The organism is Streptomyces sp. (assembly GCF_036524955.1).
GTDB lineage: Bacteria > Actinomycetota > Actinomycetes > Streptomycetales > Streptomycetaceae > Actinacidiphila.
In genome coordinates this window covers 1-53940 of sequence record NZ_DATDBG010000215.1, presented here as the reverse complement: position 1 = coordinate 53940, position 53940 = coordinate 1, and the positions used below count along the sequence as shown (strand labels likewise).

Sequence of the window (53940 nt, the reverse complement as noted above, 5' to 3'; positions counted from 1 at the left end):
GCCCGGGAACGCCTCGCCGAGCGGCTCGCCTGGACCCCGCAGGGCTCGGCCGAGTCGACCAGGCCCTCGATCGCCTCGTCGAGCCGCTGCCGCAGCAGCCCGGGGCGGCGGGCTTCGACCTCGACTGCGGTGTGCGGGTCGCCATCAGCTCGCGGTTCGCGGCACGAGGTGCCGGTCGCCTGACGCGATCGTGGGGACACGCTCCGGGCTGGTGCACGGCGACGGGACCTCTGCCTGTGGACAGGAGCCCGGGCTCCAGGCCTTGAGTGGGCATCACCACCCGTCACCGTGCACTGCTGTGAGGTTCTGAGCGTTGCTCCTGCGGAGGGGGTGGAAGCTGCAGTGTCCGCTCCACCCCCTTCGGGCCAGTGGGTCAGCCGAGGACTGCGACTCCCGCCTGCGCGACGAGCCGGTCGTTCTCGACGGTGCTGCCGCTGACGCCGATGGCGCCGACGACGGTGCCGTCGAGGGTGAGCGGGATGCCGCCGGGGAAGGAAATGAGGCCGCCGTTGGACACTTCGATGTTGTACAGCGATCCACCGGGCTGGGAGAGTTCGCCGATGGCGCCGCTTTCCATGTCGAAGTAGCGGGCGGTGCGGGCCTTCTTGATCGAGATGTCGATGCTGCCGAGCCAGGCGTTGTCCATGCGGACGAATGCCTTGAGGTTTCCTCCGGCGTCGACGACCGCGATGTTCATCGCCGTTCCGATGTCGCCTGCCTGGGCAAGCGCGGCGTCGACGACGGTCTGGGCCTGCTGCAGAGTGATGTTACTCATGCTGATCCGTTCCGTTTCTCTTGTGCTGTGCGGTGTAGACGACGAATACCGTGCGAAGCCGCTCGTGCACGGCCCACACGCCGGTCCAACCGAGCGGGAAACAGGCCGTGTGCCACCGGCGGTCAGTTCGACTTCTTCAACAGGACCCATACGGGGCCCGTCGGGGAGCCGGCCGGCGTCGCGGCGGCTGTTCCGGGCGTCGCCCGCCTCACCGCCGTCCTGGGAAGCCACCCGGTCAACGAGGATCCACGCCAGTTCGACCAGTACAGCAGCCTGGCTGGCGACGCCGGTGAGGTAGACGAATCCGCGAGGAGGGTGGTGGATCTCCGGAACCGTCAGGCCGATCGGGCCGTGGCTTCGGATGGTCGGCCCTGGCCATCGGTCAGCTTGTCGAAGAACCCGGCCGGCAGGTCCTGGTTTCCACCCGTGCGCGGGGTCGGCGGCGGGAGTCCCGCGCACGGCGACTTGACGTCGGCCCATCGGTCTGCCGTGGTGCACGAACCTTCCCGGGTCATGTCCTGGCTGGAGGTGGCCGACAGTCTCAGGCGGGGGGTCGTGCTGCCGTCCCGACGCGGACGAGTGAGGCGCCGGCGGTGACTCAGGGACCGATGTGCAGATGGGGTGTCCAGAGCGAGGGCCGTTCGGGCTCTCGCTCGCGTAACCGGGACACGGCGTAATGGAGGGATTCGGCGACGGTCGGTTTCTGGTATCCCATCAGGTATTCGTAGAAGGCCTTCACCAGTCGGGTGTTGGCCTGGTCGGTCACCGGCCACAGGCTGCCCACCAGGTGGCTGAAGCCGGCGAGCTGGAAGGCCGACAGGAGGTTCAGGGACTCGTCCGGCAGGTCGAGGCGGTTCTGGGCGGTGCCGCAGGCGGACAGGAAGGCCAGCCCGGCCCGGTCGGTGCGGGCGGCCGCGATGTCGCCGATGTGCAGCCGGCCGTCGTGCAGGACGAGGTGGCTCTCGTGATGACGGTCGGCGTCGTGTCCGGCGTGGCAGGCCACATGCAAGATGTCGTGGTCCGGGACGGCCGCCATCAGGCGCTCACGGGTGGCGGCCGGCCCACGCAGCAGGCGGGCGCCGGGAAAGGAGCCGGTGAGCAGGGCCGCCTCCTCGTCGGCGGCCGGCAGGTCCGGCGCGCCCGGGGTGCGCGGCAGGGCGACCACCAAGGGGCGGCTGTCCGGGCCGGGCCGCCAGGAGCGCAGGCGGCCGAGCGCATGGACGGTGGGGGTGTAGGACGACACCACGAGGGCGAACGCGCTGCCCTCCTCCCGGCGTTCTGCCATGTGCAGCGGAAAGTGGCTCAGCGGCCCGGTGGGACACCACCACATGCGCGGCGGAGCGGCCCCGTCCCGCAGGCCGCCGAGGTCGTCCCGCAGGGCGTCGAGAACGGGACCCACGACAGCGTCCCAGAGGAGGGCCAGACCGGTGCGCAGGGAGTACTCGCCCAGGCTCCGCCGTGCCGGGGAAACCCCGTTGTCCAGGGCCAGTTCGGCACCGCCGCGCAGATCGCGGCCGAGCCGCCGGACGGTGTCGAGGGTGAGCCGGGGCAGCGGCAGACGGCGGACACCGTTCCGGGTGACGAGCAGAGCGTCGGAGCCGTAGCGGCCGAACATCGGGACGGCCACGGGACCTTCGTGACAGGCGTCGAGGATCTCCTTGAGGCGTGGAGGCTGAAGGAAGTCCTCGAATCCCGGCATGCCCTTGATCTCCTCGATCAAGTGCCGTCGTTCATCGGCCAGTCGGTGGCGCCGGTCCGCGTCCGGCACGGACCGCAGCCGGGTCGGCAGCTCCTCCAGGGCCGTGGCAAGGTGCGGGGCGCCGGCGCGCAGCCGCTCCAGGTCGACGCGGACGGCCGACGCCTCCGCGTGGAGCACCCCGCGTCCCTGTTCCAGCAGCTCCAGCGCGCGGGTCGGTGAGCCGGTGGCCAGCGCGCAGGAGGCGGCCAGCGTGGGCAGCGGCGCGTAGGTGGACAGCCGGCGTTCCCGGTCGCCGGCCCGCAGCTGCCAGCCGGCGAGGTCGGGCAGCAGGCGGACCGCCAGGGCGAGATCATCGGCGGCGCTCGGCCAGTCCTCCAGGTTGATCTCCAGCTTGCCGGCGTGCCAGGCGCTCTCGAGCCGTCTGTGGACGTTTTCGGTGGCGGATCTCGCGACCTCGCGGAGCAGGGTCGCCGCCTCCCGCGCGTCCGCAGACTCGCCGTACTCCACATAGCGGTTGTTGAGGGCCGCGCCGAGCAGATAGCGCCGGGAAGCCAGTTGGGCAGGGCTCGCGGCGGCGGCCAGGCCGTCCCGGAGGACGGCGATGGACTCGGCCAGCACGGCGGGGTCGCGGGTGCGGGCATACTGCTCGGCCAGGCTGTCGGCCAGCGCCTCCAGCACCGCTCCCGTCGGCCGACCCGCCGTACCGGTGTGGGCCTGCCGGGCGAGCCGGAGGGCTTCGGCGAGGTCGGCCGCCGGGTCGTGCGCGGGTCCGCCGCGCCGGGCGCGCCGGGCGAGCCAGCGGGTCAGGTTGGCCCGGACGGTCGTGTGCAGTTCCGGGTCGGCACCGGGTGTGAGGGCGGCGAGGGCCGCCCGGCCCAGGTCGACGATCTCGTCCAGTACGGCCGGGTCCCCGCTCTCGCCGGCCTCGCCGTCCAGTTCGCCCAGCGCCTCGAGCTCGTGGGCCAGGTTGTTCAGTTCCCGGGGGCGGGCGGGGTGGTCACGGGGCAGTTCGGCGACCAGTGCCCGGGAGAGGCCGACGGCCTCCCGCAGCGACTCTGAGTCGCCGAAGTCGTCGTGGCGCAGGCGCAGCAGTCCGGCGAGGTTGCTCACCGCGTCGGGTCGGCGAAGGTGATCGGGCGGCAGCCCCGTGAACACGGTACGGGCTAGCTCGATGGCCTCGGCGAGCACCTGGGGCTCCCGCCGGAGGGTGTAGGCGTGCCGCAGGGCTTCGCACAGCCGGGCCAGATGGTGGAGGTGCTCGGGAGCGCCTTCCGGTGTCTCGGCCACCAGCCTGCGGGCCAAGTCGACGGCTCCGGCGAGGAGTTCCGAGTCGGACTCGTACTCGTGCAGCAGGAGCAGGGTGTGCACGGTGTTGCCCATGGACCTCGCCCGGCGGGCCTTGTCCTCGGCCATGGCGATGCCCAGGTGCAGCACCGCGGCCGCGGCCAGCAGGGCCGTACGGTCGTGCGGTCCCGCCTCCTCCAGGATCAGACCCGCGTAGTCGTTCCAGAGGCCCACCTGAGGAGTGCCCGGCGGCGACGGGGCCGCGATCGTCTCGGCCACCGCCTCCGGCACAGACCGTGGCGCGGCGTCGCGCAGCGGTGCGAGGAGGGCGAGGGCGAGCGAGAGATCCCGGTCGTTCAGCGGGTTGCGCCGGGCGTCGACCGGCGCGCGCAGCCAGAACAGCCATCCGGTGTCGTGGAGGAGACGCAGCCAGGGCTGCACGTCGAGGCGCAGGTCGCGAACGACGGAGCGTACAGCCGTATCGAGGAGGGCGGCCGCTTCCTGCTCGGCTTCGGCGTCGAGCAGGACACCGAGGTCGTAGGAGGTCGCGTAGGCCTGGAGGCGCCGGGTGAGCGGATCAGTCTCCGGGTCCGAACCGGCGTCCCGGCCGGGTGGGTTCAGGTCCGGCGGCAACGCAACCACTCCTGCCTGCTGTCGTCCCAGACGAGCGTACGGCCGCGCAGCTCGGACCGGTCCATGGCGGTCAACTGCCGTACGGCTTCGGGTGGGATGGGATCGGGCATGACGAGTTGGAGGTCGGCCTCCGGGTCGAGGATGCTGACGAAACCGGAGCCGTCGCGCGGGGTGCGCGGTGCCGGGGCGGTGGGGTCCGGGGTCGCCGGGTCCGGGGCGGTGGGGTCCGGGGCGGTGGGGTCCGCATCGGAGTCGGCCGAGGCGGAGGAGTCCGGCGTGGGTCTGCCGTGCCGGGCCAACCGGGCGCGCAAGCCTGCGTAGACATCGTCGGCCGATTTGCCGGCGACCGCCTGGACGAACGGAATGATCAACGACGTGGCGGTCCCGCTGAGCACCAGCGGCACCCAGTCGGGCAGGTCGCGCAGCGCCGGGGGCCCGGCCAGCGCGCCCCCGTCGGCAGGCGACAGAACCTCGGCGATCGCGGCGGCGGGTGGGGCGGCGCCGACGGCCGCGGGGATCCGCCGGGTCCGGCCGTCGGGTGCGGAGATCTGCCAGTCGCCGTCGGCCGTGCTGTAGCACACCACGAGATCGTGCGTCTCGTCCGGGAACCGGCGCGGTGTGGCGCACAGCCACAGCCAGCCCAGGTCTCCGGTCCCGTCGCCGCTCTCGTCGTGGTAGACGTTCCGGCGTACGACGCTCAGGCCGTGGGCGTCCAGGGCCTCGGCCAGCGCGGCGAGGCGCGCGTCCAGGGCGGACCGCCCGGCCTGCGCGCGGTCGCCGAAGTCCAGCGCACTGTCATGGCTCACGTCGATGTCACACATCCCCGTACGGTGGCTCGGCGGTGCTGTCCGGTGTGCGGCCCGGGCCGGGGCCGTGCGGCAGCCGGTCGACCCGTTCCATGGCGGCCTGCCGCATGTCCGGATCCTGGGAGAGTGCGGCGCGTTCAGCCGCGGAGCGGGCGCCCTGCGGATCCCCCAGCCGTACCAGGGCATCGCTCAGCAGGATCAGGGACCACGCGGCCACGCGCGGATGTCTGGAGCGGACGGCCTGTTCGAACGCGTCGCGGGCGCCGCCGAAGTCCCCGCGCTGCAAGAGCATGCACCCTGCGCCGTACGCCGCCGGGGGTGCCGCCTCCGGGTCGCCGGAACGCATCGCCTCACGGTACGCGGACAGCGCGCCGTCCGTGTCGCGTTGCTTCTCCAGCAGCATGCCGAGCCGGAGTGCCGCGTCGGCGGCCGAGGCAGGGTCCGCGCGGCCCGGCTCCATGCCCTGCCGGTAGGCCTGCTCGGCACCGGACACGTCACCGCGACCGCTCAGCAGCCGACCCAGGCCGGTCAGTGCCAGGCCCACCAGGCGGGGAATGTCACAGGTGGCCGTCTTCCGGTACAGGGACACCGCCTGTTCCGGATCGGTCTGCTCCGTCATCGCGGCGAGTTGGAGCCGGGCGGCGGCCGCGGGTTCCGCCTCCTGGGCCTCGGCGGCGAGGCGGAGGGCCGCCATGGCTCCCTCGGTGTCGCCCCGCGCGCTCAGCAGAAACCCCATCCGGCCGGCGGCACGCGGCGCGGCGATGGGGTGGCCGGAGTCGACGGCGACCTCGAACGCGATCAGGGCGGCCGCGGTCTCCCCTTGCTCGTCCAGCAGGGCTCCCAGGTCATGGGCCGCCATCCCGCGCAGTCCGGCCGGGTCGTCGGCCCAGGTGCAGGCGGCGAGCGCCTGTTCGTACGCCGAGCGTGCCGCTGCCGCGTCACCCTGGCCCCGCAGCAGGCCGCCGAGGTTCAGCGCGGCCAGCGCGGAGCCGACCGGGTCGTCCATGTCGATCGCCTCGCGGTAGGCGGCGATCGCCTCGGACGTACGATCCTGGTCCGCGAGCGACTGCGCCAGGTTGACGCAGGCCATCGCGGCCATCATGGAGTCGGCGCGCGCGCCACGGCGGGCAGCGCTCGGCTCGTCCGATGTGCCGTCGAGCGTGCCGTGTCGCCGAGGGCGGACGCCGCTGTCGGTCCCGCCGTCCGCGACCGCCTGCCGATAGGCGCCGAGCGCGCCGGGCGTGTCGCCGTGGTGCTCCAGATCGCTGCCGAGGCGGAACCCGGCGTAGGAGGCGATCAGCGGCTCGGCGCTGCGCGAGGCCTGCCGCAGCGCGGACTCGGCGACCTCGGACCTGCCGCAGGTGCGGGCGGCCTCGGCGACCGCCATCAGCTCGAACGCGTCGCAGCGTCGCAGTGCGAACTCCCATGCTTGAAGCGGCACTTCGGGCAGATCCGCGTGGGAGGCGAGGAATTCGGCGGCCCGGAACGCGCGCCCGGCCGCTGGTACGGGGGCCGGGCGCACCTCTTCCAGCAGCGCCGCCGTCGCCTCTGGCGGGCCGGTCAGGGCCCACCTCAGTGCGTCCGCCCAGCGTGTGCCGTCGGGCTCCGATGCCCGGAACTGCGGGCTGAGACGGGTCAGTTCACGCAGTTCGGCTTCGGTGATCGGACGGAACAGGCCCATGCGCCGCCAGTCCACTGCGGCCCGCAGCAGCACCGAGCCCAGCCCGGCCGCCTCGTCTCCTCCGGTGTCACCGGCGGCGCGCAGGCCGTCCTGCCAGCGCTGCTCCCATGCGCTGCCACCACCCACCGGCTCCCCGCCGGACGCATGTCGTTCGGCCTCGACCGCTTCTTTCCGCGCGATGGGATCGCTCGGTACGACGACCGTTGTGGCCTGCTCCAGTACCAGCCGCGCGGTCGGCCCGAGCCGCCCCTCGGTGGACAGCAGGTGCTCGCGCGCGTTGGACTCGACTGTCGCCAGAACGACGACCCGGGGTGCGAGCGCCCGGAGCCGGCCGAGCAGTTCACCGTCGATGCCGTGCGCGATGCCCAGATAGCGCTCCAGGTGATCGAGCCAGACGACCACGACGCCGGCGTCGCCCACCCGTAACGGCGGTTCCAGCGCCAGCAGTTCGGCCAGTGCGGCGGCGCCCGGCCGGGGCACCAGGAGCCGGGCGCCGGGGAGGGTACGGCGCACCGCCTCCCACGCGGTGCGCCATCGGCCCGCCTTGGAGTTGCCGGCCAGCAGGACGAAGTCCTTGTCCCGGAGCGCGGAATCCAGCGCGTCGTCCACCCAGGGCCGGGGCACATAAGGCTCCTGCTCACCGCGGCTGTACAGCGAGCGGGAGACACCCAACTCGCCATAGGTATCCGTGTCCGCGACCGAGGGCAGCTCCTCGGTGTCCGACACCGCCGGGACCGCCAGAAGCGCACCGATCCGCTCGGCCCGCCTTACGCCCGACTCCTCCACCGAAGCCTCCCGTTGCTTCAGCCCTGCGTCGTTTCACCTTAGCCCGCAGGGGTGTTGCCTCGCGAAGCCCTCGGCGTGGCGTCGAGCGGCCGGTCCAGGTGTCGGCCAGCAGAGCACCGAGGAGCCGCAGACGGTCCTCCTCCTGCGGGCCCTCGGGCAGCAGTTCCGGATCGGACAGCGGCTCGGCCCCCGAACAGCGCCGACCGCGGTCAGCACCCGGAGAGTCTCCCGCTTGGGCCCCAGTGCGGCAGCGGCCCGCGGGGGCGCGCCTGCACAGCCGAGTTGGCCGGCGAACGGGATGGGAACGGGCGGCGGCTGGTGGTGCGCAACGGCTACCACCAGTCGAGGAGGGTCACCGACGCGGCCGGGGCCGCCGAGATCAGAGCGTCGCGGTGAACGTCGCGGGTGAACGTGTGCGCGAAGGCCCCGGGCTGGGCTGTCACTCGCGCGGCTCGTGACCGGCGTCTGTCCGGGGGCCGGGCCGAGGACTCCTTGCAGCCGTGAGCTGCGTGCGTGGCAGGCCGGGACGTGTGTGTCTTGCCCGTACCGGCCGTGTCCGCGGTCGTCGGGCGACGCGGCGTACCTGCTCAGTAGTGCCCGCGTCGTCGCCGGCGGGAAGCCTCCGGCGTATCACCATGAGGACCACGGCAGCGATGGCGCTCACGGACACAGCGATCCCGCCCAGACTGGTGATCGCCGTGGTCACCCACCGCCACAGATCCTCGGCCCAGGAGGTCCAGCGACCGGCGCTTGGCGGCGGCGCCACCTGGACGCGCAACGTCTCTGGCGGCTTCTCAATGAGCACGGTGTCGGTGTCACCGAGGTAGGCGGTCACGGTGAGAGCGATACTGACCGTCCCGGCGTGCTGCGCGCTCACGATCCACACCCACGTTGCCTTGTCGCTCCTGGACAGGACGTTCTGCCGCTCAGAGGACAGCGGCATGCACTGCAGACCAGCGCCGACACAATGGAGCCTCACCCCGATCTGCGCACCCGCGCTCACCGGGGCTTGCGTTTCACCCGGCTTGACCCGGTGCCAGCTGCCCAGGACCCTGACTCGGAAAACGCGCGGCGCCGCGCCCGCCACGAGCCTCCAGGATCTCGCGTCCGTATGGACGAACTGCCCCTTGAAAAGCTGCTGGCGTGCCTGGCCGAGCTCCTCGGCATAGGTCGCCTGACTCCCCGGCCCGTCGTTGATGGGGACCGCGCACAGCCCGAAGGCAGCTACGACCAGGGTTGCGAGGGCCCCGAGCAGCCGCATGAAGCGGTATGGCCGGGTGGGAGCCACGCGCACTCTGTGCTCCTGCGACTGGCGTGATTCGACCATGGCCCCCCGCATGCCGATTGGTGGTGACCTGCTGGAACCCGTCTTCCGCAGGTCGCTCCATGGTCGCCCAACTCCCGTACCCAAGTGGGCGTTCACCTGAATCAGACGCCGATGCCCTGCAGCCGGTAGGTAGGGCCGAGCCGTCCGTGGCCGACTGCGATGGGCGACAACCGGCCACGCGAAGCGCCCAGTCACGGGCGCTGACCGAGATGAAGCCGCAGGCGCAAGCGCGGATGTCCGCGCCGCCCGGGGGGCACACCCCTGCGGCTGAGAGTGCTCTCAGCGCCTGGTGGGCGCCGACGGGGTGTATCGGCGACCCGTGATGCTCTGCGTCCTTGCGGAGTTCGGAGCCATCACCGGATGGCCGTCCACGTCATGCGGACAGCCCGGGGGCGGGCCTGGGGTGTCGGGCCCGGACTCTGTGGAATGTTCAGCACAGCCACGCTACTGGCACAGGAACCACAGGGCCACCGGCCGCCCCGTCGGTTTCCGACAACATGCGATCGACCGTTCGTGAATCGGACGGCCATGCGCACTGCCGCCACCTCCGCACGTACGCGTGCGACAGCACTGGCACGGCGGCGGGGGACCGGGCCGGACCCGGCGGCCGGCATGCCGCCCGGCATGCTTCCCGAATGGCTGAAAACCTAGGGTTGCACGAATCGGCCACCACAAACTCTGTTGTTGGTCGGAAACATTGTGTAATCCTATGCCGTCGTGAGCCCGAGAGACCCGCCGACCGCGCGGGGGCTGACGTATGAGCCCACGCGGGAAGAGCCCGTCGAGGAACTCGATATACCGCTGCAGGAACCGTCGCAGACTCGGAAGGATCGATATGCGAACGAGCAGTTGCACAATCGACGCCGACCCACCCGGCTTACCCGGCGCCGAGCCCGGACCGCAGATCACCCGCGACTGTACCCGCCCCACGGCTTCCTGGCCCCGGCCCCGCCGACCGCACGGGCGGACCGGTCACACAGTACGCACACCGGCCGGGACCGGGGCGAACCCTGCCCGCGCAGGCGCTCCGTCACCCCACCCCAGTGGCTGGAGCTGCGACTTCGTGTTCCGCGTCGCCCGTCAGTCGCGGACCGGCTGATCGTCACGCGAGACCGCGCACCCGTTTCCGGCGGGCGGCGGCTCACCGCGGCGCCGCCGGACGGGGACGGGCTTCCCGCTCGGGGCACCCCTTCCGGCCGGGTCGTTATGACTTTTGCGCCGCCGCGAATGCGCGTTCGATAATCAACCGTTGGCATATGCCGGAACTACTGCCCATCACCCGGGGGAACTCTTCGTACCCCGACTCCACCCGGGTCCGCCATCGAGTTTTGTTCGAATACCTCTCTTCGTTGATTGGCTGGGAAAGGCATGAAGAAATTACACCTGCCCACGTGGGCATCGGGTGGACCGAGACGCAGACATTTCGCCACGACAGCCCCGCTGGCGGCCGTCGCGGGCGTCGGCATGGCACTGACTTCGGCCACCGGTGATGCGCATGAATCGAACAACGCCGCTCCCCGGGCGGTCGCGGTGGCCGAGTCCGGCACCGGTCCGCTGAGCCTCTCGCAGCAGCGGCGGGCGGCGGCCCTCGTCGGGGGTGCCGCTGTACCCGGCCGGACGCCGGCCTCCGGCGGAACGGCTCCCGCGCCGGAGACGCGGGCGGCCGAGCGGGACGTGCGCGGAGGCGCGGGAGCCGAGGTGCTGGAGTCCTCGCGCCTGCCCCGGCCCAAGGGCGCCCCGGCCGACCGGCACGTGCCGGCCCAGGTCGGCCTCTACCACCACGCCACCGACTCGCCGTACCAGACCCGGTACAGGGCCGGCAACCGGACCACGGCCGGCCGCGCGACCTCGGTGGACCGCTGCGTCACGGGTCAGAAACCGACCGACCCGGTGATGCGGGTGAGCGCGGACCTCCACCACGTGCCGCGCGACGAGGACCAGGACCCCACGCCCACGCACGGGCAGGGTTTCTCCGTCGTGCCACGGAACATCACGGCCACCAGCCGGCTTCCGTAGCCGCCGAGCACGGCTGACAGGAGGATTCAGTGCCCCAGCAAGCAGCATCGCAGCCGATCGGCGGCGCGGCCCGCGCCGGACTGCGGGAGGCTTTGACCGAGTTGCTGGCCGGTCCGGCCTCGGCCCACCGGGTCCCCGGCGCCCAGCTCGCCGTGCACCTCGACGGCGTGACGCACGCCGTCGAGACGGGCGAGGCGGCACGTTCCGGCTCCCCCTTCACCGCGGACACCGCCGTCCCCGTCGGGTCGGTGACCAAGCCCTACACGGCCACCCTGGCCATGCTGCTGGTGGCCGACGGTGACGTGGAACTGGACGAGCCGCTGCGCGAACACCTGCCGGAACTGCGCGGGCTCAGCGTTCCGCTGACTCTGCGCCAGGTGCTCAGCCACACCGCTGGGCTGCCGTCCGGTCCGGACTCCAGCGAGGTGGCCGCCCTGACAGCGCGCCGTTATGTGGAAGCGCACTGCACCGACCGGGTGCTGGTGATGCCGCCTGGAACCGGGTTCTCGTACTCCAACGCCGGCTACGTCGTGGCGGGCCGGCTGATCGAGACGGTCACGGGCATGACCTGGGCGGAGGCCATGCGCACCCTGGTACTGCGACCACTGGGCACGCGGCCGGCCTTCCTCGGCGACGACGCGTCCGACCGGCCCGTCACCGTCGGCCATTCGGTCCATCCGGACACTGGCCGGGTCCGGCCGGTACGGCAGGTGCTGTCGGGCGCGGAGGCCGCGGCCGGTGCGCTGCTGGCCAGTGCCACCGATCTGGTGGCACTGGGCCTTGCGCACCTCGGCGCCGCCGCCGGGCCGTCGTCGTCAGGTCTGCTGCCGGCGGCGGTCGCCGAGGAGATGCGCCGCCCGGTGCCGCAAGCCGACCCCTGCGGGCTCGCCGACGGCTGGGCACCCGGATTCGCCCTGTTCCGGCAAGGTTCCACCGCCTGGTTCGGACACGACGGCAACGCGCTGGGCACCGCGTGCCACCTGCGCGCCGACCCGGCCACCGGAACGGTGGTGGCCTTCACCAGCAACGCCGGTAACGGCACCAGGCTGTGGCACGAAATTGCCGACGGGCTGGGCCCGATCCTCGGCGTACCGGTGCCCGGCGCGGTCGCCTGGCACCCGGGTCCGCCGGTGCCGCCGCCCGAGGGGTGCGCCGGCACGTACGCCAACGGCGACACCGTCTACCAGGTCGTCGAGGGCCCCGGGGGCGACTTGGCGGTCTCCGTCGACGGCGACCCGCCCACGACCCTGGTCTGCTACGCGGACCTGCGATGTTCGCTGGTCGACCCCGAGTCGGGGCGGCTCGTGCCGGCCGGACGCTTCCTGACCGATGCGCGCACCGGCGCGATCGACCGGCTGCTCCTCACCGGACGCATGGGACGCAGGACGGACCATCCGGACCGGCACGCCTGATCACCGGTACGTCCTGATCACCGGCGCCCAAGCCCGACTCGCCGACTCAACGCGGTCCGATCCCAGATGTCCTCTTCGCCAGGCTTCCGCCCCGAAAGGTCGCTTCCATGTCTGACCAGTACGCGACGTCCACCGCACCGGCTCCCGGGACGTTGACCGCAGGGATCGTCCTTCCGCCGCGGGAATGGAACGACACGGCGCGCGAGGTGCCCCGGGTCCCCCTGTCCGAGCTGTTCGAGAGATGGGCGCGGCGGACCCCGGACGCGATCGCCCTGTCCACGCCCGAGCAGGACTGGTCCTTCGCGGCCGTGGAGGCCACGGCCAACCGGCTGGCGCACCGCCTCATCGCCCGCGGCGTCGGTCCGGAGCGGGTGGTCGCGCTGAAACTGCCCCGGTCGGCCGAACTGGTGATCGCCGAGCTCGCGGTGGCGAAGGCGGGCGGCGCCTTCCTGCCGGTCGACCCCTCCTACCCGGCCGAGCGCGTCGGCTTCATGCTGGACGACGCGCGGCCGGTGCTGGTCATCGACGACCCGCAGCAGGTCACCGCCGACGACGACGGCCCGCGGCACGCCCCGGCGAACACGGATCGGCTCGGCCCGCTCGCCCTGGACCACCCGGCGTACGTCATCTACACCTCCGGGTCCACCGGCCGCCCCAAGGGTGTCGTCGTCCCGCACGCCGGCCTGGGCAACTTCTCCGCCGGGGCCGTCGCGCGCTACGGGGTGCGCCCCGGCGACCGGGTGCTGCAGTTCTCCTCGCCGGGCTTCGACGCCTCCGTACTGGAACTGTGCATATCGCTACTGGCCGGCGCCGCGCTCGTGGTGCCGCCCGAGGGGCCGCTGCTCGGCGAGCAGCTCGCCGACGTCCTGCGGGACCGCGGCGTCACCCACTCGCTGATACCGCCGGCCGCCCTCGCCACCGTCCCGGAGAGCGCGGCGGCCGAGCTGACCGGCTTCACCACCCTGGTGGTGGGCGCCGACGCCTGCCCGCCCCAGCTCGTGGACGTGTGGGCGCCCGGACGTACCATGATCAACTCCTACGGTCCGACCGAGGTGACGATCGTCGGATCATGGTCGGACCCGCTGGAAGCCGGCCACGGCACGCCGCCGATCGGCCGCCCGATCAGCAACTCCCGCTCCTATGTGCTCGACGCGCGCCTGCGGCCGGTCCCGGTCGGTGAGCCGGGAGAGCTGTACGTGGCCGGCACCGGCGTCACCCGCGGCTACCTGCGCAGACCCGGGCTGACCTCGGAGCGGTTCCCGGCCGACCCGTTCGGCCCGGCCGGATCGCGCATGTACCGGACCGGCGACGTGGTGCGCTGGAAGCAGGACGGGAACCTGGAGTACCTGGGACGCGCCGACGACCAGATCAAGATCCGCGGATTCCGCGTGGAACTGGGCGAGATCGAGACGGTGCTGGCCCGCCATCCGGGCGTCCGCGAGGCGGTGGTCACCGCCCGGGACGACGAGACGGGCCGCAGGACGCTCGTCGGATACATCGTGCCCGACCCCTCCGTGCTGCCGCCCACACCCGCGGACCTGCGCTCCTTCACCGGCCGCAGCCTGCCGCCGTACATGGTGCCCGCCTCGTACGTCATGCTGGACGAACTGCCGCTGACCGCCCATCACAAGGTCGACCGCAAGGCCCTGCCCGCGCCCGGACGGGCGGCGGACCCGGGTCCGGCCGCCGTCCGCACGGAGCCGCGCTCCGGCGCCGAGCTCGCCCTGACCGCCATCTGGTGCGAGGTGCTGCGGACGGACGGCGTCGGCGTGCACGACGACTTCTTCGAGCTGGGCGGCGACTCGCTGCTCGTGGTACGGGTGCTCACCCGGATTCACGACGTCTTCGGCGTCCGGCTCCCGGCCCGCAGGCTGTTCGAGGCGCGCACCGTCGCCGAGCTGGCCCGTGCCCTGCCCGCCGCGCCGGGCGGCGGCGGACCGCGGCGGCCCATCGTCAGGGTGCCGCGCGACCGCCCGCTGCCGCTGTCCGCCGCGCAGCGCCGGCTGTGGTTCCTGGAGGATCTGGCCGCCGGCGGAGCCGAGAACAGCACCGGGGTGGGCCTGCGCCTGTCCGGCGCCCTCGACACCGGCGCGCTGCGGACCGCCCTGGACCGGCTGGCCGAACGGCACGACGCGCTGCGCACCACCTTCGTCTCCGCCGACGGCCAGGGCCGGCAGGTCGTCGCCGGCAGCGGCGGCGTCCCGCTGAGCACCGCCGACCTGAGCGCCGTGCCGCCCGCCGGCCGCGCCGCCGCCGCCGACGAACTGCTGGCCGCGGAACTGTCGCGCCCCTACGACCTGCTGCGGGGTCCGCTGGCCCGGGCGCTGCTGGTCCGCCTGGACGACGCCGAGCACCTGCTGCTGCTCGGCCAGCACCACATCGTCACGGACGGCTGGTCGGTCGCCGTGCTGGTCCGCGAGCTGGTCGAGCTGTACGAGGCGGAGGCGGCCGGCCGGCCCGCCGCGCTGCCTGAACCCGAGGTGCAGTACCCCGACTTCGCCGTGTGGGAGCACGACCACCAGGACACCGAGGAGCAGCGGCGGCGGCTGGCGTACTGGAAGGACGCCCTGACCGGTCTGCGCGACCTCGACCTGCCCACCGACCGGCCCCGCCCCCCCGTGCGCACCACCGCCGGCGCGCTGCACCGCCGCGAGCTGCCCGCAAGCCTGGTCGCCGGCCTCGAACGGCTGGCTCACGCGCAGGGCGCCACGCTCTTCACCGTCCTGGCCGCGGTCACCGCGGTCCTGCTGTCCCGCTGCACTGGTCAGAGCGACATCGCGCTGGGCACCGTCGTCTCCGGCCGGGACCGCACGGAGCTGGAGGACACGGTCGGCTTCTTCGTCAACACCCTGGTGCTGCGCGCGAACGTCGACCCGGACGCCGTCTTCCGCGACCTGCTCGCCGCCGTGCGGGAGACCGTCCTCGACGCCTTCGCGCACGACGTGCCGTTCGACCGGCTGGTGGAGGAGCTCGCGCCGGAACGCGATCCCAGCCGCAATCCGCTGGTGCAGACCATGATCGTGCTCCAGGAGTCCATGGTCCCGGCCCGGCGGGCGGCCGGCCTGGGGATCGCCGAGCACCCTCTGCCCCGCCCCGCCGCCCGCTTCGACCTGGTCATGGAGTTCCAGCCCCGCGACGGCGGTGCACTGGAGCTGGTCACCGAGTACAACACCGACCTGTTCGACGCCGGCACCGCCGAACGGCTCGCGGAGTACCTGGCGGTGCTGCTCACCGCCGTGGCCGACGGGCACGACCTGCCGCTGGGACGGCTGTCGCCGCTGACCGCCGAGCGGCGCGAGCTGGTCCTCGACCGGTGGCAGGGCGCCGAGCGCGAGGCGCCGTCCCGCAGCGTGCCCGCCCTCTTCACCGACCGGGCAGCGCGCCACCCGGACAGACCTGCCCTGATCACCGGCGGCGCCCGGCTGGACTACGCCGAACTCGACGCACGCTCCGACCGCCTGGCCCGGCATCTGCTCACGCTCGGCCTACGGCCCGAGGAGCCGGTCGGGGTGCTGATGGAACGCTCGGCAGGCCGGGTCGTCGCGGAACTGGCCGTGCTCAAGGCCGGCGGCGCCTGCGTCCCGCTCGACCCCGCCGCCGGGCAGGACCGGTTGCGCGCCGTGACCGCGGAGACCGGAGCCCGGCTGCTCCTCACCGAGGCGGCCCGGGGGCGGACGGACGCCTCGGCGACCGGCGTCCGAGTCATCCCGGTGGACGCCGACGGCCGCGCCGTCGAAGACACCGGAGAGGCCCATGGCGCCAGGGGGCCGGCCCTGCCTGCGGTGGACCCGGACGCTCTCGCCTACGTGCTGTTCACCTCCGGCGCCACCGGACGGCCCAGGGGTGTCGCCGTACGCCACCGCGACGTGACCGCGCTCGCCGCCGACGCGGCCTTCGCCACGCACGACGCGGTCCTGGCCCACGCACCCCGGACCTTCGACTCATCGGTCCACGCGCTGTGGGTCCCCCTGCTGCGGGGCGGACGGGCCGTCCTGGCCCCGCCTGGGGACCTGGACGGCGACACCCTCCGCCACGCGATCACCCACTACGGCGTCACCTGTGTCTTTCTGACCACCGGCACGTTCCGCGTCATCGCCCAGGACGCCCCGGACGCCTTCGCCGGCCTCACCGAAGTGTGGACCGGCAGCGAGACCGTGCCGCCCGCCGCCGTACGCCGCGTCCTGGACGCCTGCCCGGGGCTCACCGCGGTGCGGACGTACGGCCTGGCCGAGGCGGGCGGCTTCGTCACCGCGCGCCCGGTCGGCGGACCGGTCGGCCGGGCGCCGCTGGACAACACCCGCGCCTACGTGCTGGACGCCGGCCTTCAACCGCAGCCCCCCGGTGTGCCGGGCGAGCTGTACGTCGCCGGGTCCCGCCTGCCCCGCGGCTACCTCGGCCGCCCCGGACCGACCGCCGCGTCGTACCCGCCCGACCCGTTCGGCCCGCCCGGCTCCCGGATGGTGCGCACCGGCGACCTCGCCCGCTGGACCCTCGACGGCGACCTGGAGATCCTCGGGCGCGCCGGGGACCAGGTGCGAGTCCGCGGATTCCGCGTCGAGCCGGGGCAGGTCGAGGCGGCCCTGGCCGAGCACGACGGCGTCGCGCACAGCCTCGTCGGCGTGTTCCGCGACCCAGCCGGCCAGGAACGGCTGGTCGCCCACCTGGTGCCGTCCGGCGGTACGGACCTGCCGGACGCCGCCGAACTCGGCCGTTTCCTGGCCGGCACGCTGCCGGACTACATGGTGCCCTCCGCCTTCGTGCCGCTGGCGGAGCTGCCGCTGACCGCGGACGGCCGGGTGGACCGGCGGCGGCTGCCCGAGCCGCGGTGGCTGCACGGCGACGACGAGCACGTGCCGCCCCGCACCGGGCAGGAGAAGATCCTGGCGGACATCTGGTCGGCGCTGCTCGGCGTCGACCGGGTCGGGGTGGAGGACAACTTCTTCGCGCTCGGCGGCGACTCCATCGTCAGCATCCAGATGGCCTCCCGCGCCCGGCAAGCGGGCCTGGACGTCACTGCCCGCGACCTGTTCCGGCATCCGACCATCGCCTCGCTGCTCGCCGCCGGCACCACGCCCGGCGACCGGCCGCGGACGGACGCCGACCGGGGCCCGGCCACCGGCGAGGCGCCCCTCACCCCCATTCAGCGGTGGTTCTTCGAGACCCACACCGCCCGGCCCGGCCACTTCGACCAGTCCGTCACCGCCGAGCTGGACCCCGGCGCCGACCCGGCGGCCCTCAGGCGCGCCCTGGACGCCCTCGTCGACCACCACGACGCGCTGCGTTTCCGCTTCCCGTCCCTGCCGGACGGCGGCCGCCGGCAGTCGTGCCCGGAGCCGGACGGCGTACCCGCGCCCGTACTGACCGAGCACGACCTGTCCCACCTGGGCCCGCAGGCCCGCGCTGAGGCCGAGGCGCGGCTGACCCGGGACACGCACACCGGGTTCGACCCGGCCCGCGGGCCGCTGATGACCGCCCGGCTGTTCACCGCCGGCCCCGACCGCCCCCCGCGGCTCCTGCTCGCGGTGCACCACCTGGTGGTGGACGGGGTGTCCTGGCGGGTACTGCTCGAGGACCTGGAGACCGCCTACCGCCAGGCGCTGGCCGGGCAGGACATCGACCTGGGACCCCGCGGCACGTCATGGCGCGAGTGGTCGTGCGGACTCTTCGGCCACACCGCGGCCGGCGGGTTCGACGAGGAGACCGCCTACTGGACGGAGGTGAGCGCCCGGTGCGCCGACCCGCTGCCGGTGGACGGCGGGAACGCCCCGGGCGACGGCACCACCGTGGCGGGCGAGCGCTCCGTCACCGTCCGGCTCGACCGGGACCTCACCGACGCGCTCCTGCGGGACGTGCCGGGCCGGTACCGCACCCACGTCAACGACGTGCTGCTCAGCGCGCTGGGGCGGGTGCTCGCCGGGTGGACCGGGCGCGACACCGTGACGGTGGACCTGGAGGGTCACGGCCGTGAGGAGGACCTGTTACCCGGCGCCGACCTGTCACGGACGGTCGGCTGGTTCACCACCGTCTTCCCGGTCGCGCTGCGGGTGCCCTCCGGTGACTGGGGCGACGTGCTCAAGTCGGTCAAGGAACAGCTCCGTTCGGTCCCCGGCCGCGGTGTCGGCCACGGGGCGCTGCGCCACCTCACGGCCGCTCCGGGCTTGCACGGCGCCCCGACGCCGTCGATCAGCTTCAACTATCTGGGACAATTCGACTGGCCAGGCGGCCGGGACGGTCTGATACGCGCCGTGCCGGCCGGTCTTGAGGCGTCCGCCGACCCCGGGGCGCCGCGGGCCCACCTGCTGGACGTGGTCGGCCGGGTCGAGGGCGGGTGCCTGGAGTTCACCTGGTACTACAGCGACGGCGTCCACGAGGAGGACACCGTGCGGCGGCTCGCCGACGACATGGGCGGGGCGCTGCGGGAGATCGCGGCACACTGCGCCCGGCCGGACGCCGGCGGGCGCACGCCCTCGGACTTCCCTCTGGCCCGCCTGGACCAGGCGGCGGTCGACTCGCTGGCCGGTGACGGCCGCGAGGTGACCGACATCCTCCCGCTCACGCCGATGCAGGCGGGCATGCTCTTCCACGGCCTGGTCGACCCGGCCGCGGACACCTACTTCAACCAGATCCAGTTGCGCCTGTCCGGGGTACGCGACCCGGCCGCCCTGGCCGCGGCCTGGCAGCAGACCGTGGACGCCACACCGGTACTGCGCGGCCAGCTGGCCTGGGACGGAGTGCCCGAGCCGGTGCAGGTGCTGCGGCGGCAGGTGACGGTACCCGTCACCCACCTCGACTGGCGGGACCTGCCCGCCGGGCGCCGCGAGAGCGAGCTGGCCGACCTGCTGCGCGCCGACCGCGCCGCGGGGCTCGACCTGTCCACCGCCCCGCTCATGAGGCTGGCGTTCATCCGCACCACGGACGACGAGGTGCTCCAGGTGTGGACCCACCACCACGTCCTGCTGGACGGCTGGAGCGCCGCGCAGGTCTTCGAGGAGGTGTGCGAGCGGTACGCGGCGGCCACCGGTGGCCGCGCCGCACGGGTGCCCGCCCGCCGGCCTTTCGCCGACTACCTGGGATGGCTGGCCCGTCAGGACGCCGGGCCGGCCGAGCGGTACTGGCGCCGGACCCTGGCCCGTTTCGCCTCTCCGACGCCGCTGCCGCGCGACCGGCGGCCGGCCGAGGCGCACCGCACCTCCTCCACCGGCCAGTTGCGCACCGGCCTGTCCGGACCGGACTCCGCCCGGCTGCGGGAGACCGCCCAGCGCCACGGACTGACCGTCAACACCCTGGTGCAGGGCGCGTGGAGCATCCTGCTGTCGCGCTGGGGCGGCACCGCCGACGTGGTGTTCGGCACCACCGTCTCCGGCCGCCCGGCCGACCTGTCCGGCGTCGAGTCGATGGTCGGCGTGTTCATCAACACCGTCCCCACCCGGGTACGGGTGGAGGGCGACAGCCCGCTGCTGCCCTGGCTGCACGGCATCCAGGCCGCACAGGCCGAGGCCCGCGGCTTCGACTTCGTCTCACTGGCGGAGATCCAGGGCTGGAGCGAGGTCCCCGGCGGCGTCAACCTCTTCGACAGCATCGTCGTCTTCGAGAACTACCCGTTCGACATGGGCGCGCTGGCCGAACGCGGCGTGACCGTACAGCAGGTCGAGGACGTGGAGCCGACCAACTACCCGCTCAGCGTGGTCGTCACCGCCGCCGACCGGCTGGCGTTCGCGTTCGACTACGATCCGGCCGTCTTCGACCGGGCGACGGTGGAACGCCTCGCCGGCCACCTACGGGTGGTGCTGCGGCACCTGGCCGAGGATCCCGGCCGGCGGCTGGACGATGTACCGATCCTCCCCACCGAGGAACGCGACCTTCTGCTGGGCCGTCTCGCCGAGCCGGCCGGGCCGCCCGCGGAAACGCTTTTCCCCGTGCTGTTCGCCCGGCAGGCCGCCCTTGCGCCAGAACACACCGCGGTCGTCGGCGACGACGGGCGGCTCACGTACCGCGAACTCGACGAGCGTTCCAGCCGGCTCGCCCGGCTGCTGCTCGAACGGGGCTGCGGCAGCGAGGACCTGGTGGCCCTGTCGCTGCCGCGCGGCACCGCTGCGCTGGTGGGGCTGCTGGCGGTACTGAAGAGCGGCGCGGCCTTCCTGCCGGTGGACCCGGCCTGTCCGGCCGCCTGGCTGGAGCCGCTGCCGGCCGACGCGGCGCCGAAGCTGGTGGTGACCACCCGGGAGATCGCCGGGCGGCTCCCGGCCACCGGTGCCGGGCGCCTCCTGCTCGACGCGCCGGCGACGGAGCGCGACCTGGCCGGACGTGTGGGCGGGCCGGTCCGCGACGAGGAGCGGGCCCGTCCGATCGACCCCGCGGACCCCGCCTGCGTCATCCACACCCCGGACTCCACCGGCCGGCCCGAGGGCGTCGTGGCCACCCACGGCGGCCTGGCCGCTCTGGCCGGCTGGGCCGCGGGCGCCTTCGGCGCCGGGGACCTGGCCCACGTCCTGGCCACCGCCTCCCTCACCTCCGGCCTGTCGGTCCTCGAACTGCTCTGCCCGCTCGCCGCGGGCGGCACCGTGGAGATCGTCCGGGACCTGGCGGTCCTGGCCGAGGGGGCCGGCCCGCGCCGGGCCGGACTGGTCAGCGCCGTTCCCTCGGCGCTGGACCGGGTCCTCGCCGAGGGCGCCGCCCTGCGGGCCGGCACCGTCGTGCTGGCCGGCGAGGCACTGACCGCCGAAACCGTCCGGCGGGTGCGCGCGTCCGTGCCCGGCTGCCGGACGCTCCGCCTCTACGGGCCCGCCGAGGCCACCGTCTGCGCCACCGCCTGGACCTGCGACCCGGTCGAGCCGGACCGCACACCCCCGATCGGACGCCCCGTCGCCGGCACCCGCGCCTACGTGCTGGACGACGCGCTGCAGCCGGTGCCGGTCGGCGTGCCCGGCGAACTCCACCTCGGCGGCGCCGGACTGGCTCGCGGCTACCTCGGGCGCCCCGGCCGGACCGCCGAGCAGTTCGTCGCCGACCCGCACGGCACGCCCGGCTCGCGGATGTACCGCACCGGGGACATGGTGCGGTGGACCGCCGACGGCGTGCTGGAGTACCTCGGCCGGATCGACGACCAGGTCACGATCCGCGGCTTCCGTATCGAGCTGGGCGAGGTCGAGGCCGCCCTCGGCCGCCACCCCGACGTGGTGGCGGCCGCCGCGGCCGCCTTCGACGACGGCGGGCACAAGCGTCTGGTGGCGTACGCCGTGCCGGCCGGCGGCGTCACCGCCGACGCGGCCGAGCTGCGCGCCTTCCTCGCCAAGGTGCTCCCGGACCACATGGTGCCCTCGGTGATCACGCTGCTCGACCGGCTGCCGCTGAACCCCGGCGGAAGGACAGACCGGCGCCTGCTGCCCGCCCCGGTGCGGTACGACCCGGCCCCCGACAGCGGCCACGTGCCACCGCGCACCGAGACCGAGCGGCGGCTCGCGGACATCTGGGCGGAGGTGCTGCGGCTGGACGAGGTCGGCGTCGAGGACAACTACTTCGAGCTGGGCGGCGACTCCATCCTCAGCATCCAGATCGTCTCGCGGGCCCGCCAGGCCGGCATCGAGCTGACCCCCCGGCACATGTTCGACCACCAGACGGTCGCCGCCCTGGCGGCGAGCGCCGCCGACACCGCTGCCGCCCCTGCCGACTCGCAGCAGGGCCCGGTGGTGGGCGAGGTGCCGCTGGTCCCGGTGCAGCGCTGGCTGTTCGACACCCTGCCGGACAGCGCCGCGCAGTTCACCCAGTCGCTGACCGCCGAGGTGGGCGAGGACACCGACCCGGCGGCGCTGGAAGCCGCGCTCGGCGCGCTGCTGGAGCACCACGACGCACTGCGCATGCGCTTCGAGCGCACCGCGGACGGCGGGGTCACCCAGCACGAGCCGCCGCCGGGCCCCGCGGCCGTGCTGGAACGCCACGACCTGACCGACGTACCGCCGATGGAGCGCGACGCGGCCCGCAGCCGGGCGGCCGAAGCCGTCGAGGCGTCCTTCGACCTGGCCCGCGGACCGTTGCTGCGGGCGGTGCTGTTCACCGCCGAGGACCAGGCACGGCCGCTGCTGTGCCTGGTCGGCCACCACCTGGCGGTCGACGCGGTGTCCTGGCGGGTACTGCTGGAGGATCTCGACACCGCCTACCGGCAGGCGGCCGGCGCCCCCGTCGCCCTGGGCCGCAAGACCACCTCCTACCAGGCGTGGGCGCGGCGGCTGAGCGAGTACGCGGGCACGGGCGGCTTCCACGCCGAGCGCGACCACTGGGCCGCGGTCGGGGAGGCCGCGCCCGACCTGCCGGTGGACGGCGACGGGCCCAACACCGTCGCGTCGCTGCGCCAGGTCACCGTCCGGCTCGACGAGTCGGAAACCGGGGCCCTGCTCAAGGACGTGCCGGGCGCCTACCGCACCCGGGTCAACGACGTGCTGCTGTGCGCCCTGGAACGGGTACTGCGCCGCTGGACCGGCCGCGGCCGGGTCCCGGTGCTGCTTGAGGGGCACGGCCGGGACCACCTCTTCGACGACACGGACCTGTCCCGTACGGTCGGCTGGTTCACCAGCATGTACCCGGTCGTGCTCGACGTGCCGGAGGACGCCGGCTGGGGCCCGGCCCTGAAGGCCGTCAAGGAGCAGTTGCGGGCGGTGCCGCACGGCGGCATCGGCCACGGGGCCCTGCGCCGCCTCGCCCCGCCCGGGGACCGAATATCCGGGCACACGCCCAGGATCAGCTTCAACTACCTGGGACGGCTGGACTGGGAGCTGCCCACCGACGGTCTGCTGCGCGGCCTGGCCGGCGGGCTGGCGGGCGGCATCGCCCCCGACGCGCCGCGTCCGCACCAGCTCGACGTGGTCGGCCGGGTCGTGGACGGGCGGATGGAGTTCACCTGGTCCTACTCGGCCGGCCTGCACCGGGAGGCGACCGTCACGGCGCTCGCGGATCAGCTCGCCGAGGCGCTGCGGGAGATCGTCCGGCACTGTGCCGAGCCGGGCGCCGGCGGCCGCACCCCCTCGGACTTCCCGCTGGCCCGTCTGGACCAGGCCGCGGTGGACCGCCTGGCGGGCGACGGCAGCGGTGTGGAGGACGTCTACCCGCTGACCCCGACCCAGGCCGGCATGGTCTTCCACGGGCTGTCCCAGCGCGAGCAGGGCCTCTACCTGGAGCAGGTCTCCTTCGCGCTGGACGGCGTACGCGACACCGCCGCCCTGGCCGCCGCCTGGCAGCACGTGGTGGACCGCGCCCCCGTACTGCGGACCGCCCTGGTCTGGCAGGACGTGCCCGAACCCGTGCAGGTCGTGCACCGCGAGGCCGCCGTCCCGGTGACCGTGCTGGACTGGAGCGCGCTGCCGCCGGACGAACGCGACGCCGAACTGGAGGGCCTGCTGCGGCGTGACCGCGCCCGGGGCATCGACCTGGCCCGGCCACCGCTGCTGCGCGTCACCCTCGTCCGGCTGTCGCCGACCGAGGTGCACGTCCTGTGGACGTTCCACCATGTGCTGCTGGACGGCTGGAGCGTTTTCCAGGTACTGGGCGACGTGTTCTCCGCCCATCGGGCGCTCGCCGACGGGCAGCGGCCCGCGCCGGTCGCACGGCGCCCGTTCGGGGACTACGCCGCCTGGCTGGCCGGGCGCGACCGCGCCGCCGCCGAGCGGCACTGGCTCGGGACGCTGGCCGGTTTCGCCGCCGCCACCCCGCTGCCGTACGACCGGCCCCCCGTACCTTCGGCGGCGGTCCGCTCCGGCCAGTGGCTGGAGCACCGGATCGGCGAGAAGGAGACCGCGCGGCTGGACCGCTTCGCCCGCCGCCACCGCCTGACGCTCAACGCGGTCGTCCAGGGGGCGTGGGCGCTGCTGCTGGCCCGCTGGAGCGGGCAGCGGGACGTGTGCTTCGGCGCGACGGTCTCCGGCCGCCCCACCGACCTGCCCGGGGCCGACGACATCACCGGCATCTTCATCAACACCCTGCCCGTCCGCGTCGACGTGGACGGCGCCGCCACCGTGCCCGAGTGGCTGAAGCGGCTGCAGAGTTCCCAGGCGAGCGCCCGCGACGTCGACCACGTCTCGCTGGCACAGCTCCAGTCGTGGAGCGAACTGCCCGGCGGCACCGCCCTGTTCGACAGCCTGCTGGTGTACGAGAACTACCTCCTCGACAGCGCCGCCGCCGACGCCCACGGGCTGCGCATGCGCGACCTGCGGGCGGTGGAGTCCACCAACTACGCGGTGACGGTGGTCATCTCGCCCGGCCCCGAGCTGACCGTCGAGCTGGGGTACGACCCCGCGCTGTTCGACTCCGGCACCGCCGAGCGGATGGCCGGGCAGCTGCTGCGAGTGCTAGGCGCCTTCGCCGACGCGCCCGACACGCTCGCCCTCGACCGCGTCGACGTCCTCCCGGCCGCCGAACGCGAACGGCTGCTGACCCGGTGGAGCGGCGAGTCCCGGCCCGTCGAACCGGCCACCCTGGCCGAGCTGTTCGAGGCCCGCGCCGACCTCTCCCCCGGAGCGACCGCCGTGATCGCCCCCGAGGGCCGGCTGACGTTCGCGGAGCTGGAGGTCCGGGCCAACCGCCTCGCCCACCGGCTGATCGCCCACGGCGCCGGACCGGAGCGCTGTGTGGCGCTGCTGCTCCCCAGATCGGCGGAGAACGTGGTGGCCCGGCTGGCGGTCGCCAAGACCGGCGCCGCCTTCCTGCCGATCGACCCGGAGTACCCGGCCGACCGCATCGCCTTCATGCTCGACCAGGTCCGTCCGGTGGTCACCCTCGACGACCCGGCCCAGGTCCGCGCGGAGGGCGGGCCGGAGCACCGGCCGGCCGGCGCGGACCTGCTCGCCCCGCCCAGCCCCGACCACCCCGCCTACCTGATCTTCACCTCCGGCTCCACCGGCACGCCCAAGGGTGTCGTCGTCACCCACCGGGGGCTGGCGTCCTTCGCCGCCGCGGAGGCCCACCACTACCAGGTCGCCGCCGACGACCGGGTGCTCCAGTTCTCCTCGCCGAGCTTCGACGCCTCGGTCCTGGAACTGTGCATGTCCCTGCCGGTGGGGGCGGCCCTGGTCGTGCCGCCCCCAGGGCCGCTGCTGGGCGAGCACCTCGCGCGCGTGCTGCGCGAGGAGCGCGTCAGCCACGCGCTGGTCCCGCCTGCCGCGCTGGCCACCCTGCCGCCCGGCACCGCCGGCACACTGCCCGACCTGCACACCCTGACCGTCGGCGGTGAGGCTTGCGGCGCCGAGCTGGTCCGCGTATGGGCGCCGCACACCCGTCTGATCAACTCCTACGGTCCCACCGAGACCACCGTCGTCGCGGCGTGGAGCGATCCGCTGGCGCCGGCGGCGGGCCCGCCGCCCATCGGCAGGCCTCGCTGGAACACCCGCGTCTACCTTCTCGACCCGCTGCTGCGGCCGGTCCCCGCGGGCATCCCGGGCGAGCTGTGGGTCGCCGGGGACGGGCTCGCCCGCGGCTACTTCGGCCGCCCGGGGGCGACCGCCGAACGGTTCGCCGCCGACCCGTACGGCCCCGCGGGCTCGCGGATGTACCGCACCGGCGACCTGGCGCGGTGGGACGCCGAGGGCCGGCTGCACTACCTCGGCCGCACCGACCACCAGGTCCAGATCCGCGGCCACCGCGTCGAGGCCGGCGAGGTCGAGGCCGCCCTGCTGCGGCATCCCGCCGTACGGGAGGCAGTCGTCACCGCCCGCGACGACGGGTCCGGTCCGAGGCTGGTCGCCTACCTGGTCGGCGACCGGCCCGCAGACGACGAGCTGCGCGCCTTCCTGGCCCGCTCCCTGCCCGCGTACATGCTGCCGTCGGCGTTCGTCGCCCTGGAGCGCGTACCGCTCACCGCGCACGGCAAGACCGACCTGACCGCGCTGCCCCAGCCAGGCGCGGACCGCGCCGGGCCCACCGCCGGCCACGTGGCGCCGCGGAACGACACCGAACGAGCCGTCGCCGGGCTCTGGTCGCAGGTCCTGGAGGTGGCGGCCGTCGGCGTCGAGGACGACTTCTACGCCCTCGGCGGCGACTCGGTGCGCAGCCTGTTGATCGCCTCCCAGATCAGGACGGTTTTCGGCGTGGAACTGACGCCCCGCGAGGTCCTGGGCTCGCCCACCGTCTCCGCCCTCGCCGAGCTGATCGAGGAGTCCGTACTGCGCGAACTGGAGGAAGCCGCCGCAGCCCTCCCCCACCAGGGCGACGCCACGGCCGCCGAGCCCGCCACCGACTCCGACGCACGGTGAGGAAGATTCACATGTCGAGGCAGAACCGTATCTCCGCCCTGCCCAAGGACCTCCAGGAAGCCCTGCGCCGGCGCCTGGCCGGCGACGCGCCGGCCGCCGACGTGATCCCCCGCGCCGACCGCGGCGGGCCGCTGCCGCTGTCCTTCGCCCAGCAGCGGCTGTGGTTCCTCGACCAGTTGCGGCCGGGCGAGTCCGGATACAACAGCGCGGTGGCGCTGCGGCTGCGGGGCGACCTGGACGCCGACGCGCTGCGCCGCGCGCTCGACGCGCTGTGCGCGCGCCACGAGGTGCTGCGCACCACGTTCGAGGAGCACGACGGCAGACCGGTGCAGATCGTGCACCTTCGGCTGCCGGTGGCCCTTGAGGTGGCAGGTCCGGCCGGCGGCGACGCCGAGGAGATCCTGCGGCGGGAGTACTCCCGGCCGTTCGACCTGGGCCGCGGGCCGCTGCTGCGCGCCTTCCTGCTGCGGGAGACCGACCGCGAGCACGTGCTGTTGCTGACGGTCCATCACATCGTCACCGACGGCTGGTCGATGGGCGTGCTGGTAACCGAACTCGGCGCGCTGTACGGCGCCGAACTGGACGGCGGCCCCGCCCGGCTGGCCGAACCGCCGCTGCAGTACGCGGACTTCGCCGCCTGGCAGCGCGAGCGGCTGTCCGGCGCCCGCCTGGAGGAGCAACTCGCCTACTGGACCGGGCGGCTGTCCGGCCTGGCGCCGCTCGACCTGCCCACCGACCGGCCGCGACCGCCGGTGCAGACCTACGCGGGCGCCGTCCACGAGACGACCTTGCCGGCCGCGACCACCGACGCGCTGCGCGCCCTGGCCCGCGAGCACGGCACCACCCTGTTCACCGTCCTGGTCACCGTCTGCCAGGTGCTGCTGGCCCGCTGGTCGGGTCAGCGCGACATCGCCGTCGGCACCGCCACCACCGGGCGCCAGCGGTCCGAACTGGAACGGGTCGTCGGCTTCTTCGCCAACACCGTCGTGCTGCGCTCCGAGATCGACACCTCCCGCACCTTCCTCGACCTGCTCGCCGAGGTGCGCGGCACCGTCCTGGACGCCTTCGCCCACGACGAGGCCCCCTTCGACCGCCTGGTGGAGGCGCTCGGCGTCGAACGCGATGCCTCGCGCAACCCGCTGTTCGACGTCATGGTGCTGCTGCACAGCGCCCAGGGCGGCCCCCCGAGCCTGCCCGGGCTGGCCGCGGAACCCGTCGACATCGACCGCCGGTCCGCCACCTTCGATCTCAGCTTCGAGTTCGTGGAGACCGAAGCGGGCTTGCGGGCCGTGCTCGAGTACAGCACCGACCTGTTCGACACGGCGACCGCGGAGAGCCTGGCCGGCCAGCTGGGGCTGCTGCTGGAGGGGGTGGCCGCCCGGCCTCGGACCCCGGTCGGCCGGCTGCCGGTGCTGTCGGCGGCTCAGCGGCGGCTGGTGTTGGAGGAGTGGGGCCGGGGCCCGGTCGTGGCGGTGCCGCAGACGGTGCTGCCGGCGGTGTTCGAGGAGACGGCGGCCAGGGCCCCGGGCGCGGGCGCCCTGGTGACCGGGCAGGTGAGCTGGTGCTTCGCCGAACTGAACGCGCGGGCCAATCGGCTGGCGCGCCGCCTGGTCGCCGCCGGGGCGGGACCGGAGCGCACTGTCGCGGTGCGGCTGCCGCGGACGGCCGACGCGATCGTTGCCGTGCTGGCGGTGTGGAAGGCGGGCGGGGTGTACCTGCCGGTGGACCCGGCGCTGCCCGCCGACCGGACCGCCTTCCTGCTGGAGGACGCCCGGCCGGTGCTCGTGCTGGACGAGGCGGCGATGCGGGAGGCGGCGGCCGACGACGGCCCGTCCGGCGACCTCACCGACGCCGAGCGCCGGACCCCGCTGCACCCGGACCACACCGCGTACACCATCTACACCTCCGGCTCCACCGGCCGCCCCAAGGGCGTCGCCGTCCCCCACGGCGCACTGGTCAACCTGCTGGCCAACCACCGCCGGGGTTTCCTGGCCGAGGCAGGCGGCGGACCGCTGCGGGCCGCACTGACCGCGTCGTTCTCCTTCGACACCTCGCTCGAGGGCATCCTTCTCCTGGCCGACGGTCACGAGCTGCACCTCGTCGACGAGGCCACCCGGCTGGATCCGGCCGCCCTGGTGGAGCAGGTGGCCGGTCACCGCATCGACTTCCTCGACCTCACCCCGTCCTATCTGCGCCAACTGCTCCCGGCCGGCCTGCTCACCGATCCACGCCATCGCCCCCGGATCCTCATGCTCGGCGGGGAGGCCGTCGGCGAGCCGCTGTGGCGGCAGCTCGCCGACGTGCCGGGCACCACGGCCCACAACTTCTACGGGCCCACCGAGACCACCATCGACGCGCTGTCCGCCCCCGTCGTGGCCGGCCGGCGCCCGGTGGTCGGCCGGCCGCTGGCGAACCTGCGCGCGTACGTTCTGGACGACCGGCTGCAACCGGTGCCGGCCGGCGTCGCCGGAGAGCTGCACATCGCGGGGCCGCAGCTCGCCCGCGGCTACCCCGGCCGTCCCGGGCTGACCGCGGAGCGGTTCACCGCCGACCCCTACGGCCCGGCGGGCTCGCGGATGTACCGCACCGGGGACGTGGTGCGGTGGACCGCCGACGGGCAGCTGGAGTACCGCGGACGCCTCGACGAGCAGATCAAGATCCGCGGCTTCCGGATCGAGCCCGGCGAGATCGAGGCCGCCGCGACCTCGCTGCCCGCCGTGGCGGCGGCGGCCGTGCTGGCCGTCACCGACGCCTCCGGCCACCGGCGGCTGGTCGCCTATGTCGTCCCGGCCGACCCGGGGACCGCGCCGGCCGCCGCGGAGCTGCGCGCCGCGCTGCAGCGCGTCCTGCCGGACCACATGGTGCCCTCGGCGTTCGTCGTCCTGGACGCGCTGCCGCTGAACTCCAGCGGCAAGGTGGACCGCCGGGCGCTGCCCGCGCCGCCGCCCGCCGCCGCGTCCGGGACGCGGGAACACGTCGCGCCCCGCAGCGCCCCGGAGGAGGCGCTGGCCGGCATCTGGGCCGAGGTGCTGGGCGCCGCGGGACCGGTCGGCGTGACCGACAACTTCTTCGAACTGGGCGGCGACTCGATCCTGGCCATCCAGGTCGTCTCCCGGGCCCGCCGGGCCGGGCTGCGGCTGGCCTCGCAGGACCTGTTCCGCCACCAGACCGTCGCCGACCTCGCGGCCGCCGCGGGTACCGCCGGCGACGGCGGCACCGTACCCGTAGCGGACGCGGCCGGCCGGGAGCCGACCCCGCTCCTCCCCATCCAGGACTGGTTCTTCGAGACCTACGGGCCGCTGCGGCACTTCACCATGTCGGTCGTGCTGGACCTGCCGGCCGGCCTGGACCGCGACGCGCTGGGCGTCGCCCTCGACGCGCTCGTCGCCCACCACCCCGCCCTGCGGACCCGGTACACGTGCCGGGACGGTCAGTGGCGGCAGCAGCCGGTGCCCGGCGTGCCGCCGGTCACGGTGCGGCCGGTCGACCTGTCCGGCGTCGCCGTCGACGAGCGGCCCGCCACGGTGGAGGAGGCCGCGGCGGCCGTCCGCGGCGCGCTGGACCCCGGTACGGGGGCGCTGCTGGGGGCCGCGCTGCTGCTGGAGCCCGGCGGGCGTCCGCGGCTGTTCCTGGCCGCGCACCACCTCGCCGTCGACAGCGTCTCCTGGCGGATCCTGCTGGCCGACCTGGCGGACGCCTACCGGCAGGCCGCCGACGGGCAGCCGGTGCGGCTGGAACCGGCCGGCACCCCGGTCACCGCGTGGGCCGACGGGCTGCTGGCCGCGGTGCGCGACGGCCGGCTGGACGACCGCCTGGCGTACTGGACCGCCGCGGCGCAGGCCGCCGACCTGCCCCTGCCCGTGGACCGACCGGGGACCGCGACCGGCGACAGCACCCGTGCCGTACGGGTGTCCCTCGAGCCGGAGATCACCGACGGCCTGCTGCACCGGGTACCCGCCGCCTACCGCACCCAGATCAACGATGTGCTGCTCAGCGCCCTGGGCCGGGTGCTGGCCGACTGGACGGGCCGCGACCGGGTCGCCGTGGCCATGGAGGGCCACGGCCGGGAGGACGTCGTGGCGGGCGTCGACCTGTCGCGGACGGTCGGCTGGTTCACCACCCGGTTCCCGGTCGCGCTGAGCATGCCCGCCGCTGACTGGGGGGAGGTCCTGAAGTCGGTCAAGGAGCAACTGCGCTCCGTGCCCGACCGGGGGCTGAGCTACGAGGCTCTGGGCCGGCTGAGCCCGCCCGGCTCCCCGGCCGCCGCGCTGCGCGACCGCCCGCTGCCCGGCGTCTGCTTCAACTACCACGGCCAGTGGACGCCGGGCGCCGGCGGCGAGGGGGACTTCGCGGCGCGCGACGAGCGGACCGGACCGGAACTGGCCGCCGACCAGCCGGCCGGCCACCTGCTCGACGTCGCGGCGGCGGTGACCGGGGGCGCCCTGGAGCTGACCTGGCAGTACTCCGATCAGGTGCACGACGAGGCGACGGTACGCGGCCTGGCCGAGGCGATGGTGCGCGCGCTGCGGGAGATCGTCGGGTACTGCGACCGGCCGGACGCCTCCGGCCGCACCCCGTCCGACTTCCCGCTGGCCGGCCTCGACCAGGCGGCGGTGGACCGCGTCGTCGGGGACGGCCGCGGCGTGGACGACGTGTATCCGCTGACGCCGTTGCAGGCCGGCATGCTCTTCCACCACCTGGCGGACCCGGCCGACGACGTCTACCTCGACCACGCGACCCTGCTGCTGGACGGGGTGGACGACCCAGAGGCCTTCGGCCGGGCCTGGCAGCAGGTGGTCGACGCCACCCCCGTGCTGCGCAGCAGTGTGGTGTGGCAGGACGTCGAACGACCGCTGCAGGTGGTGCACAGCCGCGTGACGGTGCCGGTGGCGCACCTGGACTGGCGCGACCGGACGGACGAGGAGCAGGAGGACGCGCTCCGGCGGCTGCTGGCCGAGGACCGGGCCGCGGGCATGGACCCGGCGACCGCGCCGCTGATGCGGCTGGTGGTCGCCCGGCTGACCGACGACCGGGTGGCCCTGGTGTGGACGCTCCACCACCTGGTGCTCGACGGCTGGAGCCTGGCCGAGGTCTTCACCGAGGTCTGCGACCGCTACCGGGCCCTGACCGCGGGGGGTCCGCCCCCCGCCCCGTCCGTCCGCCGGCCGTTCCGCGACTACCTGGAGTGGCTGGAGGCACGCGACGGAGGGGACACCGAACGGTACTGGCGCGACCGGTTGGGGGACCTCACCGCGCCGACCCCGCTGCCGTACGACCGGCAGCCGTCCGGCACCCACCGCGCCCGCTCCACCGCCATGGTGCGCACCGAACTGCCCGGCGGACTGTCGGCCCGGCTGCACCGCACCGCCGGGCAGAACGGGCTGACGGTCAACACAGCCGTCCAGGGCGCGTGGGCGCTGCTGCTGTCCCGCTACAGCGGCGAGCACGACGTGGTGTTCGGCACCACCGTCTCCGGCCGCCCCGCCGAGTTGGCCGGGGTGGAGTCGATGGTCGGCATGTTCATCAACACCCTGCCCACCCGGGTCCGCGTCGAGGAGGACCGCCCGGCCGGGGAATGGCTGCGCGACCTCCAGCTCCAGCAGTCCGCGTCCCGCGCCCACGACGCGGTCGCGCTGACCGACCTGCGGGCCTACAGCCGCGTGCCGGGCGGGACCAGCATGTTCGACAGCATGGTCGCCTTCGAGAACTACCCGTTCGACGAGTCCGCCGCGCAGCAGGCGGGCCTGCGCATCCGCGAGGTACGCGCGCGGGACGCGACGAACTTCCCGCTGAGCCTGCGGGCCCACCTCGGCAGTCGGCTCGCCTTCGACCTGGCCTACGATCCGGCGCTCTTCGACGAGGCGACCGCGCGACGCCTGGCGGGGAACCTGCGGACGCTGCTCGAGGCCCTGGCCGACGGCGCGCAGCGGCCCCTGCGCGAGCTGGACCCGCTGACCGGCGAGGAACGCGAGCGGATTCTGCGGGAGTGGAGCGGCGCCGGCCGGGACGTGCCGGCCGTCTCCCTCGGGGAGGCGTTCGCCGCGCGGGTCCTGCTGCACCCGGACGCGGTCGCCGTCGCCGACGGCGGGCGCCGGCTGAGTTACGCGGAACTGGACGACTGGTCCGACCGGCTGGCCCGGTGGCTGGCCCGGGAGGGGGTGGGCGCCGAGGACCGCGTGGCGCTGCGCCTGGAACCCTCGGTCGAGCTGGTCGTGGCCGAGTTGGCCACCGCCAAGGCCGGCGCGTGCTACGTGCCGGTGGACGCGCGGGCGCCGGAGGCGCGTCAGCGAGCCCTGCTCGACGCGGCCGGCGCGACGGTGGTCCTGACCGCGAGGACGGTCGCGGAGACCCGTGCCGCGGACACCGGCGTGGAGACCCCTGCCGTCGGGACCGGCACCGCGGCGACCGGCACGCAGGCCGGTGCCGAAGAACCGGCTGCCGGGTCGGCGCCGGGCCTGGTGCCCGGCCCGTCACGCGACCCCGAGACCGCCCCGGCTGCCGCCACGCCGCCCCGCCCGGCACCCGACCCGGCGGCGTCAGCCGCCATCAGGCATGTGCACCCGGACGCCCTGGCCTACCTGATGTTCACCTCTGGATCGACCGGCACGCCCAAGGCGGTGGCGGTGCGGCAGCGGGACGTGGTGGCGCTGGCCGCCGCGCGCAGCTTCCGGGGCGGTGCGCACGAGCGGGTGCTGCTGCACTCCCCGGTGGCCTTCGACGCCGCCACGTACGAGGTGTGGGTGCCGCTGCTGAACGGCGGCCGGGTGGTGGTCGCGCCGACCGGGCACCTGGACGCCGCCGGGGTGCGGCGGGCGGTCGTCCAGGAGGGCGTGACCGCGATGTGGCTGACGGCCGGCCTGTTCCGGCTGCTGGCCCAGGACGCACCCGACTGCTTCGCCGGGCTGCGGCAGGTGTGGACCGGCGGCGACGTGGTGCCCGCGGCGCCGGTGCGCCGGGTCCTGGACGCCTGCCCGGGACTGACGGTGGTGGACGGCTACGGGCCGACCGAGACCACGACCTTCGCGGCCTGCCACCCGATGGAGTCCGCGCGGAGCGTGCCGGACGCCGTCCCCATCGGGCGCCCGCTGGACGGGATGCGGCTGTACGTCCTCGACGCGGACCTGCGCCCGGTGCCGGTGCGGGCCACCGGCGAGCTGTTCATCGCAGGCGACGGCCTGGCCCGTGGTTACGGCGGACGCCCGGGCCTGACCGCCGAGAAGTTCACGGCGAACCCCTACGGGCCGCCCGGCGACCGCATGTACCGGACCGGCGACCTGGCGCGCTGGCGCAACGACGGCACCGTGGAGTTCGCCGGGCGCCGCGACGAACAGGTCAAGATCCGCGGCTTCCGCATCGAACCTGGTGAGATCGAGGCCGCGCTGACCGGACACGAGACGGTCGCCGACGCCGCGGTGGTGGTCCGCGAGGACCCCTCCGGCGTCAGGCACCTGGCCGCCTACGTCGTCGCCGCCCCCGGGCGGACGGCGGACGCGGCGGCCCTGCGGACGCACGCGGCGGCCGTACTGCCCGACTACATGGTCCCGTCGACCGTCACGGTGCTCGACGCGCTTCCGCTCAGCGGCAACGGCAAACTGGACAGGGCAGCGCTGCCGGCGCCGCGGACGGCGGCGGACCTGCCGGAGTACGTCGAGCCCCGCACCGAGGCCGAGCGGGTCGTCGCGGCGATCTGGGCCGAGACGCTGGGCGCCGAGCGGGTCGGCGCCGGGGACAACTTCTTCGCCCTGGGCGGTGACTCCATCCTCAGCATCCGCGTCTCCACGCGGCTGCGGGCGGCCTTCGGCGCCGACGTCCCGCCGCACCTGGTGTTCACCCGTCCCACCGTCGCGGCCCTGGCCGCCGCGCTGGCGGGCGCCGGTGACGCCGCCGCGATCCGTCCGGCTCCCCGCGGGGCCACGGCGCCGCTCTCCTTCGGCCAGCAGCGGCTGTACTTCCTCAACGAGTTCGACGGGACCGCCGGCGCCGAGTACGTGACCGCGACCGCGTTCCGGCTGCGCGGCGCGCTCGACGTGGAAGCGCTGCACACCGCGCTGACCGGCCTGGTCGCCCGCCACGAGTCGCTGCGCACCACCTTCGAGGAGGGCGACGACGGACGCGGCGTCCAGCGGGTGGGCGAACCGTACCCGGTGCAGCCGCCCGTCCACGACCTCGCGGGGCTGCCGGAGCCCGAGCGGGACCGGGCGCTGTCCGCTCTGCTGGCCGCCGCCACCGGCACCCCGTTCTCCCTGCGGACCGGGCCGCTGCTGCGGGCCGAACTGGTGCGCCTGGCGCCCGGGGACCACGTACTGGCGCTGGCGATGCACCACATCGTCACCGACGGCTGGTCGGTCGCGGTGATCGGCGACGAACTGGGCGCCCTGTACGCCGCGGCCCTCGGCGGCGACCCGTCCGCGGCCGGGCTGCCGCCACTGCCCGTCCAGTACGCCGACTACGCCGTGTGGCAGCGCGACCCGGTGGGCGGTTCGGCCGCGCTGGAGCCGCAGCTCGCCTACTGGCGCGAACAGTTGGCCGACCTGCCTGCCCTGGACCTGCCCACCGACGTGCCCCGGCCCGCCGTGCGGGGTTCGAACGGCGCGGTGCTGGAGTTCCGGCTGCCCGCCGACCTCGTCGACCGGCTGCGGGCGATCGCCCGGCGCGGCGACGGCACGCTTTTCATGGTCCTGGTGGCCGCCTGCCAGGTGCTGCTGGCCGGCTGCTCGGGGCAGCGGGACGTCGCCGTGGGCACCGTCACCTCCGGGCGGGAACGCGCCGAACTCGAACACCTGGTCGGCATGTTCGTCAACACGGTGGTGCTGCGCTCCCGCGTCGAGCCGTCGCTGCCGTTCGACCGGCTGCTGGCCGGGGTGCGGGAGACCGTCCTTGGTGCCTTCGCCCACCAGGACGTGCCGTTCGAACGCGTCGTGGAGGAGCTCCAGCCCGACCGCGACACCAGCAGGACACCGCTGTTCCAGGCCATGGTGGCGCTGCACAACCTGGGCGCCCGGCTGCCCGAACTGCCCGGCCTCGGCCTGGAGTCGTTCCCGCTGCCGGTGACGACCGCCGCCTTCGACCTGAGCTTCGACTTCGTGGAGGACGGCGAAGGTCTGCGGGGGTCGCTGGAGTACGCCACCGACCTGTTCGGCGCGGCGACCGCGGAGCGCTTGGCAGCGCGGCTGCGGATGCTGCTCGACGCGGTGGCCGCCGACCCCGGGCGTGCGGTGGGCGAGCTGCCGCTGCTGTCGGCGGCCGAGCACCGCCAGGTGGTCGGCGAGTGGGGCGCCGGTGCGGCCCTGGCGGTGCCGGACGTGACGTTCACCGACGTGTTCGAACAGCGGGCCGCCCGGTCCGCCGGCCTGCGCGCCGTGGTCGCCGGCGGCGACGCGCTGGACTACGGCGAGCTGAACGCGCGGGCCAACCGGCTGGCCCGCCGGCTGATCGAGGCGGGCGTCGGCCCCGAGAGCGTCGTGGCGGTGCGGCTGCCGCGCACCGCGGACATGGTGGTGGCGATTCTCGGCGTGCTGAAGGCGGGCGGAGCGTACCTGCCGATCGACCTGGAACTGCCCGCCGAGCGCGTGCGGTTCCTGCTGGACGACGCCCGGCCGGTGCTGGTGCTGGACGAGGCTGTGATGCGGTCGGTGCCCGCCGGCGCCGAGGCCGCCGACGTGACGGACGCCGAACGCCTGGCCCCCCTGCGGCCGGACAACGCCGCCTACGTCAGCTACACATCGGGATCCACCGGCCGCCCCAAGGGCGTCGTGGTCGAGCACCGGCAGCTGGTGAACCTGTACCACGACCACCTGACCGAGCTGTTCGACCCGAGCGCCGAGGCACTGGGCCACCGGGTGCGGGCCGCCCTGACCGCATCCTTCTCCTTCGACACGGCATGGGTCGGCTCGCTGTGGCTGGCGGCCGGCCACGAACTGCACGTCATCGACGACACCACCCGGCTCGATCCGGCCGCGGTCGTCGCCTACGCCGACACCCACCGCGTCGACTTCCTCGACGTCACCCCGTCCTATCTGAACCAGCTGCTGAACGCCGGGCTGTGCACCGGCACCGGCCACCACCCCGGCGTCCTCATGGTGGGCGGCGAGGCCGTCGACCCCTCGTTGTGGCGGCAGCTTCGCGACCTGCCCGGCACCACGGTGTACAACTACTACGGCCCCACCGAGTCAACCGTCGACACCGTCTGCCATCGCGTCACCGGCTCCGGCGTCCGGCCCGTGATCGGCGCCCCCGGCCGCAACGTCCGCGCGTACGTCCTGGACGACGCGCTGCGGTCGGTGCCCGCGGGCGCCCCGGGCGAGCTGTACCTCGGCGGCGCCCAGATCGCCCGTGGCTACCTGGGCCGGCCGGGGCTGACCGCCGACCGTTTCCTCGCCGATCCGTTCGGCGCGCCGGGGTCGCGCATGTACCGCACCGGGGACCGCGTGCGCTGGACCCCGGACGGCCTGCTGGACTACCTGGGGCGCACGGACGAGCAGGTCAAGATCCGCGGCTTCCGCGTCGAGCCCGGCGAGATCGAGGCCGCGTTGTCGGACCACCTCCGGATCGCCGAGGCCGTCGTGGTGGCGCGCGAGGACGACGGGCACCCGCGGCTGGTCGCCTATTTCGTGGCGGCCGGCGGCGCGGACGCCCCGGGCGGCGACGAACTGCGCGCCTGGCTGCGGCGAGGGCTGCCGGACTACATGGTCCCCGCCGCGTTCGTGCCCCTGGACTCGCTGCCCAGGACCGTCAGCGGCAAGGTCGACCGGCGGGCCCTGCCCGCGCCGCCCCGGCCCACGGCCGAGTCCGCCTACCTGGCGCCGCGGACCGCCGCCGAGGAGACCCTGGCCGGTGTCTGGGCCGAGGTGCTGGGGGCCGAACGGGTGGGTGTCACCGACGACTTCTTCGCCCTGGGCGGCGACTCCATCCTCAGCATCCAGGTCGTCTCGCGGGCCCGGCAGGCCGGCCTGCGGCTCACCTCCAAGGACGTCTTCCTGCACCCGACCGTCGGCGAACTCGCCGCGGTCGCCGCCGCCGACGTCCCGGCCCGGCCGCGTCCGGGCGGCGCCGAGCGCTCCGGGCCTGCTCCGCTCACCCCGATCCAGCGCTGGTACCTCGACCCGCGGCGCCACGGCGGCCCGCACCACTTCACGATGACCACCTTCGCGGAGCTGGAACCGGACGTGGACCGGGAGGCGCTGCGGGCCGCCGTGGACGCCCTGGCGGCCCACCACGGCGCGCTGCGCACCCGCTTCGTCCACAGCGGCGGCCAGTGGTGGCAGGAGACCGTCCCGCAGGCTCCGCCCGGCGTCTTCGAGCACCACGACCTGTCCGGTCTGGACCCGGCCGGCCGTGGGGAGGCCGAACACCGCGCGGCGCTCGCCGCCCAGAGCGGACTGGACATCACCACCGGGGCCGTGCTGCGGACGCTGTTGTTCTCCGGCGACCCGGGTTCCCGGCCGCGTCTGCTGCTCACCGCCCACCACCTGGTGACGGACGGCGTGTCCTGGCGCATCCTGCTGGACGACCTGGAGACCGCCTACCGGCAGATATCGGCCGGCCGGCCGGTGGACCTCGGACCACGCACCACCGGATACGGGGAGTGGGCCGCCCGGCTCACCGAGTACGTACGGGCCGGCGGCCTGGACGGCGACCTGCCGTACTGGAAGGACCTGCGCGACTCCCGGCCCGCCCCGCTGCCGGTCGACCGGGCCGGCCGCAACCCGGCCGGCGACGCCCGGACGGTCACCGTCGCCCTGGGCCGGGACACCACCGACGCCCTGCTGCACCAGGTCCCCGACGTCTACCGCACCCAGGTCAACGACGTGCTCCTCAGCGCGCTGGGCCGCAGCCTGGCCCGCTGGACCGGCACGGACACCGTACTGATCGGCATGGAAGGGCACGGCCGCGAGGACGTGCTGGGCGACAGCGACACCGACCTGTCGCGCACCGTGGGCTGGTTCACCTCGGAGTACCCGCTCGCCCTGACCGTACAGCCGGACGCCGGCTGGCGGGACACCGTGCGGTCGGTGAAGGAGCAACTGCGGGCCGTGCCGCACCGCGGGCTCGGGTTCGGCGCGCTGCGTCACCTCAGCGCGGCCGGATCGCCCGCGCGCGCCCTGGACGGCGCCCCGGCGCCGCAGATCGGCTTCAACTACCACGGGCAGTGGGACGTGGGCGGCGACCGGCGGGCGGCGGGCGGCCTGTACCGCGGCTGGCTGCCGGCTGTCGGGGAGGACATCGCCCCGGACGAGGAGCGCCCCTACCTGATCGACGTCACCGGGGTGGTCGAGGACGGCGAACTGCGCCTGGGCTGGACGTATCCCCCCGCCGTGTACGACGAGCACACCGTGCGCCGACTGGCGGCGGAGACGGCTGCCGCCCTGGGCGAGATCGTGGCCCACTGCCGGGAGGACGGCGCCGGCGGGCGCACCCCGTCCGACTTCCCGCTGGCCGCCCTCGACCAGCGCGGCGTCGACCTGGTGGCCGGCGACGGCCGTGACGTGGCGGACGTCTACCCGCTCACACCGCTCCAGGCCGGGCTGCTCTTTCACGCCCTGGTCGACTCGGCCGGCGCCTACTTCGACCAGGTCGCGGTGCGGCTGTCCGGAGTCGCCGACCCCGGTCTGCTGGCCACGGCGTGGCAGCGGGTGGTCGACCGCACCCCGGCGCTGCGCACCGAGGTGCGCTGGGAGGGCCTGGCCGAACCGGTGCAGGTGGTGCGGAAGGGCGCCGCGCTTCCCGTGACGCGGCTGGACTGGCGCGGTCTGTCCCCGGCCGACCGGGAGGAGGCGCTGCGCCGGCTGCTGGCCGACGACCGCGCCGCAGGCATGGACCTGACCACGGCCCCGCTGATGCGGATCGCCGTCGCCGCCCTGCCCGACGACGAGGTCATGCTGGTGTGGACCTCCCATCACCTGATCCTCGACGGCTGGAGCACCGGACTGGTCTTCGCCGAGGTGTACGAGCAGTACGCGGCCGCGGCCGAGGGCCGCGCCCCGCAGTTGCCGGCACGGCCGCCGTTCCGCGACTTCCTGCGGTGGCTCGGCGAGCAGGACGAAGCGGCGGCCCGCGCCCACTGGCAGACCGTGCTGGCCGGGACCGGCGCGCCCACTCCCCTGCCGTACGACCGCAAGCCGGCAGACGCGCACCGCGCCCGGTCCGCCGGGACGGTCCGCGTGGACCTGCCCGAGGACGTCTCGCGGCGGCTGCAGGCCATGGCCCGCGGCAACGGCCTGACGGTCAGCACCGTGGTGCAGGGGGCGTGGGCCCTGCTGCTTGGGCGGTACGCCGGCCAGGACGACGTCGTGTTCGGCACGACGGTCTCGGGCCGGCCCGAGGGACTGCCGGGCGTGGAGTCGATGATCGGCATGTGCATCAACACGGTGCCGACCCGCGTGATCGTCGACGAGTCCCGCGATCTGCTGGGCTGGCTGCGCGACCTGCAGGAGCAGCAGAGCGAGTCGCGCCGCTTCGGCCATGTACCGCTGGCCCGGCTCCAGTCGTGGAGCGGCCGGCCGGCCGGCGCGGGCCTGTTCGACAGCATGGTGGCCTTCGAGAACCTCCCCTTCGAGGAGGTGGACCGGGGCGGGGCGGGAACAAGGATCCGCGAGGTCCGCGCGGACGACTCGACCAACTTCCCGCTGTGCCTGCGCGCCTACGTCACCGAGCGGCTCGGCTTCGACCTCGCCTACGACCCCGGGCTGTTCGACGACGGGACCGTCTCCTCGATCGCGGACCGGCTGTGCCGGCTGCTCGCGGCGATGGCCGACGGCGCCGACCGCCCGCTGCGGCGGCTGCCGTGGACGTCCCCGGCGGAGGACCGCCGCGTCCTGGTCGAATGGAACGGCTCGGCCGACGGCGCCACCGGACACACCCTGGTGGACCTGTTCGAGGCGCAGGCCGCCCGCACCCCGGCCGCCACCGCGGTGTCGTACGAGGACAGCACCCTGTCGTACGCGGAACTGGACGCTCGGGCCAACCGGCTCGCCCACCTGCTGGTCCGGGCCGGCGCGGCCCCCGAGCGGTTCGTCGCCCTGGCGCTGCCGCACGGCCCGGACCTGATCGTCGCCGTGCTCGCGGTACTGAAGACCGGTGCCGCCTATCTGCCGGTCGATGTCCGGCACCCGGCCGACCGGATCGCCCGTACCCTGGCCGACAGCGCACCCGTGGCCGTGCTGACCTCGGGCGGCACCGGGCCCGACGGCATCGCCGGAACACCCCGCGTCGACCTGGACGACCCCGAGGTCGCCGCGGACCTGGCCCGGCGTCCTGCCACCGCCCCGGCGGGCCCCGCCCGGCCGCTGCCCGCGAGCCCCGCCTACGCCATCTACACCTCCGGCTCCACCGGTGTGCCCAAGGGCGTGGTGGTCACGCACGCCAACGTGGTGCGGCTGTTCTCCGCGGCCCGGGAGCGGTTCGCCTTCGGCGAGCACGACACCTGGACGATGTTCCACTCCCACGCCTTCGACTTCTCGGTCTGGGAGATCTGGGGGGCGCTGCTGCACGGCGGGCGGCTCGTCGTCGTGCCGCACGCCGTGTCCCGCTCCCCCGAGGAGTTCCTGCGGCTGCTGGTGGCCGAGCGGGTCACGGTGCTCAACCAGACGCCGTCCGCCTTCCACCAGTTGATGCGCGCCGACCGGGACGATCCGGCGCTCGGCGCGCGGCTGGCCCTGCGCTGCGTCGTCTTCGGCGGCGAGGCCCTGGACCCGGGCCGGCTCGCGGAGTGGTACGAGCGCCACGCCGAGGACGCGCCGGTGCTGGTCAACATGTACGGGATCACCGAGACCACCGTGCACGTCACCCACCTGGCGCTGGACCGGGCGACCGCGGCGGCGGCGCCCGGCAGCAGCATCGGACGGGGCCTGCCCGACCTGCGGGTCTACGTGCTGGACGCCGGTCTGGCGCCGGTCCCGCCGGGCGTGCCCGGTGAGATGTACGTGGCCGGCGCGGGACTGGCGCGCGGCTACCTCAACCGTCCCGGTCTGACCGCCTCCCGTTTCGTCGCCGACCCGTTCGGGCCTCCCGGGACGCGTATGTACCGCACCGGCGACCGGGCCCGGTGGAGCCGCGACGGCGTGCTGGAGTACCTGGGCCGCGGTGACGACCAGGTCAAGGTGCGCGGGTTCCGGATCGAACTGGGTGAGATCGAGGCGGCTCTGGCCGCGCATCCGGAGGTCGGCGCTGCCGCCGTCACGGTCCGGGAGGACCAGCCGGACCGCAGGCGCCTGGTGGCCTACCCGGTGCCGGCCGGCCCGGGCGGGTTGCCGGCCCCGTCCGAGCTGCGTTCCTTCCTGGCCCGGACCCTGCCCGACTACATGCTGCCCACAGCGTTCGTGCCGCTGGAGCGGCTGCCGCTCAATGTCAACGGCAAGGTGGACCGGCGCGCCCTGCCGGCGCCGGGACCGGACAGCGCCGGGGTCGCCGCCGAGGGCTTCGCCGAGCCCCGTACCGAGGCGGAGCGGGTCGTCGCCGCCATCTGGGCCGACATCCTCGGGCTGCCGGGGGTCGGGGTCGAGGACGACTTCTTCGCCCTGGGCGGCGACTCCATCCTCAGCATCCGTCTCACCTCGCGACTGAGGGAGGCGTTCGGCCGGCAGCTCACGCCGCGGGTCGTCTTCACGCACACCACCGTCGCCGCGCTGGCCGCCGCGCTCACCGACGGCGGTCCGCAGGACACCGCCCGCACCCTGCCCACCGTCCCGCGCGACGCCCCGCTGCCGGCGTCCTTCGCGCAGCAGCGGATGTGGTTCCTCGACACCTTCGATCCCGGCAGCGCCGAGTACATCACCTCGCTCGCGCAGCGATTGCGCGGGCCGCTGGACACCGCGGCCCTCGGCGCGGCGCTGACCGCGGTGGCCGCCCGGCACGAGTCGCTGCGCACCACCTTCCACGAGTCCGACGGCCGGTGCCTGCAGGTGATCCACCCGCCACGGGAGGTGCGGCCCGCGGTCAGCGACCTGTCGGGCCTGCCCGTCGATGAGCGCCGGGCCGAGGCGGACCGCGTGCTGGCGGCCGAGGCCGCCCTCCCCTTCGACCTGCGGCACGGCCCGCTGTTGCGGGCCCGGCTGATCCGGCTGGCCGACGAGGAGCACATCCTGGCGCTGACGATGCACCACATCATCACCGACGGTTGGTCGACCGGCGTGCTCCTCGGCGACCTGCGGGCCTGCTACGACGCCGCGGTGAGCGGCGAGCCGCCCGTGCTGCCGAACCTGCCGGCGCAGTACGCCGACTACGCCGCCTGGCAGCGCGCCGAGCTGTCCGGCGTCGGTGCGGAGGGGCAGCTCGCGTACTGGCGCGACCTGCTGGCCGGCGCTCCGCCGCTGGAACTGCCGACCGACCGGCCCCGGCCGGCGGTGGCCACCCATCGCGGCGCGACAGCCTCCTTCACCGTGCCGCCGGCTGTCGCCGAGCAACTGCGGGCCCTCGGCCGCCGCCACGGCGCCACACTGTTCATGACGCTGGTCGCCGCGGTGCAGACGCTGCTCGCCCGCTGGTCGGGACAGCGGGACGTGGTCGTCGGGACGGTCACCTCCGGCCGGGAACGGGCGGAACTGGAGCGCGTGGTCGGCCTGTTCGTGAACACGCTGGCACTGCGCTGCGCCGTCGACCCGGAGCTGCCCTTCACCGAGTTCCTGGGGCGGGTGCGCGACACCGTGCTGGGCGCCTTCGCCCACCAGACCGTGCCGTTCGAACGGGTCGTCGACGAGGTCCAGCCGACCCGCGACACCAGCCGCACGCCGGTCTTCCAGGTCATGGTCGTCCTGCACAACGCCCCGGACGAGGCGCTGGAGCTGCCCGGCCTGACCGCGGAGGGCCTCACCGTGCCGACCCGCACCGCGGGCTTCGACCTGACCCTGGAGTTCGGCGAGGCGCCGGACGGCGCCCTGCACGCGGACATCACCTACGCCACGGACCTGTTCGAGGCCGCCACGGCCGAGCGGCTCGGCGAGTATCTGACCGTGCTGCTCGAGGCCGTCGCCACCGAGCCCGGCCGTCCACTGGACCGGCTGTCCCCGCTGACCCCCGGCCGGCGGCGGCAGGTGCTGGAGGAGTGGCAGGGGGCCGTGCGCGACCTGCCCGGCGGCACCGTCCCCGAACTGTTCGCCGCCCAGGCGCGGCGGACCCCCGACGCCCCGGCTCTGGTCACCGACCACGGCCAGGTGAGTTACGGCGAACTGGACGCCCGCGCAGACGCCCTGGCCCGGCGGCTGCGCGCACTCGGCCTGCGGCCGGAGGAACGGGTCGGCGTGCTGATGGACCGGTCGGTGGAGCTGGTCACCGCCGAACTGGCGGTGCTCAAGGCAGGCGGCGCCTACGTGCCCCTGGACGTCAGGGCGCCGCGGGACCGGCTGCGCGCCATGCTCGCCGGGACCGGCGCCCGCGTCGTGCTCACCGACCGCCACCGGTCGGTGGCGGCGCACGCCGCCACCGGCGGAGCCGGGACCGTGCTGGACCTGCACGCGGAGGACGGCGGCGCCGATGAGGACGGCGCGGCCCTCGCGGAGGGCGCACCACAGACCGGGGCGTCCGCGGCGCCGGATCCGGAGGGGATCGCGTACGTGATGTTCACGTCCGGCTCCACCGGGCGTCCCAAGGGCGTGGCGGTGCGCCACCGCGACGTCACGGCGCTGGCGTCGGACTCCGCCTTCGCCGCACACCGCAGCGTGCTGGTGCACTCGCCGCACGCCTTCGACGCCTCGACGTACGAGCTGTGGGTGCCGCTGCTGAACGGCGGCCGGGCGGTTCTGGCACCGCCCGGGGAGGTGGACGCCGACGTGCTGCGGCGGACGGTCACCACGCACGATGTGACGTCGGTGTTCATGACCACCGGTCTGTTCCGGGTGATCGCCCAGGACGACCCGGCGGCGTTCGCCGGCCTGCGCGAGCTGTGGACGGGCGGCGAGGCGGTCCCGGCCGCCGCCGTACGCCGTGTCCTGGACGCCTGCCGGGACCTGACCCTGGTCGACGTCTACGGACCCACCGAGACCACCACGTACGCCACCCGGCGGGTGCTGCGGGCCGGCGAGCACATACCCGAACCGGTGCCCATCGGGCGGCCGCTGGACAACACCCGCGCTTACGTCCTGGACGCCTCCCTGCGTCCGCAGCCCCCCGGGATGCCCGGCGAGCTGTTCCTGGCCGGCGCCGGGCTCGCCCGCGGCTACCTCGACCGGCCGGGCCCGACCGCCGAGCGCTACCTGCCCGACCCGTTCGGCCCGCCCGGCTCCCGGATGTACCGGACCGGCGACATCGCGCGGTGGACGCCGGACGGCGACCTGGAGTTCGCAGGGCGCGCCGACGGGCAGATGAAGATCCGCGGCTTCCGGATCGAGCCGGGCGAGATCGAGGCGGCCCTGACGAGGCACGAGGCAGTCGCGCAGGCCGTCGCGCACGTATGGCGCGACGCCGCCGACCGCAAACGCCTGGTCGCCTACCTGGTGCCGGCCCGAGGAGCCGTGCCGCCGGAAGCGGGCGAGCTGAGCGGCTTCCTGGCCGACGTGCTGCCCGACTACATGGTGCCCTCGGCCTACGTGCCGCTGGACCGCCTCCCGCTGAACGCCACCGGGAAGGTGGACCGGCGGGCCCTGCCGGAGCCCGATCCGCAGGCGGGTGCCGCGCGCGGGTACACGGCGCCGCGCACCCCGGTGGAGACCGGGCTCGCGGGCATCTGGTCCGACGTGCTGGGCCTCGACCAGATCGGTGTACACGACAACTTCTTCGAGCTGGGCGGCGACTCGATCCTCAGCATCCAGGTGGTGTCCCGGGCCCGCCAGGCCGGTCTGTACCTGACCACCAAGGACCTCTTCACGCACCAGTCGGTCGCGGACCTGGCCGCGGTGACGACCACCGCGCAGGACGAGGAGGCGGCGCGGCCAGTCGTCGGCGAGCTGCCGCTGACCCCGGTGCAGGAGTGGTTCTTCGCCACCCACCGGGTCAACCCGCACCACTTCAACCAGTCGACGGTGCTGGAACTGAACGAGGACCAGCCCGACACGGCCGCGCTGGAACGCGCCCTGACCGCGCTGCTGCACCACCACGACGCGCTCCGGCTGCGCTTCACACGCGACGGCGACCGCTGGCGGCAGGAGAACACACCGCCGCGGGTGGTGCGCCTGCTGGAAACGCACGACCTGTCGGCGACGTCCCCGGTCGGGCAGGACGCGGCCATGGAGCGGATCGCCGACGCCCTGCACGCGGGCTTCGACCTGGGCAGCGGCGTGCTGCTGAAGGCCGCGCTGTTCCACCTGGGCGGCGCCCGCCGCCCGCACCTGTTCCTGGCCGCCCACCACCTGGCGATCGACGGCGTGTCCTGGCGCATCCTGCTGGACGACCTGGACACGGCCTACCGGCAGGCGGTCGGCGACGAGCCCGTACGCCTGGGCGCGAAGACCACGTCGTTCCGCGACTGGTCGCTGCGGCTGGCCGACCACGTCGCCGGCGGCGGCCTGGACGACGAGGCGGACCACTGGTCGCGGGCGTCGGACGCCGGCCCACTGCCGTCCGGCCAACCGGGCGGCGGGGAGCCGGGCGGTACGGAACCGGGCGCGCCGGCCGCCGTTTCGGTGACTTCGCGGACTTCGGTGACTTCGGTGACTTCGGTGACGATCAGCAAGCCGGACACCGAGGACCTGCTGCGCTCGGCCCCCGCGGTCTACCGCACTCGCATCAACGACGTGCTGCTGACCGCGCTGGCCCTCGCCCTGTCCCGGTGGACGGGCCGGAGCCGGGTCGCCGTGGAGCTGGAGGGCCACGGCCGGGAAGACGTCCTGGAGGGCACCGACCTCTCCCGTACGGTGGGCTGGTTCACCACCATGTACCCCGTCGCCCTGGACGTGGCGGCGCACGCCGGCAACGGGGGCCGACCGGACTGGCGGAGTCTGGTGCGGTCGGTACGGCGGCAACTGCGGACCGTACCGGGCAACGGGTTCGGTTTCGGGGCACTGCGCACGTTCGGCTCGCCCGAGGTGCGGGAGCGGCTGTCCGCCGGCCGACAGGACCCGCAGGTCGTCTTCAACTACCTCGGCCAGTGGGACGCCCGGCCCCAGCACGATCAGCGGGGCCTGTACCGCAGGGAGCTGCCGTCGCTGGGACAGGACCACGATCCCCGCGAGGAGACCACCCACCTGCTGGAGATCGTCGGCGCGGTGCAGGACGGCAGGCTCGGGTTCACCTGGCGTTACCGTCCCGGCGTCCACGACGAGCAGACCGTGGAGGCGGTGGCCGCGGACTTCGCCGACGCCCTGCGGCTGATCGCCCAGGACTGCCGGAACGCGGCATGACAGGGGACCGGGCCGGAACCCGGGACGCCGGCCGGGCCGCCGTGCCGTACGGCGCGCCCGAGGACGCGGCGCCCGCCGTACGGAAGAACACGCGGGACCACGCGTCGCACACGGTACGGGAGGACGCGCCGGACGACGGGGCCGCGGGCACGGACCCGGCAGGAAGCCGGGTCGCCGCCCCGGACGGCGCACCGGGGCGTTCCGCCCCGGTGTCCCTGGCCCGCAATCGGGACTACCGGTTGCTGTGGACCGCCCAGATGCTGTCGGAGTTCGGATTCCACGTCTCTGTACTGGCCTTTCCCCTGCTCACGCTGGCGCTCACCGGCTCGGCCGCCGCCTCCGGCGTCGTCCTCAGCACGATGGCGGCGGCGCAGATGCTGGCGGGACTGCCGGCGGGGGCGGTGGTGGACCGCCTCAGCCGGAAGGCGGTCATGCTCGGCTGCGAGGCGGCCCAGGCGGCGGCGGCGGCCAGCATGGTCGCCGCCCTGTGGTGGGGCAGCGCAACCGTCGTCCACATGGTCGCGGTCGCAGCGGTATTCGGTGTCAGCGCCGCCCTGTTCGAGCCGGCGGAAAGTGCCACGCTGCCCAACCTGATGCCCGAGGGGCAGTTGCCGACCGCGATCGCGGTGAACAGCGCCCGATCCTCCCTCGGGCAGCTCGCGGGCACCGCGGCCGGCGGCTTCCTGTTCGCTGTCGGCCGCGTCATGCCGTTCCTCACCGACACGATCACCCACACCGCGGCGTTCCTGACCCTGGTCCCCCTGCGGGTGCCCCCCCGCCCGGAGCCGCCGAAGGGACCGCGGGCCCCGTTCGGCCGTGACATCACGGCCGGCCTGCGCTGGGTGTGGGGGGAGCCCCGCATACGTGTGACGATGCTCTGCGCGGGCGCCCTCAACCTGTTCTTCGGCGCCTTCTACATCGTCCTCGTCGTCCGGGCCCAAGCGGCCGGCACCTCGCCGGGCCGGATCGGCGTGATGGTCGCCATGCTCGGGGCGGGCGGGGTGCTGGGGTCGCTCGCGGCTCCCGCGCTGTACCGGCGGCTCAGCCCGCGCACCGCGGTCGTCCTGGTGTTCTGGTCGCTGACGGTGCTCACCCCGCTCACCCTGCTGACCCCTCCGGGGCCGCCGACAGGGGTGCTGTTCGCGGCCATGGCCCTGTTCCCGCCGGTCGCCAACACCGCGATCGTCACCGAACAGTTACTGCGTACCCCGGACGGGATACGCGGCCGTCTCACCAGCGTGATCGGTCTGACAGGCGGCGGTGCGGCGGCCGGCGGCCCGGCCCTGGGCGGGCTGCTGGCCGCGACGGTGCCGGCCGGACAGGCGGTCCTCATCTGCGCGGCGGGCATCGCCGCCGTCACCCTGCTCACCACCGCGAACCGGACCCTGCGCCGGCTCACCCCCGTACCGGACGGCACTTAGCCCGGCCGGTCCGACACCGGATACACCACCACATGATGGGAGATCACCCGATGGACGAGAACGCCACTTACCAGGTGCTGCGCAACGACGAGGACCAGTACTCGTTGTGGCTCGCCGACCTCGACGTGCCGGCGGGCTGGCACCAGGTCGGCAAGCAGGGCACCAAGGAGGAGTGCTCGGCGTACGTCGACGAGGTCTGGACGGACATGCGGCCCCGCAGCCTGCGCGAGCGCATGGACCAGGCGTCCGCGTCGTGACCGCGCCCCAGCCCTTCCGGCCCCGGGACGGAGCGGGATCGACGCAAGTCGCCGCGCCACTCCGACGGTCCGGGTGACCGACGACGTCACGGCGCCGCCGAGCACGTACCCGTGCACCCGTGCACGCCCGCACGGTCGGCGGCGGCGCCGTGACGCGCCGGGCCGTCGCGGCCCGCCGAGCGGCGCCCTCGGCGCGGGCCGTCGCCGAGCAATGCCCTCGGCTGCGCCCCCCGGCCGGGCCAACGTCCTCACTCGCCATGGAGGACATGTACCGATGCCGACGTCCGTGGGACGAACCAGATGCTGCGGGTACCGTGCCGTCCTGCACCGCCGTGCCTTCTGGGCCGGAGCTCAGAACGCGGTGTAGCGTGTCCGGCACCCCCCGCGGGGGTGCCGCGCGCTCGGTGCGAGGGGCGCCCTGCGGGAAATCGGCTGGCGCCGGTCGGCGCGGTCCTGGACAGTCCCGGGGTGACCCGGAACGGCACGCCCGCCGCGCCCGCCTTCCTCTCCCCCGCTTCCGGGGGCATGGTTCTGCCGGCGGTGCAGACCGCGCACGCGGGCAAGGCGTTCTCCGTCGTCCGCAATGGGCGCTGTGGGGGTCGTCGGCGCTGGTCGTCGTGCCGGCCGGGGCGGTGCTGCCGCTGCCGGACGTACGGCGGCCGGAGCGGGCCGGGCACACCGCCGTCACGGACCGGGCCGCGGGTCGGGCGAATCCGGGCGGGGTTCCGCCGGCCGCGGTCGGCGCGGCGGGTCAGCCCACCGTGAAGGCGCCGTCCGGCGGCTCGGGCGAGGGCGTCGCCGAGGCGTCGTAGACCGGTTCGCCGGTGAGGCGGCCGAGCGCGTCGCCCGCCTCCAGCCGCGCGGGGAACGCGTCGCCCGCGCACAGCCGGGCGATCGCCTCCACCGACAGCGGGCGCCCGGCGGCGACCAGGACCGCGTTGCCGAAGCGGCGACCGCGCAGCACCCCGGGCTCGGCGAGCAGGCACATGTCGGCGTCCGGCCCGAACACCTCCCGCACGGTCCCGGTCTGGGACCGCAGGAACCCGAAGGGCGCGCCGTCCGCGACATTGGCGACGTACACACCGTGCGGGCGCAGCACCCGCCGTACCTCCGTGACGAACTCCACAGACGTCAGGTGCGCGGGCACCCGCGAGCCGCCGAAGACATCCGCGACGACGGCGTCGGCGCTGTGCTCCGCCGCCCCCGCCAGCCATTCGCGGGCGTCCCCCGAGTGTACGGTGACGCGTTCGTCGTCGAGCGGCAGGTGTTCGGCGACCAGCGCGACCAAGGCCCGGTCGGCCTCGACGACGTGCTGCCGGGACCCCGGCCGGGTCCGCCCCAGCCGGCGGGGCAGCGCCATGCCCCCGCCGCCGAGGTGCACGGCGTCCAGCGGCCCGTCGAACGCCGACTCCAGCACGTACGCGATCCGCCGTGTGTACTCGAACTCCAGGTGCCCCGGGTCGTCCAGGTCCACATACGATTGCGGCGCCCCGTCCACGGTGAGCAGCCAGGCCCGTGCCCGGTCGACGTCGGGCAGCAGTCTGGCGGTGCCGAAGTCGACGGCGCGGGTGACGGGGACGGGCTCGTGCGTCATCGGGGGATTGTCGCAGGGCGCGGGCGGCGCGGGCGGCTCCTGGCTGGGCGGCCGATCGTCAACACGACTTCACCCTGTGGTGACGTACGGGAATCAACGGCGTGCGAGAATTTGTTCAGCGGTCGAACATACCCGGTTCCGGGGCACCCCTGTCGCCGCGGCGCAGTGCCGCGCCGTGGCGCCGTTTCACCCCTCTGCACCACCGCGCAGCACCGCGCGCGACCGCCGTACGACCCGCCCCGCACCACCTCGCACGACCCGCATCCCTGACCCCCGTACCTCCCCCGTACCAAGAAGGAACCCTCCATGCCCCTGGCCATACTCGCCCTGGCGATCGGCGCCTTCGGCATCGGCACCACGGAGTTCGTGATGATGGGCCTGCTGCCCAACGTCGCGGACGATCTCGGCACCTCCGTGCCGACCGCGGGCTACCTCGTCTCCGCCTACGCCCTCGGCGTCGTGCTCGGCGCGCCACTGCTCACCACGCTCGGCGCCCGCGTGCCGCGCAAGCGCATGCTTCTGCTGCTGATGGGCCTGTTCACCATCGGCAACCTCGCCTCCGCGATCGCGCCCGGCTACGGCACGCTGCTCGCCGGGCGGTTCCTGGCCGGGCTGCCGCACGGGGCGTTCTTCGGGGTCGGCGCGGTGGTCGCCGCACGGCTGGTCGCGGAGGAGCGCAAGGCGCGGGCGGTGGCGGCGATGTTCCTCGGGCTGACCATCGCCAACATCATCGGGGTCCCCGCCGCCACCGCGCTCGGCCAGCACCTCGGCTGGCGCGCCACCTTCCTCGTCGTCTCCGTCATCGGGCTGCTGGCCCTGGCCTCGCTCTCGCTGCTCGTCCCCCGGCTGCCGGACGCGGAGCACACCGGCGTCGCCCAGGAGGTACGTGCCCTGCGCGAGCCCCAGGTGCTGCTCGGCCTGCTCACCGCCGTGTTCGGGTTCGCCGGCGTGTTCGCCGTCTACAGCTACCTCGCCTCGATGCTGACCGAGGTCACCGGCTACGCGGAATCCTCGGTCACCGTGCTGCTCGCCCTGTTCGGCATCGGCATGACGCTCGGCGCGCTGATCGCCGGGCCGCTCACCGACCGGGCCCTGCGTCCCACCCTCTACGGTTCGCTGGCCGCGCTCGCCCTGGTCCTGGTCGCCTTCCACTACGCCGTCCTGTCCAAGGCGACCGCCCCGATCGGCGTCGTCGTACTGGGTGCGATCGGCTTCCTCACCACCACGCCCCTCCAGTTGCTCGTCATGAACAAGGCCCGCCACGCCCCCACCCTCGCCTCGGCCTCCAACCACTCCGCCTTCAACCTCGCCAACGCGGGCGGCGCCTGGCTGGGCGGCGTCGCGATCGCCGCGGGCTGGGGCTGGACCTCCCCCGCCCTGGTCGGCGCCGCCCTCACCGCGGTCGGCCTCGCCATCGCCCTCACCGCCGGCGCCCTCGACCGCCGCACCCCCCTCGCCCCCACGGCTTCGCTGGTGATCGCGGAAGGCGTTCCCCGCAGCAGGGAAGAGGTGGCCGAAGGGGCGTAGCTCAGGCGGCCGGCTCCGGGCGCCCCCGGCGGGAACTGTCACCCGTTGCGGCGGGCAGCTGCGGGGGGACGCCTTCGCGGGACGGGGTCGTTCGCCGGGCGCAGCCCGCGTACGGACATCCCTCACCGGTTAGGCTCCACATGTGCCCGCACCCTCGTTGCCGTCCGGCTCCGCCCCCGGTTCGGTGTCCGGCGCCTCAGCGGGGCGCCCCACCGCCCTTCCCGATGCCCGCCTCAGACGTGTACCGCTGTCGCCCTGGGGGCGATTCGCAATGCTCGTCGTCCTGCTGGCGGGGGCAGTGGCGGCGGTGCTCGCCTGGGAGCCGCAGCATCTGCTGACCGGGGGCCGGCCGCCGCTGAGTTCCGGGGTCACGGCCGTGGTGGTCTTCGCGGTCGCGTACGGGCTCGCGACCGTCGCCTTCGTGCCGCGCCCGCTGCTCAACGCCGCCGCCGGGGCGCTGTACGGCATTCACGCGGGGCTTCCGGCGGCGATCGCGGGGACCGTACTCGGCGCGGGGCTGGCCTTCCTGCTGGGACGCTTCCTCGGGCGTGACGCCGTACGGCCCCTGCTCCGCGGGCGGCTGGTCCTCTCGCTCGACCGGCAGCTCAGTCGGCACGGTTTCCGCAGCACCCTCGCGATGCGGCTCTTCCCCGGTGTGCCGTTCGCCGCCGCGAACTACGCCGCCGCGATCTCCCGTATCCGGCTGCTGCCCTTCCTCGCCGCGACGGCCGCCGGAAGCGCGGCGAACACCGCCGCGTACGTCGTCGCCGGCAGTCGCGCCGCCTCCCCCACCTCGCCGGTCTTCCTGCTCGCTCTCGGCTTCCTCGGCGTCACGGCGATCGCGGCGGGAGCGGTGGCCCGCCGCCACCGCACGCGTACGGGCACCGCCGGCCTGACCGGCGCCGAGCCGGCGGTCAGCGCCCCGCCGAACCCGGCCACTCCGCCAGCGGAATCCGCTTGATCTCCAGGATCTCGCCCACCGTGGCCCACTCGTCCCTGCCCATCCGCGTCAGCGGCCGCAGCCTGCGCACATCCGGATGCCCATCCACCAGCACGGCTTCCGACACCGCCGCATGGACCACCCGCCCGAACACCACGGTCGAGTCCCCCAGCCGCACCGTGCTGTGCAGCTCGCACTCCAGCGCCACCGGCGACGACGCCACCCGCGGCGGCTTCACCCGCAGACTCGGCTCCCGCACGATCCCCACCTCGTCGAACTCGCTCACCCCACGGGGGAACTCCGTCGCCGTCGCATTGATCTGTTCGAACAGACCCTCCGGCGCCAGGTTCACCACGAACTCCCCGGTCTCCTCCACATTCCGCACCGAATCCTTCCGCCCCACCGACGTGAACTGCACGACCGGCGGACTCACGCAGGACACGGTGAAGAAGCTGTGCGGGGCGAGGTTGTCACAGGAGCCGTATCGGTCGGTCGTCGAGACCCAGGCGATCGGCCGAGGTACCACCACCGCGGTGAGGAGCCTGTAGAAAGCGTTCCGGTCCAACGTGTCGGGATCGAAGTCGATGCGCATAGGCCTCAGTATCCATGCGAGACCGCGGGTGTCGACGCCGCCTGTGACAGCGCTGATCGATCGGTCGTGCTGGTCACTGCCCGCGCTGCCACCTCCTCGCCGTCCAGGCTCTCCCGGATCTTCCGGGTGAGCCCCGGAGCCGTCTCCATCCCCCGCGGTGCGGCAGTGGGTCCGTCCGCCGGGCCGCCCGCCCACGGTGCCGCACGGCGCCCGCTTCCGACGGCGGCAGGGGGCTGATGTGGGGTTGCGGGACGGTATACGCGCAGGTCGGAGCGTTGCAGCGGGGGACGACGGCGGGCCTGGGGGCGGAGCGACGGGCGGGTGGGGCCGCTGACCTGCGGGTCTGGCGGACTGCTGGCGTCCGTATACCGCTTTTATGCCCTGGGTTCGTACTTTTCTCGGGCATGCCGGGCCGGCGGCTTTCCGTACGGCGGGTCGTCTGCCCGGCGCCACCCTTCCCATCTGCTGGAGGACGCATGTCCGAGGACAAGCTCGAAAAGGGCGAGGAAGCCGCAGAGGTACTGGCACACACCGCCGACGCGGTGCTGGGCCTGCAGAAACTGACCCCCGACACCAACGGGTTCACCGCCGCGGTGGTGCAGAGCTGCAGCTCCTGCGGCGCCGGCAGCTGCTTCTGACCGGCATCAGGGCGTGACAGGCGTTCCGGGCCGGCGGTTCGACCGCCGGCC

At 74.5% G+C, this 53940-nt stretch carries 16 protein-coding genes; 9 read left to right on the top strand and 7 right to left on the bottom strand.

Going from position 1 to position 53940, the window contains the following annotated elements; all coding sequences use genetic code 11:
- From VIW71_RS17425 to VIW71_RS17405, 5 genes are all read right to left on the bottom strand, one after another.
- The coding region (locus VIW71_RS17425; protein ID WP_331623248.1) for a hypothetical protein at positions 1 to 200 on the bottom strand (200 nt) is incomplete at its 3' end.
- A gap of 173 nt (positions 201 to 373) precedes the next feature.
- Positions 374 to 775, bottom strand: coding sequence for a GlcG/HbpS family heme-binding protein (locus VIW71_RS17420; protein WP_331623247.1), 402 nt, complete (start codon positions 773 to 775; stop codon positions 374 to 376).
- Positions 776 to 1373: 598 nt separating this feature from the next.
- The gene (locus VIW71_RS17415; RefSeq protein ID WP_331623246.1) at positions 1374 to 4391 is read right to left on the bottom strand and encodes a CHAT domain-containing protein; all 3018 of its coding nucleotides are present in this window, start codon (positions 4389 to 4391) and stop codon (positions 1374 to 1376) included.
- Positions 4376 to 5212, bottom strand: a complete 837-nt coding sequence (locus VIW71_RS17410) for a hypothetical protein (RefSeq protein ID WP_331623244.1) — start codon at positions 5210 to 5212, stop codon at positions 4376 to 4378. The genes VIW71_RS17415 and VIW71_RS17410 overlap by 16 nt, the downstream gene beginning before the upstream one ends.
- Positions 5205 to 7664, bottom strand: a complete 2460-nt coding sequence (locus tag VIW71_RS17405; RefSeq protein WP_331623243.1) for a tetratricopeptide repeat protein — start codon at positions 7662 to 7664, stop codon at positions 5205 to 5207. The genes VIW71_RS17410 and VIW71_RS17405 overlap by 8 nt, the downstream gene beginning before the upstream one ends.
- Positions 7665 to 10455: 2791 nt before the next feature.
- On the opposite strand from VIW71_RS17405, the gene VIW71_RS17400 reads away from it, so the two are divergent.
- The 6 genes from VIW71_RS17400 to VIW71_RS17375 all read left to right on the top strand — a co-directional run bounded on the left by VIW71_RS17400 (position 10456) and on the right by VIW71_RS17375 (position 48598).
- Positions 10456 to 11007: a hypothetical protein gene (locus VIW71_RS17400; RefSeq protein ID WP_331623242.1), complete on the top strand. Its 552-nt coding sequence runs from the start codon at positions 10456 to 10458 to the stop codon at positions 11005 to 11007.
- 29 nt (positions 11008 to 11036) lie between these two features.
- Entirely contained in the window at positions 11037 to 12419 is a 1383-nt protein-coding gene (locus VIW71_RS17395) for a serine hydrolase domain-containing protein (RefSeq protein ID WP_331623241.1), read from the top strand.
- Positions 12420 to 12526: 107 nt separating this feature from the next.
- Positions 12527 to 26653, top strand: coding sequence for an amino acid adenylation domain-containing protein (locus VIW71_RS17390; RefSeq protein WP_331623240.1), 14127 nt, complete (start codon positions 12527 to 12529; stop codon positions 26651 to 26653).
- A gap of 11 nt (positions 26654 to 26664) precedes the next feature.
- Complete coding sequence (locus tag VIW71_RS17385; protein ID WP_331623239.1) at positions 26665 to 46920, top strand: non-ribosomal peptide synthase/polyketide synthase; 20256 nt, start codon at positions 26665 to 26667, stop codon at positions 46918 to 46920.
- Complete coding sequence (locus VIW71_RS17380; protein ID WP_331623238.1) at positions 46917 to 48341, top strand: MFS transporter; 1425 nt, start codon at positions 46917 to 46919, stop codon at positions 48339 to 48341. Before VIW71_RS17385 ends, VIW71_RS17380 begins: the two co-directional genes overlap by 4 nt.
- Before the next feature lie 50 nt (positions 48342 to 48391).
- Positions 48392 to 48598 carry an MbtH family protein gene (locus VIW71_RS17375; RefSeq protein WP_331623237.1) on the top strand — a complete coding sequence of 69 codons (207 nt, stop codon included), beginning with the start codon at positions 48392 to 48394 and terminating at the stop codon, positions 48596 to 48598.
- A gap of 751 nt (positions 48599 to 49349) precedes the next feature.
- Here VIW71_RS17375 and VIW71_RS17370 read toward each other — a convergent pair.
- Positions 49350 to 50192 carry a spermidine synthase gene (locus tag VIW71_RS17370; protein ID WP_331623236.1) on the bottom strand — a complete coding sequence of 281 codons (843 nt, stop codon included), beginning with the start codon at positions 50190 to 50192 and terminating at the stop codon, positions 49350 to 49352.
- A gap of 306 nt (positions 50193 to 50498) precedes the next feature.
- Between VIW71_RS17370 and VIW71_RS17365 the strand changes: the two genes are divergently transcribed.
- Positions 50499 to 51719 carry an MFS transporter gene (locus tag VIW71_RS17365; protein ID WP_331623234.1) on the top strand — a complete coding sequence of 407 codons (1221 nt, stop codon included), beginning with the start codon at positions 50499 to 50501 and terminating at the stop codon, positions 51717 to 51719.
- Positions 51720 to 51990: 271 nt separating this feature from the next.
- The gene (locus VIW71_RS17360) at positions 51991 to 52680 is read left to right on the top strand and encodes a TVP38/TMEM64 family protein (RefSeq protein ID WP_331623233.1); all 690 of its coding nucleotides are present in this window, start codon (positions 51991 to 51993) and stop codon (positions 52678 to 52680) included.
- Here the strand turns inward: VIW71_RS17360 and VIW71_RS17355 are convergent.
- A complete protein-coding gene (locus VIW71_RS17355) occupies positions 52634 to 53251 on the bottom strand; it encodes a flavin reductase family protein (RefSeq protein ID WP_331623231.1) in 618 nt (205 codons plus the stop codon). The two genes, VIW71_RS17360 and VIW71_RS17355, sit on opposite strands and share 47 nt — an antisense overlap.
- A 476-nt stretch (positions 53252 to 53727) precedes the next feature.
- Here VIW71_RS17355 and VIW71_RS17350 point away from each other — a divergent pair, with 476 nt between their 5' ends.
- The gene (locus tag VIW71_RS17350) at positions 53728 to 53889 is read left to right on the top strand and encodes a class III lanthipeptide (RefSeq protein ID WP_331623230.1); all 162 of its coding nucleotides are present in this window, start codon (positions 53728 to 53730) and stop codon (positions 53887 to 53889) included.
- Positions 53890 to 53940: the final 51 nt, after the last annotated feature.

What these genes read in the sequence shown, in the direction of transcription:
- VIW71_RS17420 (WP_331623247.1), bottom strand. Translation starts at nt 775, where the DNA reads ATGAGTAACATCACTCTGCAGCAGGCCCAGACCGTCGTCGACGCCGCG.
- VIW71_RS17410 (WP_331623244.1), bottom strand. Translation starts at nt 5,212, where the DNA reads ATGTGTGACATCGACGTGAGCCATGACAGTGCGCTGGACTTCGGCGAC.
- VIW71_RS17400 (WP_331623242.1), top strand. Translation starts at nt 10,456, where the DNA reads ATGGCACTGACTTCGGCCACCGGTGATGCGCATGAATCGAACAACGCC.
- VIW71_RS17390 (WP_331623240.1), top strand. Translation starts at nt 12,527, where the DNA reads ATGTCTGACCAGTACGCGACGTCCACCGCACCGGCTCCCGGGACGTTG.
- VIW71_RS17385 (WP_331623239.1), top strand. Translation starts at nt 26,665, where the DNA reads ATGTCGAGGCAGAACCGTATCTCCGCCCTGCCCAAGGACCTCCAGGAA.
- VIW71_RS17380 (WP_331623238.1), top strand. Translation starts at nt 46,917, where the DNA reads ATGACAGGGGACCGGGCCGGAACCCGGGACGCCGGCCGGGCCGCCGTG.
- VIW71_RS17375 (WP_331623237.1), top strand. Translation starts at nt 48,392, where the DNA reads ATGGACGAGAACGCCACTTACCAGGTGCTGCGCAACGACGAGGACCAG.
- VIW71_RS17370 (WP_331623236.1), bottom strand. Translation starts at nt 50,192, where the DNA reads ATGACGCACGAGCCCGTCCCCGTCACCCGCGCCGTCGACTTCGGCACC.
- VIW71_RS17365 (WP_331623234.1), top strand. Translation starts at nt 50,499, where the DNA reads ATGCCCCTGGCCATACTCGCCCTGGCGATCGGCGCCTTCGGCATCGGC.
- VIW71_RS17360 (WP_331623233.1), top strand. Translation starts at nt 51,991, where the DNA reads ATGCTCGTCGTCCTGCTGGCGGGGGCAGTGGCGGCGGTGCTCGCCTGG.
- VIW71_RS17355 (WP_331623231.1), bottom strand. Translation starts at nt 53,251, where the DNA reads ATGCGCATCGACTTCGATCCCGACACGTTGGACCGGAACGCTTTCTAC.
- VIW71_RS17350 (WP_331623230.1), top strand. Translation starts at nt 53,728, where the DNA reads ATGTCCGAGGACAAGCTCGAAAAGGGCGAGGAAGCCGCAGAGGTACTG.